Source organism: Devosia sp., assembly GCF_028290435.1.
Lineage (GTDB): Bacteria > Pseudomonadota > Alphaproteobacteria > Rhizobiales > Devosiaceae > Devosia.
In genome coordinates, this window is record NZ_JAQGJV010000003.1 from 57,094 (window position 1) to 114,005 (window position 56,912).

The 56,912-nt window shown below is 62.9% G+C and carries 51 protein-coding genes and 1 tRNA gene (1 of these 52 running past the window's edge); 22 read left to right on the forward strand and 30 right to left on the reverse strand.

Annotated elements, in window-relative coordinates:
- Positions 1–267 precede the first annotated feature (267 nt).
- Both JWP26_RS00390 and JWP26_RS00395 read left to right on the forward strand, forming a co-directional pair.
- Positions 268–1,068 carry an AraC family transcriptional regulator gene (locus tag JWP26_RS00390; protein WP_299721802.1) on the forward strand — a complete coding sequence of 267 codons (801 nt, stop codon included), beginning with the start codon at positions 268–270 and terminating at the stop codon, positions 1,066–1,068.
- A 93-nt stretch (positions 1,069–1,161) separates the two neighbouring features.
- Positions 1,162–2,868: a GMC family oxidoreductase gene (locus tag JWP26_RS00395; protein ID WP_299721804.1), complete on the forward strand. Its 1,707-nt coding sequence runs from the start codon at positions 1,162–1,164 to the stop codon at positions 2,866–2,868.
- A 43-nt stretch (positions 2,869–2,911) separates the two neighbouring features.
- On the opposite strand, the gene JWP26_RS00400 is transcribed toward JWP26_RS00395, so the two are convergent.
- From JWP26_RS00400 to JWP26_RS00410, 3 genes are all read right to left on the reverse strand, one after another.
- Positions 2,912–3,790: a carbohydrate ABC transporter permease gene (locus tag JWP26_RS00400; protein WP_299721806.1), complete on the reverse strand. Its 879-nt coding sequence runs from the start codon at positions 3,788–3,790 to the stop codon at positions 2,912–2,914.
- A gap of 10 nt (positions 3,791–3,800) precedes the next feature.
- Positions 3,801–4,688, reverse strand: coding sequence for a carbohydrate ABC transporter permease (locus JWP26_RS00405; RefSeq protein WP_299721808.1), 888 nt, complete (start codon positions 4,686–4,688; stop codon positions 3,801–3,803).
- Positions 4,689–4,770: 82 nt separating this feature from the next.
- Entirely contained in the window at positions 4,771–6,039 is a 1,269-nt protein-coding gene (locus tag JWP26_RS00410) for an ABC transporter substrate-binding protein (protein WP_299721810.1), read from the reverse strand.
- 181 nt (positions 6,040–6,220) lie between these two features.
- Here JWP26_RS00410 and JWP26_RS00415 point away from each other — a divergent pair, with 181 nt between their 5' ends.
- Genes JWP26_RS00415 through JWP26_RS00435 form a run of 5 tightly spaced genes read left to right on the forward strand, consistent with a single transcriptional unit; the run spans position 6,221 to position 10,995 of the window.
- Positions 6,221–7,246 carry a Gfo/Idh/MocA family oxidoreductase gene (locus JWP26_RS00415; protein WP_299721812.1) on the forward strand — a complete coding sequence of 342 codons (1,026 nt, stop codon included), beginning with the start codon at positions 6,221–6,223 and terminating at the stop codon, positions 7,244–7,246.
- Between the two features lie 4 nt (positions 7,247–7,250).
- Positions 7,251–8,012, forward strand: a complete 762-nt coding sequence (locus JWP26_RS00420) for a GntR family transcriptional regulator (protein ID WP_299721814.1) — start codon at positions 7,251–7,253, stop codon at positions 8,010–8,012.
- A gap of 56 nt (positions 8,013–8,068) precedes the next feature.
- Positions 8,069–9,094 carry a hypothetical protein gene (locus JWP26_RS00425; RefSeq protein WP_299721816.1) on the forward strand — a complete coding sequence of 342 codons (1,026 nt, stop codon included), beginning with the start codon at positions 8,069–8,071 and terminating at the stop codon, positions 9,092–9,094.
- Positions 9,091–9,984 carry an N-acetylglucosamine kinase gene (locus JWP26_RS00430; protein WP_299721818.1) on the forward strand — a complete coding sequence of 298 codons (894 nt, stop codon included), beginning with the start codon at positions 9,091–9,093 and terminating at the stop codon, positions 9,982–9,984. The genes JWP26_RS00425 and JWP26_RS00430 overlap by 4 nt, the downstream gene beginning before the upstream one ends.
- Positions 9,985–9,993: 9 nt before the next feature.
- Entirely contained in the window at positions 9,994–10,995 is a 1,002-nt protein-coding gene (locus JWP26_RS00435) for an ABC transporter ATP-binding protein (protein ID WP_299721820.1), read from the forward strand.
- A gap of 72 nt (positions 10,996–11,067) precedes the next feature.
- Here JWP26_RS00435 and JWP26_RS00440 read toward each other — a convergent pair whose 3' ends face one another.
- Positions 11,068–12,429 carry an NAD-dependent succinate-semialdehyde dehydrogenase gene (locus JWP26_RS00440; protein ID WP_299721822.1) on the reverse strand — a complete coding sequence of 454 codons (1,362 nt, stop codon included), beginning with the start codon at positions 12,427–12,429 and terminating at the stop codon, positions 11,068–11,070.
- Positions 12,430–12,701: 272 nt separating this feature from the next.
- Positions 12,702–13,229, reverse strand: a complete 528-nt coding sequence (ssb, locus tag JWP26_RS00445) for a single-stranded DNA-binding protein (protein ID WP_299721824.1) — start codon at positions 13,227–13,229, stop codon at positions 12,702–12,704.
- A 276-nt stretch (positions 13,230–13,505) separates the two neighbouring features.
- Between ssb and JWP26_RS00450 the strand changes: the two genes are divergently transcribed.
- The 6 genes from JWP26_RS00450 to JWP26_RS00475 all read left to right on the forward strand — a co-directional run bounded on the left by JWP26_RS00450 (position 13,506) and on the right by JWP26_RS00475 (position 20,195).
- Positions 13,506–14,144, forward strand: coding sequence for a LysE family translocator (locus JWP26_RS00450; RefSeq protein WP_299721826.1), 639 nt, complete (start codon positions 13,506–13,508; stop codon positions 14,142–14,144).
- Positions 14,145–14,453: 309 nt separating this feature from the next.
- Positions 14,454–17,348: an excinuclease ABC subunit UvrA gene (gene uvrA / locus JWP26_RS00455; protein ID WP_299721828.1), complete on the forward strand. Its 2,895-nt coding sequence runs from the start codon at positions 14,454–14,456 to the stop codon at positions 17,346–17,348.
- Between the two features lie 187 nt (positions 17,349–17,535).
- Positions 17,536–17,688, forward strand: a complete 153-nt coding sequence (locus JWP26_RS00460) for a hypothetical protein (RefSeq protein WP_299721830.1) — start codon at positions 17,536–17,538, stop codon at positions 17,686–17,688.
- A 195-nt stretch (positions 17,689–17,883) separates the two neighbouring features.
- Positions 17,884–18,033: a DUF1127 domain-containing protein gene (locus JWP26_RS00465; RefSeq protein ID WP_081917282.1), complete on the forward strand. Its 150-nt coding sequence runs from the start codon at positions 17,884–17,886 to the stop codon at positions 18,031–18,033.
- A gap of 169 nt (positions 18,034–18,202) precedes the next feature.
- A complete protein-coding gene (gene trmFO / locus JWP26_RS00470) occupies positions 18,203–19,585 on the forward strand; it encodes a methylenetetrahydrofolate--tRNA-(uracil(54)-C(5))-methyltransferase (FADH(2)-oxidizing) TrmFO (RefSeq protein WP_299721841.1) in 1,383 nt (460 codons plus the stop codon).
- Between the two features lie 160 nt (positions 19,586–19,745).
- On the forward strand, positions 19,746–20,195 hold the full coding sequence (locus tag JWP26_RS00475) for a thioesterase domain-containing protein (RefSeq protein ID WP_299721843.1): 450 nt from the start codon (positions 19,746–19,748) through the stop codon (positions 20,193–20,195).
- Here JWP26_RS00475 and JWP26_RS00480 read toward each other — a convergent pair.
- The 4 genes from JWP26_RS00480 to yajC all read right to left on the reverse strand — a co-directional run bounded on the left by JWP26_RS00480 (position 20,192) and on the right by yajC (position 24,540).
- On the reverse strand, positions 20,192–21,034 hold the full coding sequence (locus JWP26_RS00480) for a phytoene/squalene synthase family protein (RefSeq protein WP_299721845.1): 843 nt from the start codon (positions 21,032–21,034) through the stop codon (positions 20,192–20,194). The two genes, JWP26_RS00475 and JWP26_RS00480, sit on opposite strands and share 4 nt — an antisense overlap.
- Entirely contained in the window at positions 21,034–21,417 is a 384-nt protein-coding gene (locus JWP26_RS00485) for an MTH938/NDUFAF3 family protein (RefSeq protein WP_299721847.1), read from the reverse strand. Before JWP26_RS00485 ends, JWP26_RS00480 begins: the two co-directional genes overlap by 1 nt.
- Positions 21,418–21,565: 148 nt before the next feature.
- Positions 21,566–24,118 carry a protein translocase subunit SecD gene (gene secD / locus JWP26_RS00490; RefSeq protein WP_299721849.1) on the reverse strand — a complete coding sequence of 851 codons (2,553 nt, stop codon included), beginning with the start codon at positions 24,116–24,118 and terminating at the stop codon, positions 21,566–21,568.
- A 62-nt stretch (positions 24,119–24,180) separates the two neighbouring features.
- Positions 24,181–24,540 (reverse strand): preprotein translocase subunit YajC, encoded by a 360-nt coding sequence (gene yajC / locus JWP26_RS00495; RefSeq protein ID WP_299721851.1) that lies wholly within the window; start codon positions 24,538–24,540, stop codon positions 24,181–24,183.
- Positions 24,541–24,742: 202 nt separating this feature from the next.
- On the opposite strand from yajC, the gene JWP26_RS00500 reads away from it, so the two are divergent.
- A complete protein-coding gene (locus JWP26_RS00500; protein ID WP_299721853.1) occupies positions 24,743–25,615 on the forward strand; it encodes an ATP-binding protein in 873 nt (290 codons plus the stop codon).
- Between the two features lie 190 nt (positions 25,616–25,805).
- Here the strand turns inward: JWP26_RS00500 and JWP26_RS00505 are convergent, their stop codons facing one another.
- From JWP26_RS00505 to JWP26_RS00555, 11 genes are all read right to left on the reverse strand, one after another.
- Positions 25,806–27,068 carry a peptidoglycan DD-metalloendopeptidase family protein gene (locus tag JWP26_RS00505; protein ID WP_299721855.1) on the reverse strand — a complete coding sequence of 421 codons (1,263 nt, stop codon included), beginning with the start codon at positions 27,066–27,068 and terminating at the stop codon, positions 25,806–25,808.
- Positions 27,069–27,365: 297 nt separating this feature from the next.
- Positions 27,366–28,136: a 5'/3'-nucleotidase SurE gene (surE, locus tag JWP26_RS00510; RefSeq protein ID WP_299721857.1), complete on the reverse strand. Its 771-nt coding sequence runs from the start codon at positions 28,134–28,136 to the stop codon at positions 27,366–27,368.
- Positions 28,136–29,467, reverse strand: a complete 1,332-nt coding sequence (gene serS / locus JWP26_RS00515) for a serine--tRNA ligase (RefSeq protein WP_299721859.1) — start codon at positions 29,465–29,467, stop codon at positions 28,136–28,138. The genes surE and serS overlap by 1 nt, the downstream gene beginning before the upstream one ends.
- A gap of 240 nt (positions 29,468–29,707) precedes the next feature.
- Positions 29,708–30,523, reverse strand: a complete 816-nt coding sequence (gene tatC, locus JWP26_RS00520) for a twin-arginine translocase subunit TatC (protein WP_299721861.1) — start codon at positions 30,521–30,523, stop codon at positions 29,708–29,710.
- A gap of 3 nt (positions 30,524–30,526) precedes the next feature.
- Positions 30,527–31,225 (reverse strand): Sec-independent protein translocase protein TatB, encoded by a 699-nt coding sequence (gene tatB, locus JWP26_RS00525; RefSeq protein WP_299721863.1) that lies wholly within the window; start codon positions 31,223–31,225, stop codon positions 30,527–30,529.
- A gap of 60 nt (positions 31,226–31,285) precedes the next feature.
- Positions 31,286–31,501, reverse strand: coding sequence for a twin-arginine translocase TatA/TatE family subunit (tatA, locus tag JWP26_RS00530; protein WP_299721865.1), 216 nt, complete (start codon positions 31,499–31,501; stop codon positions 31,286–31,288).
- Between the two features lie 102 nt (positions 31,502–31,603).
- On the reverse strand, positions 31,604–32,275 hold the full coding sequence (gene scpB / locus JWP26_RS00535) for an SMC-Scp complex subunit ScpB (RefSeq protein ID WP_299721867.1): 672 nt from the start codon (positions 32,273–32,275) through the stop codon (positions 31,604–31,606).
- A complete protein-coding gene (locus tag JWP26_RS00540; RefSeq protein ID WP_299721869.1) occupies positions 32,272–33,060 on the reverse strand; it encodes a ScpA family protein in 789 nt (262 codons plus the stop codon). The genes scpB and JWP26_RS00540 overlap by 4 nt, the downstream gene beginning before the upstream one ends.
- A gap of 101 nt (positions 33,061–33,161) precedes the next feature.
- Positions 33,162–35,510, reverse strand: a complete 2,349-nt coding sequence (locus JWP26_RS00545; RefSeq protein WP_299721871.1) for an SPOR domain-containing protein — start codon at positions 35,508–35,510, stop codon at positions 33,162–33,164.
- An 80-nt stretch (positions 35,511–35,590) separates the two neighbouring features.
- A complete protein-coding gene (gene argS / locus JWP26_RS00550) occupies positions 35,591–37,339 on the reverse strand; it encodes an arginine--tRNA ligase (protein ID WP_299721873.1) in 1,749 nt (582 codons plus the stop codon).
- A gap of 30 nt (positions 37,340–37,369) precedes the next feature.
- The gene (locus JWP26_RS00555; RefSeq protein WP_299721875.1) at positions 37,370–38,563 is read right to left on the reverse strand and encodes a deoxyguanosinetriphosphate triphosphohydrolase; all 1,194 of its coding nucleotides are present in this window, start codon (positions 38,561–38,563) and stop codon (positions 37,370–37,372) included.
- An 86-nt stretch (positions 38,564–38,649) separates the two neighbouring features.
- On the opposite strand from JWP26_RS00555, the gene erpA reads away from it, so the two are divergent.
- Genes erpA through xth form a run of 3 tightly spaced genes read left to right on the forward strand, consistent with a single transcriptional unit; the run spans position 38,650 to position 40,997 of the window.
- Entirely contained in the window at positions 38,650–39,000 is a 351-nt protein-coding gene (gene erpA, locus JWP26_RS00560) for an iron-sulfur cluster insertion protein ErpA (RefSeq protein WP_299721876.1), read from the forward strand.
- Between the two features lie 57 nt (positions 39,001–39,057).
- Positions 39,058–40,158 (forward strand): serine hydrolase, encoded by a 1,101-nt coding sequence (locus tag JWP26_RS00565; RefSeq protein WP_299721880.1) that lies wholly within the window; start codon positions 39,058–39,060, stop codon positions 40,156–40,158.
- Between the two features lie 59 nt (positions 40,159–40,217).
- The gene (xth, locus tag JWP26_RS00570) at positions 40,218–40,997 is read left to right on the forward strand and encodes an exodeoxyribonuclease III (protein ID WP_299721883.1); all 780 of its coding nucleotides are present in this window, start codon (positions 40,218–40,220) and stop codon (positions 40,995–40,997) included.
- Here the strand turns inward: xth and JWP26_RS00575 are convergent.
- From JWP26_RS00575 to JWP26_RS00610, 8 genes are all read right to left on the reverse strand, one after another.
- On the reverse strand, positions 40,994–41,230 hold the full coding sequence (locus tag JWP26_RS00575) for a hypothetical protein (RefSeq protein WP_299721886.1): 237 nt from the start codon (positions 41,228–41,230) through the stop codon (positions 40,994–40,996). The genes xth and JWP26_RS00575 overlap by 4 nt on opposite strands.
- A gap of 23 nt (positions 41,231–41,253) precedes the next feature.
- A complete protein-coding gene (locus JWP26_RS00580) occupies positions 41,254–42,399 on the reverse strand; it encodes a tetratricopeptide repeat protein (protein ID WP_299721889.1) in 1,146 nt (381 codons plus the stop codon).
- 236 nt (positions 42,400–42,635) lie between these two features.
- Positions 42,636–43,643: a CorA family divalent cation transporter gene (locus JWP26_RS00585; protein WP_299721892.1), complete on the reverse strand. Its 1,008-nt coding sequence runs from the start codon at positions 43,641–43,643 to the stop codon at positions 42,636–42,638.
- A 7-nt stretch (positions 43,644–43,650) separates the two neighbouring features.
- Complete coding sequence (locus tag JWP26_RS00590) at positions 43,651–46,530, reverse strand: valine--tRNA ligase (RefSeq protein WP_299721896.1); 2,880 nt, start codon at positions 46,528–46,530, stop codon at positions 43,651–43,653.
- Between the two features lie 136 nt (positions 46,531–46,666).
- The gene (locus JWP26_RS00595) at positions 46,667–47,422 is read right to left on the reverse strand and encodes a PopZ family protein (protein ID WP_299721899.1); all 756 of its coding nucleotides are present in this window, start codon (positions 47,420–47,422) and stop codon (positions 46,667–46,669) included.
- A 229-nt stretch (positions 47,423–47,651) separates the two neighbouring features.
- A complete protein-coding gene (locus JWP26_RS00600) occupies positions 47,652–48,977 on the reverse strand; it encodes a TolC family outer membrane protein (protein WP_299721902.1) in 1,326 nt (441 codons plus the stop codon).
- 169 nt (positions 48,978–49,146) lie between these two features.
- Positions 49,147–49,794, reverse strand: coding sequence for a protein-L-isoaspartate O-methyltransferase (locus tag JWP26_RS00605; protein WP_299721905.1), 648 nt, complete (start codon positions 49,792–49,794; stop codon positions 49,147–49,149).
- A gap of 181 nt (positions 49,795–49,975) precedes the next feature.
- Positions 49,976–51,217 carry an MFS transporter gene (locus tag JWP26_RS00610; protein ID WP_299721908.1) on the reverse strand — a complete coding sequence of 414 codons (1,242 nt, stop codon included), beginning with the start codon at positions 51,215–51,217 and terminating at the stop codon, positions 49,976–49,978.
- A 211-nt stretch (positions 51,218–51,428) separates the two neighbouring features.
- Between JWP26_RS00610 and JWP26_RS00615 the strand changes: the two genes are divergently transcribed.
- From JWP26_RS00615 to JWP26_RS00625, 3 genes are all read left to right on the forward strand, one after another.
- Positions 51,429–51,502: transfer RNA gene (locus tag JWP26_RS00615), tRNA-Cys, on the forward strand.
- 248 nt (positions 51,503–51,750) lie between these two features.
- Entirely contained in the window at positions 51,751–52,047 is a 297-nt protein-coding gene (locus JWP26_RS00620; RefSeq protein WP_299721911.1) for a hypothetical protein, read from the forward strand.
- Positions 52,048–52,103: 56 nt separating this feature from the next.
- Positions 52,104–52,712, forward strand: a complete 609-nt coding sequence (locus tag JWP26_RS00625; protein WP_299721914.1) for a BRCT domain-containing protein — start codon at positions 52,104–52,106, stop codon at positions 52,710–52,712.
- A 60-nt stretch (positions 52,713–52,772) separates the two neighbouring features.
- Here the strand turns inward: JWP26_RS00625 and JWP26_RS00630 are convergent, their stop codons facing one another.
- Positions 52,773–53,000: a hypothetical protein gene (locus JWP26_RS00630; RefSeq protein ID WP_299721917.1), complete on the reverse strand. Its 228-nt coding sequence runs from the start codon at positions 52,998–53,000 to the stop codon at positions 52,773–52,775.
- A gap of 353 nt (positions 53,001–53,353) precedes the next feature.
- On the opposite strand from JWP26_RS00630, the gene JWP26_RS00635 reads away from it, so the two are divergent.
- On the forward strand, positions 53,354–55,042 hold the full coding sequence (locus JWP26_RS00635; RefSeq protein WP_299721943.1) for an ABC transporter ATP-binding protein: 1,689 nt from the start codon (positions 53,354–53,356) through the stop codon (positions 55,040–55,042).
- A 47-nt stretch (positions 55,043–55,089) separates the two neighbouring features.
- On the opposite strand, the gene JWP26_RS00640 is transcribed toward JWP26_RS00635, so the two are convergent.
- Positions 55,090–56,055: a Tim44 domain-containing protein gene (locus JWP26_RS00640; protein WP_299721920.1), complete on the reverse strand. Its 966-nt coding sequence runs from the start codon at positions 56,053–56,055 to the stop codon at positions 55,090–55,092.
- Between the two features lie 178 nt (positions 56,056–56,233).
- On the opposite strand from JWP26_RS00640, the gene JWP26_RS00645 reads away from it, so the two are divergent.
- Positions 56,234–56,912: the 5' portion of a diacylglycerol kinase family protein gene (locus tag JWP26_RS00645; protein WP_299721923.1), read on the forward strand. It continues 266 nt past the right edge of the window; the window shows 679 of its 945 coding nt (coding positions 1–679); the start codon lies at positions 56,234–56,236; its stop codon lies off the right edge, out of view.

Sequence of the window (56,912 nt, forward strand, 5' to 3'; positions counted from 1 at the left end):
CAAACGGCCCCGAACCGCCCCAATTTTCGGACGCTGGGTCAATCGCGCTCCAACCCTCTAGGAGCTTCGGCACGTGGCGCAGGTCATTCGGAGGGGCAAAAAGCCCCGGTAATGGGGCGTTTTCCGGCCATCTCCGGCAATGGCGACCGGTGTCGCCGCCGGCTAGCCAACAGCCCGGCTTTCGTTGACGCGGGGCCGCCCTTCTGTTGAACTGTGACAGTTCAAAGGCCCGCCCCAACCGGGCGGGAACAAGGCATGGAGGGAGGCATGACGGGCATTCTTGGAGCCTACCGGGGCAATTTCGGCCGAGTGACGGTCCTCGACATCACGCGCCCCATCACGAACCATGCCCATCCCGATATCCACATGCTGTTTGCCCTCTCGGGCGCCCCGCGCGGCATGCAGGTGGAGAGCGAACGCATTCACCTGACCCGCGACAACTGGATCCTGGTCAATCCGTGGCAGCGCCATTTCGACATTGCCGAGCAATGCATCTCGCCGACCCAGATCCTGGCCCTCTACATCAACCGCGACTGGTGCAACGAGCGCTTCATGTGGCCCACTTTCGCGGGGAGCCAATGCCCGATGTCGCCGGCGATCCGGCAGCGCGTCGATATGCTGGCGCGCCTCGTCGGCAATGGTGAGTCGCTCGATAGCGCCTGGGTCGAGCCGCTCGTCGCCTCGATCATGATCGAGGCCGCCAGGCTCGCGCCCACCCGCCAAGCCGGACGGGGGGCGATGGATTTCCGCATCCGCCGCGCCCTCATGATGCTCAAGGACCACGCCAGGGTGGGATCGGACTTCCAGGCACTGGCCCGCAGCGTCGGCCTGTCCCGCTCGCGCTTTTTCGAGCAGTTCAAGAATTCCATCGGCATCGCGCCGAACATGTATGTGGATGGCCTCCTGATCGAACGGGCCATCGGCCTGCTCGAACAGTCCGACCAGCCGCTCGACGACATTTCCGAGACCCTGGGCTTTTCGGCGCAATCAAGCTTCACGCGCTTCTTCAAGGAGCGGGTCGGCTTTCCGCCAAGCACGTTGCGACAGGCCAGTTCCGCGCACCAATAAGCGCGCCTGTCTGCAAAAAGTCGGACGCTCCGTCAAATCGCGCCTGGAGAAACCGGGCTAGTCTCCCCTCCAACAACGGAGGAGGCCACAATCATGGTCGAGACGGCACAGCATCTCATTATCGGCGGCGGATCGGCGGGCTGCGTGCTGGCAGCACGGCTGACGGAGGACCCGGACGTAACCGTCATCCTCGTCGAGGCGGGTGCGGACCTGACGCGGGCCTCGATGGAGCCGCATGTGCGCAGCCGCTATCCCGGGAAGGCCTATCTCGACGTCAACAATATCTGGCCCGATCTCAAGGCCTATTTCGGCCCGGCGACGGGCAAGGGTGAACGGCATGACCGGCGCTATGAGCAAGGACGCCTGCTTGGCGGCGGCTCAGCCGTCAACGCCATGGTGGCCAATCGCGGCGCCCCTTCGGACTATGACGAATGGGTCGGGGCCGGCGCGCCGGGCTGGTCGTTCGAGGAGGTCCTACCCTATTTCCGAAAGCTTGAGCACGATGCGGACTTCAACGGCCCTTATCACGGCAAGGACGGTCCGCTGCCAGTGCGGCGGATTTCGGACGCCAAGATGTCGCCCTATGTGACGGCGCTGTCCGACGTCTTCGAAACACAGCGCTTCGCCCGCCGTGACGACCAGAATGGGGTGTGGGAAGACGGGGTCTATGTCGGCGCCATCGCGGTGACTGACAAAGGCGAGCGCGCGCCGACCTCGATCGTCTACCTCACGCCCGAAGTGCGGGCGCGACGGAACCTTACCATCATCAGCGGACACCTGGCCGAGCGGCTATCGCTTGAGGGCAATCGCGTGGTGGGCGCACAGATCGCCCCAACCGCGGGCGGCGCCAGCCGGACAATCACGGCGCAACAAGTAACCGTATCGGCCGGCGCCATCCATACGCCGACCTTGCTGATGCGCAGCGGCATCGGGCCGGGCGCGCAACTGCAGGCGCAGGGCATCGCAGTTGTCGCCGATCGCCCCGGCGTTGGCGGCAACCTGATGGAGCACCCTTCGACCGCCGTTAGCACCTACCTGCCCCCGGCAATGCGGCTGGCCGATCTCGACGAGCATCATGACCACGCCATCCTGCGCTTTACCTCCGACCTGCCGAATGCGCCGGCCGGAGACATGCACGCGGCCATGATCGCACGATCCGGCTGGCACTCCATCGGCCAGCGGATCGGTACCCTGTTCATCTGGCTCAACAAGCCCTATTCGCGCGGCAAGCTCAGCCTGACCAGCGCCGATCCGCACGCCGAGCCGCTGGTGGATTTCGCTATGCTGTCCGACCCGCGCGACCTGCCTCGACTGCGCTATGGCTTCCGGGTGGGCGCCGCGGGCCTGCTCGGACTGGCGCAACGCGGCGCCACCGGTCCGGTGTTTCCCACCAGCTATTCGGCACGCGTGGCGGCGGTCGGAGGACCGGGCCTCGCCAACATGCTGCAGCGCGGTGCCTTTTCCGCCATGCTGGACGCCGCCGGTCCGGCGCGGCCATGGCTGGTCCGCAATGTCATTACCTTGGGCCTGGAACTCGAAAAGCTGCTGACCGACCAAGCGGCGCTCGACGATTTCCTCCGCGCCTCCGTGGGCGGCGTGTGGCATGCCTCGGGCACCTGCCGCATGGGCCGCAGCGACGATGTCGGCGCCGTGACGAATGCGGCGGGCAAGGTCTATGGCGTCGAGGGCCTGCGGATTTGCGACGCCTCGCTGATGCCCTCGATCCCGCGGGCCAATACCAATGTTCCCACCATCATGATGGCCGAACGCATCGCCGATCTGATTAAGCAGGGCCATTGATGGGTCCAAGGCATGGGCGACACAATCGCCCATGCCGCCATGCCTACTTGCCGTAGCCCTGGCTCAAGCCACGGATGAACTGGCGCGAGAACACGGTGAACAGCAGCACCAGCGGCACCGCGCCCAGGGTCAGCGCCGCGAGCAGCGCCGGATAATCGTTGAGGAACTGGCCGACGAATTGCTGCACACCCAGCGTGACGGTCTGGTTGGCGCGGCCCGGCGCCAGGATCAGCGGGAACCACAGATCGTTCCAGATCGGCAGCATGGAGACGGTCGCCACGGCGGCGAGCCCCGGCCGCACCAGCGGCAGTGCGATCAGGAAGGTCTGCCACTCATTGGCGCCGTCCATGCGGGCAGCTTCCTTGAGCTCGCTTGGCACGGTGCGGAAATAGGTCATCATCAAGGTGACGGCCAGCGGGATGCTCATGGCCGTATAGACCAGGATCAGCGACAGCAGCGTATCCATGATGCCCAGCGCCACCATGGTCTTGATGATCGGAATGGTCCCCAGCCGGATCGGCAGCATGACGCCGACGATGAAGAATGCCGCGAGGTACGGTACGATCCGGATGCGATATTCGACCAGCGCATAGGCGGCGAGGGTCGAGAAAACCACCGTCAGCGCCACCGAGGACAGTGTGACGATCAGGCTATTGGCATAGTTGCCGAAGAAATTGCCGCGCGACAGCACGCGGGCATAGCCCTGCAGATTGAACGTCTCGGGCGTCGGCAGCGCAAACGGACCATTAAAGATGGCCGGCGTCGTCTTGAACGAATTGAGGATGACGACGAAAATCGGGCCGAGCGCCAGCACGACGAAGGCAATCAGCGCCACATGAACGACGATGCGTTCCAGGGTCCAGCGCCGCGCGTCGCGTGATGCACCGATGGTTTGGGGACGAGCGATATCGAGCGTGGTCATGTTTGCCCTCCTAAACCATATGTGCGCGAAGGCGGCGTTGCACCAGCCAGAAATAGCCGCCCGTCACCAGCAACATGATGGTGAAGATGACCGTGGCCACCGTGGCACCGATGTCGAGATCGGCCACCTGCCCGCTTGAGCCGAAGAAGCTGCGATAGAAGAACGTGCCCAGGATATCGGTCGAATAGTTGGGACCGGGTGCCGAACCATTGAGGGCGAAGACGAGGTCGAAACCGTTGAAGGTCCAGATGAAGGTCAGGATGACGATCAGCCCGAACTGCGGCACGATCAGCGGGAACTTGATGTCCCAGAAAATGCGCCACGGGCTGGCCCCATCCAGCCGCGAGGCCTCGACCAGGTCATTGGGCACCGCCAGCAGCGCGCTATAGAGAAACACCATCGGAATGCCGACATATTGCCACACGCTCATCAGCGAGATGGTGGTCAGCGCCGTGCTCGGATTGCCCAGCAGCGGAAAGCCCACCAATCCCCAGAGCGGATTGATGATCAGCCGCCAGATGAACCCGACAATGACCACCGACAGCGTCGCCGGAATGAACAATAGCGTGCGGTAAACGCCCTCGCTGCGACGCAAAACGCCCGAGGTCAGCAGCGCCGCCAGCAACAGCCCGATCGGCACTTCGACGATGACATGGACCGCGAAATACTTGGCCGAATTGGCCAGCGCATTCCAGAACCGGGCGCTCACCACCGGCTGGGTGAACAGATAGACATAGTTGGAGAGGCCGACGAACAGATTACCAGCCTCGCCATCGGTGTCGAAGAAACTCATGACGATGGAGCTGAACAGCGGCACCACCGCGAACAGCAGATAGACGGCCAGGGCCGGCAGCACGAAAAGGAACAGACTCCAGCGAGCCGTTGCGGGGCGTGTCACGATACGTACCTTCTCAACTGAGGCGCCTGGCGATCAAGAGCGCATGCCGAACCATATGGCCCGGCATGCTGTAGGGCGAGGATCACTTCGCCTGTTGCGGACCATACCAAGAGGCAAGGCCGGTCTGCAGTTCCCCGGTGACGGTTTCAGGCGTGGTGTCGGAGGTCATCATCACCTGCAACTGGCGCCAGATTTCGTCGTCGAGCGGCGGCGTGCCGGCGCTCAGGCGGTCGAGAGCCAGGCGTGGGGTCAGCAGCGCGCCGGTCTTGAGATCGGCGAAATGTTGGGCCAGAGGATTGTCATAGGTCACGGCCTGGTTGCTCATGGCGAAGAAGCCGGGCGCGCTATTGACGTAGATCTGCTGGAATTCAGGACCCGATACCCAATCGAGGAATACCTTGGCGGCGTCCTGCTTGGCGCTGGCGGCATTGATGCCGATCGCCATATCGGGCATTTCCTGGAGATAGCGTTGGCCGCCGGCTTCGACTGCCGGAGGTCCGAAGACGCCGACATTGAGACCGGTCGAGGTCACCTGATTGATGTTCCACGAACCATCGGGGAGGATGGCAGCGCGGCCAAGTGTGAACAGCTGGGTCATGTCGGAATAGGAGAGCGCCTCCTGCCCCGACGGGAGGAATGGCTTCCACGCCTGGAATGCCGCAAAGGCCGCGACGAAATCGGGATCGGTCAGCTTCTTGGTGCCGTCGATCAGGCCAAGCCGGCCTTCCTCGCCCTTCCAATATGCCGGCCCGATGCTGTAGAGCCCGTTATAGGCCAGCTGCCAGCTTTCCGAAGAACCCTCGGCGAGCGGCGTGTACTTGCCGCTGTCCTGGATTTTCTGCAGCACGGTGGTGAACTCGGCTGCGGTCGTCGGCGGGGTCAGCCCCAATTCGTTGAAAATATCGATATTGTAGAAGAAGCCGGCGAGCACAGCGGCGACCGGTACGCAGTAGGTCGCACCATCTACAGTCCAGGCGGCCTTGGCCGTGTCGGTGAAATTGGCGAGACCCGCCAAGCCATCGAGCGAGGCAAAATAACCACGGCCGATCCACTCATTGTTCACGTCGAACGGGCGGCAGGTGATGAGATCGGGACCCGTGCCGCCTTCGATCTGCGACTGGATCGCCGCATTGTATTCATTGGTATTGACCGGCGCGAACTCGACCTTGATGTCGGGATGAGACGCTTCGAAGGCGGGCAATACCTGATCCTGCCAGATGGCAAGGTCTTCGGTGCGCCAGCTACCTAGGGTCAGCGTGACCGGTTCCGCCATGGCGGCGGTGGCGATCGAGGCGATTGAAACCCCCAATGCCAGTATTGCGAGTGTGGTTCGTGCAGGCTTCCAACGCATCCAAATCTCCCTAGTGCTCGGCGTGGTCTGCGCCCCTCAGCGACAAACCTTAACAACTTGACGACAGATCGATACCTCATAAGACCACATGCGACAAGTGGTAATAAAATCGTCTTCACATATGGCCTTTTCGCCCAAGTGGCATTATGAGGTATTCAACTTGTCGCCAAGGGAGAGCGAAATGATCGGTATCGGCTTGCTGGGCTCGGGGTTCATCGCGGAATCATATGCCGACGCCCTTCTGGACGTGCGCAACGCCGAGCTGGTGTCGTGCTATTCGCGCAGTTCCAAGCGCTCCGCCGCCTTCGCCGACAAGTGGAAGATCAGGGCCTGCGCCAGCATGGACGAGCTTTGCGCCGATCCGCGCGTCGAGATCGTCATCGTCGCCCTGCCCAACGAAATTCACCTGGAAGCCTGCGAAGTGGCAGCTCGCCACGGCAAGGCGATCATCTGCACCAAGCCGCTGGCCCGCACCGAGGCCGAGGCGCAGAAAATCCTCGACGTCGTCAACGCTGCCGGCGTCTGGCACGGCTATGCGGAAAGCTCGGTATTCTCCCCCAATGTCGCCAAGGCCTATGAAATGGTGCAAGCCGGTGGCATCGGCAAACTGCTGACCATGCGCGCCCGCGAGGGTCACTCCGGCCCCCACGCCCCCCACTTCTGGGATGCCGAAACCGCCGGCGGCGGCGCCTTGCTCGACATGGGCTGCCACACCGTCGAATCGGCTCGCCACTTCTTCGGCAAGGACAACAAGGTCACCGAGGTCATGGCCTGGGGCTCCACCATGGTACATGGAGACAAGACCACCGGCGAGGACACCGCCGTCGCCCTGCTCAAATTCGCGGGTGGCGAAATGGCAACCATCGAATCATCCTGGATCGAGCGTGGCGGAATGCAATTGCGCCACGAACTCGTCGGCTCCGCTGGGCGCCTGGTGACCGATAGCTCGGTCGGCCCGGTCTGGGGCTTTATCGAAAATCCGGTCGGCTACACGGTCGAGAAGGCCGATGCCGAGACCGGCTGGGTCTATCCGGTCCCCGAGGAAACCCGCGCCTACGGTTTCTCCCAGCAGATGCGTCATTTCGTCGATCACTACGTCGCGGGAAAAGTCCCCTCCGAGACGTTCGAGGATGGTGTCATCGTAAACCGCATCATCGATGCGTGCTATCGCTCGATGAAGACGGGCCAATGGGAAAAGGTAGCCTAGCCTCATGAGCGAACCGGCAATGCTCGACGCAGATTCTCCCGATCCACTATGGCGCCAGGCCGCCGATCTGATCCGTCATCAGATCGAGGCGGGCAAGCTGGCCGATAACGGCCGCATTCCCGCCGAGCGCGATCTGCTCGCCCAGCTCTCGATCAGCCGGGTGACGCTACGCCGCGCCCTCCAGACCCTAGTCGAGGAAGGCGTGCTCACGGCCAGTCATGGCCGCGGCTGGTATGTGTCAGCCGACGCGCCCAAGGAATTTCCCAATACGCTGGAATCGTTCAGCGAAACCGCGGCGCGGCTTGGGCTGGTGCCGTCGTCCGACGTGATCCGCGCCGAGGACGCCCCTGCGACCCTCGACGAAGCCGAGGAACTGGGTATCGCGCCCGGCGCACAGGTTTTCCATCTCGACCGTATCCGGCGCCTCGATGGCGTGCCAGTGGCGGTCGACACGTCGTATTTCGCCTCCAGCCTCAAGCCGGACTTCACCGATGTCGACTTCCGCTTCGCCTCGCTGTTCGAGCAATTGCTGAACCACGGCATCGATCTGGCGCGCGGCGAAACTACCATCGAGGCCCGCGCCGCCGACGCGGCGCTGGCGGCCCATCTCGATATCGAAGTGGGCAAGCCGATTCTCGTGATGCGCCAGTCCATCATGGATGGCGCCGGCAAGCCGATGCTGTCCTCTGTCGTCCAGTATGTCGGCGATCGTTATCGCCTGCGCACCTCGTTCTCGCGGTCGCGCAAGCCCGGCCTGCGCGGCTGAACCTATCAAATCACCCGCCTGCACCGGGTTCGTATGTGCTGCAAGGAGACGCTGAATTGGTCGAGGGATATATCAAGCTCGCCGCGGCACGGGCCACGCAGGCCGATCTGCTGGAGAGCGCATTGCCTTCCATTGCCGCCGAAGTGCGTGCCGGGCAGGCGCGCGGCGCGTTCGCCGGTCCCGGTCCCATTTTTCTGGGCATTGGCGCCAGCTTTGCCGCGTCGGCGGCCGCCGTGTGGGTGCTGCGCTCGCGAGGCATTCACGCCTGGCGCCTCAATGCGGGCGAATATCCCATACCCTTCCCTGCCTCGCCGCATCCCATCGTTGGCGTGTCGCAGAGCGGCAAGAGCACCGAGACACTGGCCGTGCTGGGCGCCGCTGCGCCCGAACTGCGCATGGCCGTGCTCAACGTCGTGCCCTCGCCCATTTCCGCGATTGCGGCCACCACCATCGGGCTCGGCAACCTGCCCGACAGCTACGCCTCGACCATCGGCTACACTGCCACCATCGCCGCCTTGGCCATGATCGCAGAGGCCTGGGATGGCGGCACGATCGATGAGAGCTGGACCGCCCTGCCCGCCGCTTTCCGCGCGCTTGAAGCCATGATGGAGCGCCGGGTCGGCGATCTCGCCGCCCTCCTCCGCGATGCGCACAGCGTGGATTACGCCGCAGCAGCTCCCTCGGTGGGCTCGGCCGAAGTCGGCTCGCTGCTGCTGCGCGAAGTGGCGCGCATCTCGGCGACCGGATTTTCGACCCGGCAATACCTCCACGGTGCCATGGAATCGGCGGGCAAGACCGGCCACGTCCTGTGCGGCGGCGAACGCGAGGTGGGCGTTGCCCATACGCTGGCCCGCGCCGGGCACGACGTCATCCTGGTGACAAGTCTCGATACGTCGGAGGAGCCGCATTTGTCGGTCATTCGCATTCCCGACCTTTCGGCGCCGCAGCGCACCATCCTCGAGGCCCTCGTCATGCAATCGCTGGCGGTCGAGACTGCCCTGCAGCGCGGGCTCGACCCCGACGCTTTCGTTTTCTTCCACACCGATACCAAGGTGGCGACTTCCAAGGTGGCATCGGCATGACCGACCTGATCGCAGCCCTCGATATCGGCGGCACCAAGACCCAACTGGTCATCGAAACGCTGGACCATCAGCGCGTCCTCGACGTCACCGAACCCAGCCTCGACTGGGACGCCGAGCCGCCCGGCCCGGCCATCGACTTCATCGCCGAACGCGTCGCTCGCCACACGCCCGCCGACGGACGCATCGTTTCGCTGGCCTTCGGTGCCCAAGGCATCAACCGGCGCGAAGTCGGCCTTGCGCTCGAGACCGGCCTGGCCACGCGCGGCTACAAGACGACCGCAGTCAATGACGCCTCCCTCATCGCCGCCGCCGCCGGCTTCACGGACGGCATTGGCGTCATTTCCGGCACCGGCGCCATTGCGGTCGGCACCGATGCATCCGGTAATTTTCTCGCCGCTGGCGGCTGGGGCTGGGTGATCGGCGACGAAGGCGGCGCCTCCGCCCTGGTGCGCGAAGCCGTCCGTGCCGCCCTGCGCGCCAATGACAGCGGCCTGCCGGACGACGGCCTGCTCGGCCACCTCATTGCTCATTTCGGCGTCGCCGATGCCGAGCGTCTCACGCGCGTCGTCAATGACGAGCCGACCATGGACAACTGGGCGCCTCACGCCCCGGCCATCTTTACCGCCGCCGATGCGGGCTCGTTGCTGGCCCAATCCGTGATCGTCGAAGGGGCAAAAATGCTCGCCTTCAACGTTGGGCAGTTGCGTGCTCGCGGCGCCGTGGGCTCCGACGTGGTCGTCGCCGGTAGCGTCATCGTCAATCAACCCCGGCTGCTCGACGCTTTCCGCGCCGCCGTCGCCGACCTGAATCACAATTACACTGTCCATGTGCTGACCGCCGCGCCCGTCGAAGGCGCGGTGTTGCTGGCCCGCCGGGCCGCTGGTCAATAGGAGAACCAGATGTCGAGCCTCACGGTCACCAACCTGTTCAAAAGCTACGGCAATGTCGAGATTCTCAAGGACATCAACCTTGCGATCGATAGCGGCGAATTCGTTGTCTTCGTCGGTCCCTCGGGTTGCGGCAAGTCTACGCTACTGCGCTGCATTTCGGGCCTTGAGACAATCTCCTCGGGCGCGCTGTCCATCGATGGCCAGGAGGTCAACGACGTTGCGCCATCCAAGCGCGGCATCGCCATGGTGTTCCAGTCCTATGCGCTCTATCCGCATATGACCGTGTTCGACAACATGGCCTATTCCCTCAAGCTGCAACATCTGCCCAAGGAAGAAATCCGCGCCAAGGTGGACGCTGCGGCCGAGAAGTTGCAACTGACGCCCTATCTCGACCGGCATCCGCGCACGCTGTCCGGCGGCCAGCGCCAGCGCGTGGCGATCGGCCGTGCCATCGTGCGCGATCCAAAAGTGTTCCTGTTCGACGAACCGCTGTCCAATCTGGACGCGGCCCTGCGCGTCGCCACGCGCCTTGAAATCGCGCGCCTCAAGGCCAGCCTGCCGCAGACCACGATGGTCTATGTCACCCATGACCAAGTCGAGGCCATGACCCTGGCGGACCGCATCGTCGTGCTCAATGCCGGCCGCATCGAACAGGTCGGCACGCCAATGGAGCTCTATGACAGCCCCAAATCGCTGTTCGTCGCCGGCTTCATCGGCTCGCCCAAGATGAACTTCATCACCGGCGAACAGGCCGCGCCCTTCGGTGCTCATACCGTGGGCGTGCGCGCCGAACATCTCGACATCAGCGACAGCGGCCCCTGGAGCGGCACGGTGATCTATTCGGAGAACCTGGGCTCCGACAGCTTTATCTATATCGACGTCGGCGCGACCGAGCCGCTGGTCCTGCGCCAGAACGGCAAGTCATCGCGCACACCCGGCGAGGTGCTGCGCTTCGGTCCCCAGGGCCAGTCATTCCACCGCTTCGACGCCCAAGGCCAGCCACTCGCCTAAGGTGGGCAGCTACAAAGCAAGAGGCACGGAACCTAGGTTCCGCGCCTCTTGCTTTTGTCCGTCTGGCTGCGATTAGGCGCCAGTCCACACCAGCTTGGCATTGGTCAATTCCCGCGCCCCGAGCGGCCCCAGTTCACGCCCGAAGCCCGAGCCCTTGACGCCACCGAAGGGCGCCCGCGGGTCCGAACGGACGAAGTCGTTGATGAAAATCGCGCCGGCCTCCATCTGCCGCACGACCCGGCGAGCGCGCTCCGGATCGCGCGTCCACACCGCGCCACCGAGGCCGAAATCGGTGGCGTTGGCCTGCGCGATGGCGTCGGCCTCGCCCGTAAACGGGAACATCAGCGCCACCGGCCCGAAGAACTCCTCGCTGGCGATCGGCGCTGTCGGGTCGACCCCGACGATGACCGTGGGCTCGAAGAAATTGCCCAGCCCGGCCATGGCCTTGCCGCCGGCGATGATCCGCCCGCCAGCCGCTACCGCATCGGCAATTTGCCGCGTGGTCGTTTCGACTAGGTCGGCCTTGGCCAGCGGTCCCAGCTTGGTCGTCGGGTCCATCGGGTCGCCGATCACCAAGGCCGATGCGGCTTTGGCGAAGGCGGCGCAATAGGCGTCAAAGATCGGCGCGGCGATCAGGAAGCGCTTGGCGGCGATGCAGCTTTGCGCATTATTGGAAAAGCGCGACACGATGCCCAGGCTGACCGCCTTGTCGAAATCGGCGTCCTCGAACACGATATACGGATCAGAGCCGCCCAGTTCGAGCACGGCCTTCTTGCCATGCGCGCCCGCGGCCTCCGCCACGGCACGACCGGCGCCGGTGCTGCCGGTGACGGTCACGGCGCGAACGCGCGGATCAGCGATGATGCCCGACACCGCATCGCGCCGCACGCGCAGGTTGGTGTAGAGACCTGCCGGACCGCCGGCATCACGCACCAGATCCTCGATCGCCTGCGCCGAGCCCTGCACCAGGTCGGCATGCTTGACCAGCACCACATTGCCCGCGATGGCGGCCGGAATGAAAAACCGCAGCACCTGCCAGAACGGCAGATTCCACGGCATGACGCCGAATATAGGCCCCATCGGCTCGTAGATGATGCTGCTGGGCGTGCCCACAATGGGCTCCTCGGCAAGATAACGCGGCCCGGCCTCGGCAAAATGCCGCGCGCCGGTCGCCGCCTTGATGACCTCGCCCCGGGCCTCGCCGACCGGCTTGCCCATTTCCCCGGTGATCAGCGCGGCATAGTCGTCCGCACGCGCTTCGAGCAGTTCGGCCAGCCTGACCAGAAAGGCCGAACGCTCCTCCATCGTCGTCGCCGCCCAGGCGCGCCAGCCGGTCCAGGCCTGCTCCAGCAGGCGCTCCACTTCGGCCGGGGGATGGGCGGAAAACTCAGCGCGCATCACGCCGGTCGCCGGATTGATCGATTTGAACGTCATGGCCGCTCCTCCTTGGCAAACTTGCTGCTCTGCCCGGAGGATAACGGCGCCGGCAGGGTCACCATAGCCCTTCGCACTGCCCGCGCCCAAAAACCGGACGCTGGGTCAAACCAGCCCAGCCCGCGCATCAAACCGCGACCATCTTCCGATTTGACAAAAAAGAACGCTCCACCCTCGCCCCGCAAGGAGCCATAAGGATGGAGCGTCACTCTGCTTAAAGCCCCAGTTTATCAGGGCCCCACAGCTACAAATCCAGGCTTGGCCGGCCCGACTTAGAACGGGATATCGTCGTCCATGCCGCCCGACTCGAAGGCCGGAGCGTTGGAGGTCGGGCGACGGGCGCCGCCGCCTGAATTGCCGCCATTGCCACTGTTATTATAGCCACCTTCGGATGGACGCGTGCCCCGGAAGCCGCCGCTATCGCCGCCGCCGGTGCTTTCGCCTTCGCCACGACCGTCAAGCAGGGTCATGTTGGAGTTGAAGCCCTGCAGCACGATTTCGGTCGAGTACTTGTCGGCGCCGCTCTGGTCCTGCCATTTGCGGGTCTGCAACTGGCCTTCGAGATAGACCTTGCTGCCCTTTTTCAGATAGCTCTCGGCGACGCGCGCCAGGCCTTCCGAGAAGATCACCACGCGGTGCCATTCGGTCTTTTCGCGGCGCTCGCCGGTGTTCTTGTCTTTCCAGTTTTCCGAGGTGGCGATCGACAGGTTTACCACCTTGCCGCCGCTCGGCAGGTTCCGAACCTCGGGATCGGCACCGAGATTGCCGACCAGGATCACCTTATTCACACTGCCTGCCATAGCTCATTCCCCTTATTCAGTCCCCGGGACGGTGCCTCGCGGGACGCTCACTTACCCAGCAGCGCTGCGCCTGCTGCCACAAAGGTAACGCGCACATCTCCTTTTGGTTGTAAACATGCGCGCTCTGCCGTTCTTGTTATGTTCCACATTCTATCCACCGTCAAGATGCATACAGAATCTTCAAACCAACGATGCTCTGGTGAAATCCCGCCCCTCCTGACACGCCCTGTCAGCAGCCTCCCCTAAGGCAGAGCGACGCTCAGCGGCGGGGAAAGCATGGCCTATACGGACGCATTGTGGATTTATCTCGTCCTGGTGTTCGGCATCATCGTGGTGCCGGGCATGGACATGCTGTTCGTGCTGGCCAACGCGCTGACCGGCGGTCGCCGCGCGGGCTTGGCCGCGACGGGCGGGATCATGGCCGGCGGGGTGGCGCATACCATTTTCGGGGCGACGGCCGTGGGCGTGCTGGCGCGATCGGCGCCGGGCCTGTTGTCGGCGCTGGTGCTGGTGGGCGCAGCCTATATGGCCTGGATCGGCATCACGCTCATGCGCACATCGATCACCGTCGACGCGGTTGGCCGCGCCAATACACGCTCGCAATGGGTAGCGTTTCGGCAGGGCCTGGTGACGTGCCTGCTCAATCCCAAGGCCTACCTCTTCACCTTCAGCGTGTTCCCGCAGTTCATCCGGCCGGAATACGGGCCGGTCTGGTCGCAAGCGCTGGTCATCGGGATCATCACGGTGCTGATGCAGCTGACGATCTATGGCGGCCTGGCGCTTGCCGCCGGCAGGAGCCGCGACTTTCTGGTGGCAAGCCCCCAGATAACTATCTGGATCGGCCGCGGAGCCGGTCTGCTGTTCTTGGTCGTTGCGGTGTTCACGGCCTGGCATGGCCTGGCGCAGGCCAAGTGATGAAACTATGTGCAGTAACGAGGCAGATGTTGCGGCAATGTTCCAATTTTGACTGTTCGGTCAATTGTGTTTGAATGAAGGCAGGAGCCGGGGCTTGACCGAATCCGCATTTGTTCCTTTTATGTTCCGAATATTGGGCGGCAGATGTTCTTCTACACGGCATGGTGACGACGACCATCCGCCGACCGGCCTGATCGGAACTTGCAAGATGCATGCCTTGTTCTTACTTCTGCGGCTTACCCCGCTCGCCATACCCTATTATATCTGCCGAGGCGCTCCGCTCCGCGCGCCCGAGCCATGGATACGATCATGACGCCAAAGCCCAGCCAGAACCGCGAAATCATCGTCCGTGGGGCGCGCGAGCATAATCTCAAAGGCATCGACGTGCGCTTGCCGCGCGACAGCCTGATCGTGATGACGGGGCTGAGCGGGTCCGGCAAGTCGTCGCTGGCGTTCGACACCATCTATGCCGAGGGCCAGCGCCGCTATGTCGAGAGCCTGTCCGCCTATGCGCGGCAGTTCCTCGAAATGATGCAGAAGCCTGATGTCGAGCATATCGAGGGGCTGTCGCCCGCGATTTCCATCGAGCAGAAAACCACCTCGCGCAATCCGCGCTCGACGGTAGGCACCGTCACCGAAATCTATGACTATCTGCGCCTGATGTTTGCTCGCGTCGGCATTCCCTATTCACCCGCCACCGGCCTGCCTATCGAGAGCCAGACCGTGTCGCAGATGATCGATAAGGTCATGGAACTGCCCGAGGGCACGCGCCTGTTCCTGCTGGCGCCGATGGTGCGCGGCCGCAAGGGCGAGTACAAAAAGGAACTGGCCGATCTGATGCGCAAGGGTTTTCAGCGCGTCAAGATCGATGGGGAATATTACGAGATCGAGGAAGCCCCTGCCCTCGACAAGAAGCTCAAGCATGATCTCGAGGTGGTGGTCGACCGCATCGTCGTCGGTCCCGATATTTCCGGCCGCCTGGCTGAAAGCTTCGAGACCGCGCTGAAGCTGGCCGATGGCATTGCGCTGATCGAGTTCGCCGATGAAAAGGCCGAGGACGGCACGCAGCGCCAGGTCACGTTCTCGGAAAAGTTCGCCTGCCCCGTGAGCGGCTTCACTATTGCCGAAATCGAGCCACGCCTGTTCTCGTTCAACAATCCGTTCGGCGCCTGCCCGGTCTGCGACGGCTTGGGCACCGAGCAGAAGATCGATCCGAACCAGATCGTCCCAGATGCCAGCCTGTCGCTGCGCGACGGGGCCATCCTGCCGTGGTCCAAAACCTCGGCGCCCTATTACCTGCAAACGCTCGATGCGGTGGTCAAGCATTTTGGTGCCTCGACCGGCACCGCCTGGAACGAGCTGCCGTTCGAGGTTCAGCACGCCGTGCTCTATGGCACCGGCAAGGAAGCGGTCAATTTCGTCTATGACGATGGCCTGCGGCAGTACAAGACGTCCAAGCCCTTCGAGGGCGTGATTGGCAATCTGGACCGGCGCTACAAAGAGACCGAAAGCGCCGGCATGCGCGAAGAGATCGAAAAGTACATGTCGCAGGCGCCTTGCGTGGCCTGCGGCGGGTATCGGCTGAAGCCGGAAACGCTGGCGGTCAAGATCGACGGCCTGCATATCGGCCAGGTAACCGAGAAGTCGATCCGGGCGACCTCGGACTGGTTCGAGACGCTCAATGCCAAGCTCAACGACAACCAGCGGCAGATCGGCGAGCGCATCTTCAAGGAGATCCGCGAGCGCCTGAACTTCCTCAACGATGTGGGGCTGGACTACCTGACGCTGGCGCGCAATTCCGGCTCGCTGTCGGGTGGCGAAAGCCAGCGCATTCGCCTCGCCAGCCAGATCGGCTCGGGCCTCACCGGCGTGCTCTACGTGCTCGACGAACCCTCCATCGGCCTGCATCAGCGCGACAATGCCCGCCTGCTCGATACGCTGCGGCGGCTGCGCGATATCGGCAATACGGTGATCGTGGTCGAGCATGATGAAGACGCGATCATGACCGCCGACTACGTGGTCGATATCGGCCCCGGTGCCGGTGTGCATGGCGGCCATATCGTCGCCGAAGGCACGCCGGAGGATATCCTCAAGAGTCCCGATAGCCTGACCGGCCAGTATCTATCCGGCCGCATGGGCATTCCCATTCCGGCCGAGCGACGCAAGGCCAAGAAGGGCAAGGCGCTCAGCCTCAAGGGCGCGACCGGCAATAATCTCAAGAACGTTTCCGTCGATGTGCCGCTGGGCATGTTCGTCGCCATCACCGGCGTGTCCGGTGGCGGCAAGTCGACGCTGATGATCGACACCATGTACACCGCCATCGCGCGTCGCCTGAACGGCGCCCGCGTCATGCCGGCGCCGCATGAGTCGCTGACCGGCCTCGAATTCTTGGATAAAGTCATCGATATCGACCAGAGCCCGATCGGGCGCACCCCGCGCTCCAACCCCGCCACCTATACCGGCGCCTTCACGCCGCTGCGCGAATGGTTTGCCGGTCTGCCCGAATCCAAGCAGCGCGGCTATGGGCCGGGGCGGTTCTCGTTCAACGTCAAAGGCGGACGCTGCGAGAAGTGCGAAGGCGATGGGGTGCTCAAGATCGAGATGCACTTCCTCCCCGACGTTTACGTCACCTGCGACGTCTGCAAGGGCAAGCGCTACAATCGCGAAACGCTGGAAGTGCAGTTCAAGGGCAAGTCGATCTCCGACGTGCTCGACATGACCATCGATGAGGGCGTCGACTTCTTCTCGGCCGTACCGACCATCCGCGAAAAGTTCGCCACGCTGCAACGGGTGGGCCTGGGCTATGTCAAGGTCGGCCAGCCCGCCACCACCCTGTCGGGCGGCGAGGCGCAGCGCGTCAAGCTCTCCAAGGAGCTCAGCAAGCGGGCGACCGGGCGAACGCTCTACATGCTGGACGAACCGACGACCGGGCTGCATTTCCATGACGTGGCCAAGCTGCTCGAGGTGCTGCACGAGTTGGTGGATGGCGGCAACACCGTCATCGTCATCGAGCACAACCTGGAGGTCATCAAGACTGCGGACTGGGTCATCGATCTCGGCCCCGAGGGTGGCGATGGCGGCGGCGAGATTGTCGGCGTCGGGACGCCCGAGACTATTGCGGAGAATACCCGCTCGCATACCGGAATGTTCTTGAAGGATGTGATGTCGCGGCGGCAGCAATTTGCCAACAAGGCGGCTGAATAGTTCAGTGGTGAAACAAGAAATCCAGCATGCTGGATTCTTGACCAATACGCCATACGGGCTATTTCGCGACAGAATTGTGAAAATGCCATGCGATCGACGCATGCCGTGATTGACGTTTACGGCATGGCGCGGCGGCGAAAATCGGCTCATGCTGCTAAAGTCGTAACCAAGCCTAGGGAATCTGTTGATGTTTGTTCGTGCCGTCTGGCGTTCCAAGCGCCTGGTCGACATCAAGCAAGCGCTGCGGGAAATGGACGTTCCCTCGCCGCGAGATGTCGATCTGCTGGGGCTTTGCGCCCCTGACTTCCAGAAGATGACGCGCGGTCTGTTCGACCGCTGATCTCAATCAATTGTGAGTTTGCGCGGCCGCCGGACCTCCCTCCGGCGGCCGTTGCCATTCCGCCAAGCTTAACGCCGGATGAATGCCCTTGGTTAAAGACCCGCGTAGGCCGCATAGCTTCATTGATAAATGGCCCACTGCTCATCTTGACCGAACCCCACTAGATATATCCTCGTAAACGCAAGGAGACTTCAAATGGACATTCGCAAGACTTTCAAAAAGTGGGCCGCTTATCAGCAGACCGTTCGTGAACTCGCCGCTCTCGACAATCGCCAGCTCAACGACCTGGGCATTTCGCGCACCGATATCAATCGTATCGCCCGCGACCATGCTTCTTCGCTGTAAGACTGCCCGCGCTAGACTAGACTTTGAACTAACCCGAACGTCCGCTTCTTTCTAAGATGCGGGCGTTTTTCTTTGTGCAGTATTTCGCGGCACTTTGCCCAACCGCCTGAATCATAAGCACAACTCATCGCCAGTTGCACTCTCCCGGCCAGCTTGGTATCTGCCAGCCATGGCAAAATCAGACATCATTCATATCATCGGCGGCGGGCTCGCCGGATCGGAAGCGGCGTGGCAAGCGGCGGAGGCCGGGGTAAAGGTCGTGCTGCACGAGATGCGTCCCGTCCGCGGCACAGACGCGCACCAGACCGATGGATTGGCGGAGCTTGTGTGCTCCAACAGTTTTCGCTCCGACGACAAGGACCAGAACGCGGTCGGGCTTCTGCATGAGGAAATGCGGCGCTGCGGCTCGCTGATCATGCGGATGGCCGATGCTAACGCCCTGCCCGCCGGCGGCGCGCTTGCCGTGGACCGCGACGCGTTTTCCGCTGCCGTGACCGCCGCGATCGAGGGACATGCCAATATCACCATCGACCGGGCCGAAGTCGAAGGACTGCCGCCGGCCGAGTGGGACAATGTGATCATCGCCACGGGACCGCTGACCTCGCCGGCTTTGGCCGCCGGCATCCAGTCGCTGACTGGCGAGGACGCCCTGGCGTTTTTCGACGCAATCGCGCCGATCGTGCACAAAGACAGCATCGATATGGACATTGTCTGGGCCCAGTCGCGCTACGACAAGGTCGGGCCGTCGGGGAATGGGGCGGATTATCTCAACTGCCCGATGGATCAGGAGCAGTATGGCGCTTTCGTCGATGCGCTGCTGGGGGCCGACCTGCACGAGTTTAAGGACTGGGAGAAGGTGCCGTATTTTGACGGTTGCCTGCCCATCGAGGTGATGGCCGAGCGCGGACGCGAGACGCTGCGGCACGGACCAATGAAGCCGGTGGGGCTGACCAATCCGCGCAATCCGACTGTCAAGGCCTATGCCATCGTGCAGCTGCGGCAGGACAATGCGCTGGGCACGCTGTGGAACATGGTCGGGTTCCAGACCAAGATGCGTTACGGCATCCAGGCGGAGATTTTCCGCATGATCCCCGGCCTGCAGAATGCGCAATTCGCGCGGCTGGGCGGGCTGCATCGCAATACGTTCCTCAATTCGCCCAAGGTGTTGGGGCCGGATTTAAAGCTCAAGGCCGATCCGCGCATTCGCTTTGCCGGCCAGGTCACCGGCGTCGAAGGCTACGTCGAAAGTGCCAGCATCGGGCTGGTCGCCGGACGGTTGGCGGCGGCGGAAGCGCGCGGCGAAGTGATGGCAACGCCGCCGGTGACGACAGCGCTGGGCGCGCTGATTGGCCACATTACGGGTGGGCATATCGAGGGCGAGGCCTATTCGGGTGCGCGCAGCTTCCAGCCGATGAACGTCAATTTCGGACTGTTTCCGGAAGTCAAAGTAGTCAAGCCCGAAGGCGTCAAGTGGAAGGGCAATGACAAGGTCATCGCCAAGCGCCGCGCGATCACCGGCCGGGCGCTGGTGGATATCGGGGACTGGGCCTGAGCCTATTGACGGCGCTGTGAAGGAAGACGCCCTCACCCGTCCTCCGCTTCGCTCGGCCACCCTCTCCGCGATGGGGAGAGGAATTCTGGGAGCATGGTGCTTCCTATTCTTCTTCCCGTCGGGGAGAAGGTGGCGCGTAGCGCCGGATGAGGGGGACTTTATGACAGCGTCCGAACTTCAGGCCTACCTGCATGACCACATTCCGCTGTCAAAGGCGATGGATGTGGGTGTGGTCTCCATTGGCGATGACGCGGTGGTGCTAAGTGCGCCGCTGGGGCCGAATATCAATCATCGGGAAACGGCATTCGGCGGCAGCGCATCGGCAGTGGCGATATTGGCGTGTTGGTCGCTGCTGCATTTGCGGCTGACGGCGGCGGGGCTGGAGAGCCGCGTGGTGATCCAGCGGAACACGATGGACTATCTGGCGCCGATCTCCGGGACGTTCACGGCGCGGTCGTATTTCGAAGCGGGCGCGAACTGGGACTTGTTCGTGAAAATGCTCAGCCGCAAGGGGCGTGCGCGGATTTCGATTGGATCAGTGCTGGAGTTCGAGGGCCGCGAGGCCGGACGCCTTACGGGAGAATTCGTCGCGCTCGGCGCGGGGCTTTAGCGGTTCCGGAACATCCACCAGCCCAGACGGCTCAGCTTGCGCCAGTCGGCATCGTCGGTGGCGGGCTCGAAAGGGTTGGTGCGGCGGGCCAGCAGGGTGAGTTGGGCCTTCAATACGGCTATTTGGGCGAAGGCCGGGCGGAGCGCACCCGGTACGGCTGCAATGGCGATTTCGGCTTTGGCTAGGTGATCGCCGGCGAGCTCGGTTACCTGCGCCAGCGCTTCGTGCAGTGCTTCGCTCTGGGTACCCGAGAAAATCTCACGTTCCTGCACGCCGTTGGCGACGAAGATCGACCAGGGGAGCATGATGCGGCCCTGGGACGCGGTGTAACCGAAGGCGCGCAGATGGCCGATCAGGGCGTGCGCGACGCCGAGATGGCCCGCGGCGTCGCCGGCTTCGATCAATTCGCCATTGTTGAGGATCATCGCAGCGAGCTGGTAGAGGGTCGAGGCGGTTTCGCCGGCATAGCCCTCGAAGGTGGGCAGGTCGGGCATCGGGTCGTCGTAGAGATCGAAGCGGCGGGCGCCGAGCAGGCGTTGCAGCGTGCCGATGGGGATGTTGTAAGCCGCGATCGTGTCGAGCAGCGCGTCGGCGACGGGGTTTTGGCGAATGGCGCCATGGCCCTGCCCTTCCAGCGCGTCGTTCCACCATTGCAGGCGGATTTCGCCCGGGGCCGGATCGGAGACGCGGTCGCGGATCGAGGCGACGTCGGCGTTGAAAGCGTAGAGAGCCACAATGCCGTCACGGCGAGGACCCGAGAGAATCAGGGTCGAAAGGAAGCGGTCATGGTCGCTGGCGCGCAGAGCTTCGGCGGCGTGGGTGAAAGACTCTTTGGCCATCAACGCGCCGTGTCGACGGCGATGAGGGCGGCGGCGACGGCGCGGTGTTCGGCCATCAGCACATTATAGGTGCGCAAGGCGCCACCGGTGGCGATGGCTTCGATGATGACGCTGCGCTCGCGAAAGGCGATGCGGATCGCCGGATCGATGGCTGCGATGTCCTTGCCCAGGCCGATAAACAGCACATCGATCTGGTCGGCGACGGCGAGGACGGGTGCGAGGGAGTCCAGGCTGATCTCGGCGGCCGTGGTCACATCCCAGGAAAACATGCCGGTGGGCAGACACAGCAGCGAGCCCCGATGCGACATGTCGGCGAAGCGGAAGCCGTGATTGCCGTAGGCGTCGATCATGACTTGCTGGGGATAGTGGCCGGTGTCGGTCATGATTGGCCTTTGGTTGCGGTGAGCGCCAGGGCCCCCTCATCCGCCCTTCGGGCACCTTCTCCCACGAGGGAGAAGGGGGCTCGGTGGTTGGGATGGACCGGGGCCCATCCCTGCCTCGTGAGAATAGTCGGGGTTAGAATCCCCTGCCCTAGACCTGGGCGCCTTCGGAGTTCTTGAGCTTGTTCTTGTCCTCGGGGATGTCGGCGCGGGCCTTGAGACCGAAATTGATCAGGATCGGGCCGTTGACGATGATCGAGGAATACATTCCGACGAGCATGCCGAAGGTCATGGCGATGGTGAAGCTGCGAATGACTTCGCCACCGAACAGCACCAGGGGCACCAGCGCCAGGAACACGGTGAACGAGGTCAGCGAAGTGCGCACGATGGTCTGGTTGATCGACAAATCGATCAGCTCGGGTAGTGGCATCTTCTTGTATTTTCGCAGGTTCTCGCGAACACGGTCGGAAATGACGACGGTTTCGTTCAAACTGAGACCCACAAGGGTCAAGACGGCCGCGATGGAGGTCAGATTGAACTCCAATCCGGTAATCGAGAACAGCCCGATGGTCATGATGATATCGTGCGTGGTGGTGGTGACGGCCGCCAAGGCGAACTGCCACTCGAAGCGGACCCAGATGTAGATCAGGATCGCCACCAGGGCGACGATGACGGCGATGATGCCTTTGTAAGCCAGTTCGCCAGACACGGTGCCGCTGACGGCCTCGGTGCGACGGATTTCATAGCTCTGCGTAGCCAGGGCTTCGCGCACCTTAGTGACGGCGACCTGGTCGGCGTCCTGGCCGCCCTCCTGCGCCTGGACACGAACGAGAACGTCGGTGGGGGTGCCGAAACCCTGCACCTGCACTTCGCCCAGGCCAAGACCGTCGAGCAGTTCGCGCACCTGGCCGGCATCGGCGGGGCCGCCGACATGCTGGATTTCAATGGCGGTGCCGCCGATGAAGTCGATGCCCAGGTTGAAGCCCTTGAAGTAGGCCGAACCGATGGAGAGGATGCTCATCACGATCGAGAAGATGATCACATAGCGCGAGATCTTCATGAACGGAATCTTGGTGCCATCCGGGATGAAGCGGAAATGCTGGATTTTCAACGTCTTGGGACGGCGGGCGCGGAACCAGATGCCGACCAGCCACAGGGTGACGGTGTAGGAGGTGAACAGCGAGGTCAGAATGCCCAGCGCCAGGGTGACGGCAAAGCCCTGCACCGGACCCGAGCCCATGAAATAGAGCACCGTGGCGGCGATCAGCTGGGTCAGGTGGGAATCGATGATCGTGGTCCAGGCGCGGCTGAAGCCCGAATTGATCGATTGCAGCGGCGAGCGGCCGGCGCGTTGTTCTTCGCGGATATGCTCATAAATCAGCACGTTGGCATCGACCGCCATACCGATGGTGAGCACGATACCGGCGATGCCGGGCAAGGTCAGCGTCGCCCCCAGCGCCGACAGGGCGCCGAAGATCAGCACGATATTGAGGACCAAGGAGACATTGGCGAACACGCCGAACAGGCCATAGGCGATGATCATGAAGCTCAGCACGCCAACGGCGGCGACGATACCGGCGATCATGCCGGACTTGATCGAGTCGGCACCAAGGCTGGCGTCCACCGAGCGTTCTTCGACGATGTCGAGCGAGGCGGGCAAAGCGCCGGCGCGCAGCAGCACGGCGAGATCGTTGGCCGACTGGGTGGTGAAGCTGCCGCTGATCTGGCCCGTGCCCTGAGTGATCGCCGACTGGATGACCGGCGCGGTGATGACCTGATCGTCGAGCACGATGGCAAAACGCTTGCCGATATTGGCCGAGGTGATCTGGCCGAAGGTAACGGCGCCACGGGTATCGAACTTGAAGCTGACGACGGGAATGCCGCGCTGGCTATCGAAGCTGGGCTGGCTATCGACAAGGGATTCGCCGCCGATGGCGACATCTTCATAGAGCAGTTCGCGGCCGCCGTCATTGCTGGGCAGAATATAGGTGCCGACGGGAAGGCCCTGGGCGTCGGCCTGATCTGCTGTCAGGCCCGGATAGACCATGTGGAAGGTGAGGCGCGCAGTGCGCGAAATGATGTCCTTGAGGCGGGTGGAGTCCTCGAAGCCGGGAACCTGGACCAGCACGCGGTCGGTGCCCTGACGCTGAATCTGGGGCTCGGTCGTGCCCAGTTCGTCGACGCGCTTGCGGATCACTTCCATCGACTGGGCGACCAGCGAAGACATGCGCTCGGCCACGCCCTGATCGGTCAGGCTGGCGGTCAGCTTGCCATCGGGGGTTTCGCCGAATTCCAACTCGCTGACGCCGCCAACGGCGAACATCGAATTGGAGACGGTATTCTGCAGCGTGGCCAGGGCGGCGACTGCTGCGGCTTTCTGGGTCGGGTCGGTCAGCTCGACTTCGATGCCGTTGCCGGCAGCGTTAAGCGTGATCAGGTTGCCGATGCCGTTATCGTTGGCCAGCACGGTGCGGGCGTCGCGGCGCAATTCGCCGACACGCTCGGTGATGATGCCCTGCTTGTTGACCTGGAGCAGCAGATGCGAGCCGCCCTGCAGATCGAGACCCAGCACCACCGTCTGATGTGGCAGGAAACCCGGCCATGCGGCCAGTTGGTCCTTGCTCAGAAAGCTCGGAATAGCGAGCAGCAGCCCGACTATGGCGACGATGGCGATGATGGCGGTGCGGATCGGCGAGAAATGCATCTGGGGGTGTCCTGAAGACAGAAAAAGCCGGAGCCATTGGCCCCGGCATTAGCCGCCGCTGATTAAGCGGGTTTGTTGTCGTTGACCGGCTCGGCCTTGGAGCGAACGTCCGAGATCATGCCGCGCACCAGCTTGACCTTGACGCCCGTGGCGATCTCGACTTCGAGGTCTTCGCCATCGACAGCCTTGGTGACCTTGCCGACGATGCCACCAGTGGTGACGACGGTATCGCCGCGGCGGATCGCGCCGAGCATGGCCTGCTGGGCCTTTACGCGCTTCTGCTGCGGGCGGAAGATCAGCATGTAGAAAATAACGACCAGCAGCAGGATGGGCGCCAGCTGGACGAGAATGTCGGTCATGCCGCCGGTGGGGGCAGCGGCGGCGCCGGTAGCGGCTTGAGCATAAGCTTGGGTAACGAACATGAGGCGAGCTCCTTTTTCATTGTTTTTGCTTGGGAGGGACGCGACAGGACCCGACAACGCTTGCGCGCGTGGACTGGACGCATTTGGGGCAATGTGCACTTGCGCCCCGGTCAAAATCGCGCGGACTATACATTTGCACCCCAGCGATTGCAAAGGCATTCCGGGGACACATAATGACGCGGATTGAAGTGGAACGACCGACGTGAAGAGCAAAGACTATCTGGCGCAAATTGCCGGCACACTGGCCGAAATTTCAGAGGCGCTGGCGGCAATGCGCCCTGCCCCGGAGGCCGGCGCACGCGGGCTTGGCGAGGCGAACGCCTATCACTGGGATGCGGGTGCCGGACAATTGATGGCGGTGCCCCGCGTGAGCCGCGTGCCGCTGGCCATGCTCAAGGGAATCGACGCGGTGCAGGACATCCTCTTGCGCAATACCGAGCAGTTCGCGCGGGGCCACGGCGCCAACAATGCGCTGCTGTGGGGCGCGCGGGGCATGGGCAAAAGTTCGCTGGTCAAGGCAATCCACGCCGACATCGGCGAGCGCGAGGGTTTCGAGCGGCTGGTGCTGATCGAAATCGCCCGGGAAGACCTCGAAACGCTGCCGGCGCTGATGCGGATTATCGGCAAGCAGGACGCGCGGTTCATCGTATTTTGCGACGACCTGAGCTTCGACAATGGCGAGACCAGCTACAAGTCGCTCAAGACCATCCTCGATGGCGGGCTCGAGGGGCGGCCGGACAATGTGCTGTTCTATGCCACCAGCAACCGCCGCCACCTGATGCCGCGCGACATGATCGAGAACGAGCGCTCGACGGCGATCAATCCCGGTGAGGCCGTCGAGGAGAAGGTTTCACTCAGCGACCGGTTCGGGCTGTGGCTGGGTTTCCACAACTGCGACCAGCCGACGTTCCTCGTCATGGTGCGCACCTACGCGGATCATTATGGGCTGGATATCGACGACGACACGCTTAAGGCCCGTGCAATCGAATGGGCGGCGACACGTGGGGCCCGCTCGGGCCGCGTGGCGATCCAGTTAGTGCGCACGCTGGCGGGCGAGATGGGGAAGAGTGCTTAGCTTTCTTCACCTCTCCCTTTGGCGGAGAGGTCGACCCTCTTGGGTCGGGTGAGGGGGCCTTCCCCACACACCTCACCAAGTAAAGGCCCCCTCACCCGTCGCTACGCGCCGACCTCTCCCCCAAGGGAGAGGTGAAAACAAAAATCCCCGCTTGCGCGGGGATTTTCATTACGAGTGGCCTCGTAACTGTTTAGCTGGCGAGCAGCGGAACCGGGTCGACCGGGGTGGCGCCCTTGCGCAGCTCAAAGTGGAGCTGCGGCTTCGAGACCGAGCCGGTCATGCCGGCAGTGCCGATGCCGTCGCCGCGATTGACGGTGTCGCCCTTGGCTACCGACATCGACTTGAGGTGGGCATAGGCCGAGACGAACCCGTTGGGGTGGCGCAGCAGGATCAGGTTGCCATAGCCTTCGACGCCGGAGCCGACATAGATCACGGTACCGTTTTCAGCAGCCTTGACCGGCGAGCCTTCGGGCACTTCGATATTGATGCCGGTGCCCTTGGAGCTGGCGAAATCGGTGATGATGCGGCCGCTGGCGGGCCAGCGGAACTTGTCGCTTCCGGACATGACCGGCTCCGACACGGGCTGCTGGACGCTGGCCTGCTGAACCACTGCGGGAGCCGCCTGCTGGACCGGCGCGACGACGGCGGGGCTAGCCGGAAGCGTCGCCTGCAGCGGAGCAGGCTGGGCGGCCGGCCTTGTGCCCAGGGGCATTGGCTGGCTGCCGAGAACCGGAGCCGCCGAGGCGAGCTGGACTGGCGCGGCCTGCGGGCCCTTGGTGGCCAGGAGGTCGGCACGGCCCGGAATGATGACGCGCTGGCCGACGACGATCTTGTCGGGCGAGCCAAGGCCATTGGCCTGCACGATCGCCTGGGTGGTCACGTCGTAGCGGCGGGCGATGGTGTAGAGGGACTCCCCGCTAGCGATCTGGTGGGTATAGGCATTGCCCGATGCTGCGGCGAGCTGTGGAGCTGGCATTGCGGCTGGTGCACCCAGGGCAGCGGGCATTGGCATAGCTGCAACCGGGGCAAGGTTCTGCTGAGGTTGCATGGCTTGCTGATTTCCCATTGAGGAGTTTGAACCGAGGACTGGAAGGTCTTGCGAGGATACGGACTGCATGCCGCCCCCGTTCGAAATGGGCGAAGTCATGCCGCCCATGGGCTGGTTGTAAGACTGCTGCTGCGACCAATTCTGCTGCGGCGGGGCGAACCCGCCCACATTGGCTGGTGGCAGGAACTGGCTATCAGCCACCTGCATGTTCGGCGCGCCGAGCGAGCCGGGCATGGGCTGATTGAGATTGGAGGGGCTGGACTGGCCGGCGGAACCGGTGACGGTGCTGTCACCGAACGCACGGCCACCGACAGAGGCGCATCCTGACAGGGCAACCGCCCCAACCATGATGCCTGCAATCGCTGCGGCGCTTTTCAGCGCCCGACGGGATACGCGGATACTCATCAGTTTACTCGTACGCAGGTACTCAACACAAGTCAGAGACTAGGCCGGTAAGGTAAAGACGAGTTTAAAGCCGATGCGATTTGCGTGAAATTGGCGAGGGTGGATTCGGGATTGGGTAAGGTTAAGGAGCGGAGGGCGACGAACCGATAGATCGCGGCCAGCCAGCACCCCCTCCTACCTCCCCCATCAAGGGGGAGGTTTCTCTCCACTCGTTGAACTCGATTGAGTCACACCCACCGGCAGACACCTCCCCCTTGATGGGGGAGGCTGGGAGGGGGTGTGCCGCAAACTCGAACCCTAGGTCAGCCGCAGCTTGCCCCGTAGCCGCTCCACCACACCCATATCCGTCTGCTGCAGCAGCAGCGGCGTCACGGTGATTGCGTTATCCTTGCGCATGACCTCGAAATCATGTTCGCGGGTCAGCGGCAGGGGCGTTTCGGGGATGGCGACGAAGAATTTGCCCGCGTTGTGGCTCGCATAATACCCAAACGGCGAGCGGGAGAAGCGCTGGTGCGGCACCACGCTGATGCCGGTCACCTCGTCGGGCGGGCAGGCAGGGAAATTAACGTTGTAATAGATGTCGTCGCCCGCATGGGCGGCCAGGATGGCGCGGACGGTAGCGGCGCCGTGGATCGCGGCATTCTCCCAGAGGATTTCGTGGCCTTCCTCGAAATCGATGGACTGGCTCAAGGCGATGGCGATTGCACCCTGCAAAGCCCCTTCACGAGCACCGCCGGCTGTCCCCGAAGCGTGGATGATATCGCCCAGGTTCTGGCCGGCATTGACGCCGGAGAGGACCACGTCGGCGCGCTTGTCGCCCAGGATGTGGGTCATGCCGGCAACGACGCAATCGGCGGGCGAGCCGCCGGTGATGGCGAAGACGCGGTCGGCGCGTTGGTCAATTGCCAGTTCGCGGCGCAGGGTGAAGCGGTGCCCTGCCCCGCTCTGGTTGCTATCGGGCGCCACGGTCCAGACATCGTCGCTGATCTGGGCGGCGATAGCCTGGAGCACGGCGATGCCGGGCGCATCCACGCCGTCGTCATTGGTGATGAGGATGCGCAAGGCCATTAGCGGCCGCCGATCGAGGTGAGGCCGCCCATATAGGGCCGCAGCACCTCCGGCACGAGTACCGAGCCATCTTCCTGCTGGTAATTTTCCAGCACCGCGATCAGGCAGCGGCCGACGGCCGTGCCGGAGCCGTTGAGGGTGTGGACAAAACGCGGCGACACCTTTTCGCCAGTGGGACGATAGCGCGCGTCCATGCGGCGGGCCTGGAAATCGCCGCAGACCGAGACCGAGGAAATTTCGCGATAGGTGTCCTGGCCGGGCAGCCAGACTTCCAGGTCATAGGTTTTCTTGGCGCCAAAGCCGAGATCGCCGGTGCACAGGTTCATGACGCGGTAATGCAGGCCCAGCTTTTGCAGCACGGTTTCGGCGCAGGTCAGCATGCGCTCGTGTTCGTCCACCGAGGTTTCGGGCGTGGTGATCGACACCATCTCGACCTTGTTGAACTGATGCTGGCGCAGCATGCCGCGCGTATCGCGCCCGGCCGAGCCGGCTTCGGAGCGGAAGCATGGCGTCAAGGCGGTAAGGCGCAACGGCAGCTCTTCTTCGCTCAGGATGGATTCGCGGACCATATTGGTCAGCGGCACTTCTGCGGTGGGGATAAGCGCAAGGCGGCCATCACCATGCGGTGCGAAGAAAAGATCATCCTCGAACTTGGGCAACTGATTGGTGCCAAACAGTGCGTCATCCTTCACCAGCAGCGGCGGTTGGACTTCGAGGTAGCCGTGCTCATTGGTGTGCAAATCGAGCATGAACTGACCCAGCGCGCGTTCGAGGCGGGCCACCTGCCCTTTCAGCACGACAAAGCGGCTGCCGGAGAGTTTGGCCGCGATTTCGAAATCCATATTGCCATTGGCGGCAACGCCGACTTCGTAATGCTCCTTAGGGGCAAAGGCGAAGCTGGGGCGTGGCGCGCGGAGTTTGGCGGCGGTTTCGGGCGAGCCGTTGCGGCCGAAATATTCGACATTGCCGGCTTCGTCGGTGCCATCGGGCACATCATCGAAGGCAATGTTGGGCAGGACCGACAGGGCGTTGCGCAGTTCGAGTTCGACGGCGCGTTCCTCGGCTTCGCCGGCCGGAATTGTGTCCTTGAGGCGGGCGACTTCGGCCATCAGTTCGCCGGCCTTGGCCTCGTCCTTCTGTGCCTTGGCCTGGCCGATCTGCTTGGAGAGGGCGTTGCGCTTCTCCTGGGCTTCGTTGAGGCGAACAATGATGTCACGGCGGCGGTCATCGATGGCCAACAAATCAGCCGAGCGCGTGACGATGCCCTTGCGGCGGGACAGAGCCGCATCGAAGGCTTCGGTGTTGGCGCGGATCCATTTGATATCGAACATGTTCAGCCGGGGACACGGCCCCGCCTCTAGCTTGGGCCCGGTGGGCCGACGACGATGTTGGATGCATGTCTAAGGATGCGCGGTGGAAGCTGCAATGGTTTTAACCGCGACGTAGCCCCACTCGCGGTGTCATTCCGGCGAAGGCCGGAACCCAGCCTGAAATGATGCAGAGTACTACGATCTCGGGATGGGCCCCGGCCTGCGCCGGGGTGACATCGCGTATGTGGCGCGTTTTGGATACTATTCCGACGCAGCTTCGTCCGCAGCAGCCCGTGCCGCCTCATCCCGCGCCCGGCGGCGTTCCACCAGCCGCACGGAGATAATCGAGATTTCGTAGAGTAGGTACATCGGTACGGCCAGGCCGATCTGGGAGATCGGATCGGGCGGCGTAATGAAAGCCGCGAAGATCAGGATGCCGACCACGGCGTAGCGGCGGCCATGGTTCAGCATCTTGACGTCGATCAGGTCGATCTGAGCCAGCAGGGTCAAGACGACCGGCAATTGGAAACAGACGCCGAAGGCCAGAATCAGCGTCATGGCGAAGCCGAGATATTCCGACGCGCTGGTCATCATCTCGATGTGGTCGGTCTGCATGCTGGCGAAGAAATGCAGCGCCATCGGCAGAACGGCGAAATAAACCAAGCACCCACCGAGGAAGAACAGTACCGGCGTGGCGACCAGATACGGAATGAAGGCGTGGCGCTCGTGCTTATAGAGGCCGGGGGCCACGAACATGTAAATCTGGCTGGCGACGATGGGGAAGCCGAGGAAGATGGCAGAGAACATCGCCACGTTGAGATAGGTGAAGAACTGTTCCTGCGGCGCCGTGGTGATGAGTTTGGTGCCGGGCAGCACCCTGAGATAGGGCTGCAGCAGCAAATCATAGAGCTGGCCGGCAAAAATGAAGCAGCCGATCATCAGGATGACCAGCGCGATTGCCGAATAGATCAGCCGCTTGCGCAGCTCGATCAGATGCTCGAGCAGCGGCGCTTCACTGCCGGCGAGTTCATCGACGGGTTCCTTGGACTTGTCTTCGAGCAGTTTTGCGTCGGCCATGGTTTATTCGGTTCCGGCTTTCGCGGTGGGTGTCTTGGGCTTGCGCGGGGCGCGGGCCCGTGGGGTCGGGGCGGCCGGCGAATCGGCAGGCTCGGTGGGCAGGACCGGAACGGTATTGCCGGACGCGACCTTGGGGGTACGCTTCTTGGCCACTGGCTTCATGTCGATCGGCTGCGACTCGGCTGGCGCCGGCACGGCGTCGAGAATCTTGAGGTCGCTAGTGATGACCTTGCTGGTCGGCGCGGCCTTGGCCTTGACCGGAGCCTTCTTGGCCACAGCCTTTTTGACGGCCGGGGCTTTCGGCGTGATAGCCGCCTTGACCGGAGTCGGCGCAGGAACGGGTGCTGGCGGCGTCATGCCGGCCTGGGCGCGGATCTCGTCGACCACGCTTTCAACCTTGGGATCGGCGGGCTTGATCAGGCCGCTGGGCTTGACCTCGCCCGTCGCCGTCATGGCGTTGAAATCCTTGCGGATCTGGTCGGTTGTCTGCTTGAGGGGCTGGGTGATGGCGTTGCGCAGGTTGCGCACTTCATCGAGCCCGGTGGTCTTGTTGATCTCGCGCTGGAACTCGTTGCCCATGCGGCGGATCTGGCCGGTGAGCTGGCCCAGGCGCTTCATGACGACAGGCAAGTCCTTCGGACCGATGAAAATCAACGCCGCGACGCCGATAACCAGCATCTCTGTCCAGCCTAAGCCGAGCATATGTTCTTATTCCTTGATGACCCAGCGGCCGGAAACCGGCCGCTACGAACATGGGCGCGCTTAGGCGTCCTTGCTGCGATCGACTTCGCGAGCATCGATATCGGCGGTCGTCGTGGTGACGCGTTCCGCCGGCTTCTCGTCGTCTTTCATGCCCTTCTGGAAGGCCTTGATGCCGGTGGCGACTTCACCCATGACGCCGGAAATCTTGCCGCGACCGAACAGCAGGATGACGACGACGGCGACGATCAGTATGCCCCAAATTCCTGGCGCGTGCATTTTTCAGGCTCCCTTGAACTTCTTCAGAACGCGATACATCGATAGGTAGGATGAGAAATAGGTTTAATCGCGCCCTAACACAAGAACGTGTTGGCAATCCGCTTAATTGCCAGCGTCGTCCTCCAAATCGGGGCCGCCGTCAAGGTCGTCCGGATCGAGCGGATCCTCGTCCTCACGCAGAGCGCCGTCGAAGGGCAGCGGGATTTGCAGCGTGGAGGGCAAGCGCCCCGACAGCAGGCCCGCGCCCTTGAGTTCCTCAAGGCCTGGCAGATCGCCGAGGCTCTCCAGCCCGAAATGATCGAGAAAGGCATCGGTGGTGCCATAGGTCACCGGGCGGCCCGGGGTGCGGCGGCGGCCGCGCATGCGCACCCAGCCGGCCTCCATCAGCAGATCGAGCGTCCCCTTACCGGTATCAACACCGCGCACTTCGGTTATCTCGGCCCTTGTGGCGGGCTGGTGATAGGCGATGATCGACAGCGTCTCGAGCGCCGCGCGCGACAACGGACGGGTCTCATGGCTTTCGCGGCGCAGCAAAAAGCCCAGATCGTCGGCGGTGCGGAACGCCCATTTGTCGCCACGGCGCACCAGATTGACGCCACGGGGCGCATAGCGGCGGGCGAGTTCGGCCAAAAGCATCTCGGCATTGGCGCCCTGCCCCAGATAAATTTTCATATCGGCCGGCGCCAGCGGTTCGGCTGAAGCGAACAGCAGCGCTTCGAGAATGCGCAGGTTGCGCTCGGCCACCTCGGCGTGGTCGTCATGATCGTCGTTCACCGCGGGTCACTCTTGCTGCGGCGCATGAAGAGCGGACCAAACACCTCGGTCTGGCGCAGGTCGATCTTGCCCTGGCGCACCAGTTCGAGGCTGGAGGCGAAGCTGGATGCACGCACTGTGGCGCGTTCCCCCGGTGTGGTGAGGTATTCGGCGAGGTAACTATCCATCGGCACCCAATCGAAGCTGTCGCCGATCAGGCGCTGGAGAATATCGCGGGCATCCTGCAACGACCACACGGTGCGTACGAAGGGGGAATAATCAGTCGAGATGCCGCGCTCGCGATTGGTGGCGTAGGCCTTGAGCAGGTCGAACAGGCTGGCTTCCCAAATATTATTGCGCGCGATCTCGATCGGCTCGGGCGCGCCGCGGACAAAGACCTGGACATCGAGGCGCGGGCGATTCATCAACTGGTTGGCGGCGCGGCGCATGGCTTCGAGCCGCTTGAGGCGGAATTGCAGCATGGCGGCCAGCATTTCGCCGGAGGGTTCGTCGTCGTTGGGCGCCTGGGGCACCATCAGGCGCGATTTGAGATAGGCCAGCCAGGCAGCCATCACCAGATAATCGGCGGCGACCTCGATGCGCTGCTCGCGCACGGTCTCGATGAAGGCGAGATACTGCTCGGCTAAAGCCAGAATGGAAATGGCGGCCAGATCGACCTTCTGGCGGCGGGCCAGATCGAGCAGCAGGTCGAGCGGACCTTCGTAGCCGTCGACATCGACATACATGACGTCGTCCGCAGCCGGAGGCGCGGGAGCATCGAACCAATCGGTCGGAGCACTCGTCATGGGGAAAGGGGCCGCAGGTTAACTACCGTGCGAAGCTTGGCCGCTGGGACCAGAGGCGTCAAGCGTAGTGGGGCGGGCAAATGCCCTTGCCCCAAGGCAAATTACATGGCGAGGCAATCGCCGCCGCTGGCAACGACGCTGGCGCAGAACTGCGCTGCGCTGGCCTGCGAGGCGGCGGGAACGCGAACCCGGTAATAGGTGCCACGTTCGCCCAGATCGGCGCGCGTGATTTCAAGCTTTGCACCGTTAAGCAGCGACGCATAACGCGCCGACAGGTCGTTGGCCACCTGCTGGGCAACCTCGGGCGAGCGCTGCGAGGAGAGTTGCGCGTAGGCGGCGGCGTTGCTGGTCGGCTGGGCCGGAGCGGCTGCCGCCTGCTGGGTATTGGCGCTGGGAGCGGCCAGATTTTGCGCCGGAGCCGGCGTTGGCAGGCTCGCCTGCGGTGCGTCCACGACGGCGGTCACCGGACCCGTGGCCGGCGCATCGCCAACCGAGGCAGGGCGAGCATAGGGAACCGGAGCGGTTTTGCCGGCGACAGGGGCGCCAGCGGGATCGACTACGGCGATTTCAGTGCCGGGCACCAGCGGCGTCACCGGCGCGGCTGCAACAGGCGCGGGGGCAGCCACCGGAGCGGGTGTTGGTTCAGTGGCATTGGCGCTGGCGAGCAGCGACGGACTGGCGGTTCCGGCGCCCGGAACGGCCGGCACATTGGGACGATCGACGGGCAGGATGGCGGCGCCCGCGACGCTGTCTTCGCCGCTGACGATCGAGCCGTCGGGGCGGACGGTCACGGTACGGACCTTGCGGTTGGCCAGGCCTTCGTCGGTGACAGCGGCGGTCGGCGGAATGGCGGTGACTTCATTGACGTCGGCCTGGTCGCGCGACACCAATTGTTCCTCGGCGCCGGGGACGACGCCGTCCATTTCGTTGAATACGATGGACTGCTGTAACTGCTCGACGGGACCCTTGGCTTCAGGGACCTGCTTGATCGGCGCGGTATCGGCCACGAGAACCGGCGCGGGACCATCGGTGCCGCCGAGGCCGAGCACGGAATAGAGGCCGAAGCCGGCGGCCAGCAGCAGTGCGACGGCGACCAATGGGCCAGCGAAGGCCCGAAGCATGCCGGAGCGACGCGGCGCCCGATCCCGGCGGCGCTGCGGCTCCTCCATGGCCACTGCGGACCGATCGTCTTCGTGGTTGACCCAGCCGATTTCGGCGCCGGTCGCGGCCGCGGCGGCCAGAATGGTCTCGTCGGCGCTCGATACCGCGTGGGGCACGGGCTGTTGAGGCATCGTGGGCGTCGCGAGGCTACGCAAGGCGGGCGCGGCAGGCGGACGGGGCTGTGGCTGCTGATCGCGGTCGTTGTCGAGTTCGACACGGACGGCGCGGCCAATCAGGCTTTCGATTTCGTCGATCGGATCGCGACCGGATTCGAGGTCATTGGCGGGCGGGGCCATGGTCGGTTCGACCGGCACCGGCGACAGGTAGCCATGCTCGGCGCGCGGCTTGGGAGCCACTGGCTCAGGCGTTGGCGCAGCAGCTAATGGAGCCGGCGCCACAGGAGGAGCGACGTTGGCAGCGGGCGGCGTCGTGCCCAAGCCGAACACCGGCGGAATACGGAATGTGTCGCTGGCAGCATTTTCGGCCTTGTGCAGCGGCGTCAGATTGACGGGCCGCAGTGCGGGACGGGACTGGACCGGGCGATCCGTCAGATTGGGCGTGACCGCCGTCGGCGCCCACGACGCAACCTTGGGTGGCTCGCTGGCCTTTGCGGGTTCCGGGGCCTTTACCGGCTCGGGCGCTGCAGCCACATTCTGCGCGGGCGCAGGTTGGACCGGAGCAGGTTCGGCAGCGGGCGCGGGCGCGGCGGCCGCAGCCATGTCGCCGCGTAGCTCGGCGGCGATCAGATCGGCGATAGCATCGTGCTCATCGGCGGCGAGAAGTCCCGCCGCCGGCGCCGGGGCAGATTCAGCCGAGGCCTGCGACTGCGGGGTGGACTGCTGCGACGGCTCGTCGAAATTAAAATCGAAATGGAATGGTGCGGGCTCGTCCGCGCTGGCCGCTTCCGGCGCCGGCACGGGCTGCGGGGGCGTCGCCGCGACCGGTGCGGGAGCGAAGGACGGTTCTTGGCGCGGAATCGTAGCCACCGGCTCGGCGCCGCGGCTGAAATCGAAGCGTGGGGTCAGGCCCGCGGGAGCGGGCTCGGCTGCTGGCGACGGCGCGGTGCCGGGAATGCGCACGGCGAATGGGGTCACCTGGCCTTCGGGCGAAGGGGCAGTAACCGGCGTCGGGCGCGCGGAAAAATCGGGAGCAGGCGTGGCATTCTGCGGCGGCTTAACGTCCTGGCGGTTCCCGTGAGCATCCTGGGCCATCAGCTTGGACAGCTCGGCGATCAGATCGTCCGAAGAATTCGATTCGTTGGACATCTGCTGCGGTTTGCCTGTCGTCATGTTAGCAGCACCCTCTAAAGTTGCTGAAACGGCGCCCATTCCGGGCATTTTTCGCCAATCATCACACTATTGCGCCCGAATTATGAAAGCTCATCGGGCGCAGACACGCCTAATATTGTCAGGCCATTGACGATGACCTGACGGACGGCGTTGACCAGGGCCAGTCGTGCCAAAGTCAGCTTTGGATCTTCAACGTTAACAAAGCGTAACTGCACATCGTCCTTGCCCTTGGCCCAGAATCCATGAAACGCGGCGGCCAGATCATGTACATAGAATGCAATACGATGGGGCTCATGCGCAATAGCGGCTGCGGTGACGGTTCGCGGCCATGCAGCGAGCACCCGGACCAGGTCCAGTTCGGCGCTGGTGACGATGCGTTCGATCTCGGCAACCTTGAGCGCCTCCGCCGAAAAATCTAGCGCTGGCAGCTCTTTACCGGCATTGCGGAAGATCGAGAAGGTCCGAGCGTGGGCGTACTGGACGTAGAACACCGGATTGTCGCGGGTCTGCTCCTTTACCAAAGCAAAGTCGAAGTCCATCGACGCATCGTTCCGCCGGAACATCAGCATGAAGCGAGTCGCGTCGGCGCCGACTTCCTCGACCACGTCGGCCAGGGTGACGAGGTCGCCGGAGCGCTTGGACATCTTGAACGGCTCGCCGTTCTTCATCAGCCGCACGAGCTGGCAGATGCGCACATCCATGTCGGCGGCATCGAGCGAGACGGCCTTGACCGCTGCCTGCAACCGCTTGACGTAGCCCGAGTGATCGGCGCCAAGCACGTTGATCATGTGCTTGAAGCCGCGGATGAATTTGTTGCGGTGATAGGCGATGTCGGCGGCAAAGTAAGTGTATGAGCCGTCCGACTTGATCAGCGCCCGGTCGACGTCATCGCCGAAATTGGTGGCGCGGAAGAGGGTCTGCTCTCGGTCCTCATAGTCGCCATCGGTGTCGCCGCCCTTGGGGCGGTCCAGGTGGCCCTGATAGACCATGTCCTTGGAGCGCAGCCATTCGAGCGTGAGGTCGATATCGCCCCCCTGCCCGTGCAGCTGCCGTTCCGAGAAGAACACATCGTGATGGATATTGAGCAGAGCCAGATCGGACTTGATCAGCTCCAGCATGGCCACAAGGACGCGGTCCTTGACGATAGCGGTGGCCTCAGGCTCGGGCATGGCCAGCAGCTTGGTGCCAAATTCGGCCTTCAGCGCCTGCCCGACGGGCACTAGGTAATCGCCGGGATAGAAGCCGGACGGGATTTCAATGGTCTCGCCCAAGGCTTCCCGATAACGCAGGAATGTCGAGCGGGCGAGCGTGTCGATCTGGCTGCCGGCATCGTTGATGTAATATTCGCGCGTCACCTCATAGCCCGAATAGGCCATGAGCGAGGCTAGCGTGTCGCCGAACACGGCGCCGCGGGTGTGGCCGACATGCATGGGGCCTGTTGGGTTGGCCGAAACATATTCGATGTTCACGGCTTCGCCGCCGCCCAAATTGGAGCGCCCGTAGTCGGCGCCCTGGGCCGCGATGGAGCGCAGCACCTGGTGCCAGATGGCGTCGGCCAGGCGGAAATTGATGAAGCCGGGACCGGCGACTTCGACCGAGGTCACATCGGCGTCGTGCTTGAAATGCTCGACCAGAGCCGTGGCCACTTCGCGCGGGTTCTTGCCCAGTGGCTTGGCCACGACCATGGCGGCATTGGTACTCAGATCGCCATGGGCGGCATCGCGCGGCGGCTCGACCACGATGCGGGCCAACAACTCGGCGCCGACTTCGGGGTAGAGAACCTGGAGCGCATTAGCGACCCGCGAGGCAAAAAGAGCGAAAACGTCCATGATAAACCTGACTGTGTAAGTCTGGCCGGGTTAACGGAATTCCGGACGAGCGTCAAACAGGCGGGCATATTCGTCCAAGGCGTAGGGGTCGGTCATGCCGGCGATGAAGTCAGCAGCCACGCGGGCCAGTGCGTCGGGTGACGATTCGACTTGCGCAGCGATACCCCAGCGGCCCGGCAGGTCGCGGGTGGCGATGTAGCGATCGAACAGCGCCCCGACGATTGCCTCGCCCTCGCGCACCGGAACCATCACCGAAGGGTGGCGATAGACGCGGTCGAACAGGAACTGCTTGAGGCCCCGTTCGGCTATTGTTGTTTCCGGAGAAAATGACACCAGCGTCCGGCCTGCATGGCGAACGTCGTCGGGGGTGACCACGCCACTGGCAGCAATATTGGCGCGAGTGGTGCTGATGACGTCCTCGATGGAGCGGGTGATCAGCCGCCGCTGGATTTCGTGCGCCTGCCGCTTGGGGGCGACGTCGGGATAAAGCGTCACGACCTCGCGCACGATGGGGCCTGCCCAAGGCACATCGGCCAGATCATCGAGGACGATGAGCCCGGCGCGCAGAGCATCGTCGATATCGTGGGCGTTGTAGGCGATATCGTCGGCGATAGCGGCGGTCTGGGCTTCGAGCGAGGCATGGGTGGACAACAAGAGGTCGGCGCTGGCCGGGATGTCGTCCAGGCCGGCGGGCAGGCCTTCCTGGGCGTATTTGCCGAAGGGCGCGCCGTCGGGCGTCAGCAGCGGACCATTGTGCTTGAGAATGCCTTCGAGCGTTTCCCAGGTGAGATTGAGGCCATCATGCTCGGCGTAGCGATTTTCCAGCCGTGTAACGACGCGGATGGCCTGGATATTGTGATCGAAGCCGCCGAACGCGGCCATCTTGTCATGCAGCACGCGCTCGCCGGCATGGCCGAACGGGGTATGTCCGAGGTCGTGTGACAGGGCGACGGCTTCGGCAAGGTCCTCGTCCAGATGCAGGGCACGGGCGATGGAGCGGGCCATCTGGCTGACTTCAAGCGTGTGGGTCAGCCGATTGCGATAGTGGCGACCCTCATGCTGCAGGAAGACCTGGGTCTTGTGCTGCAGCCTGCGGAATGCGGTGGAATGGATGATGCGGTCGCGGTCGCGCTGGAATTCGGAGCGGGTCGGGCTCGGTCCGGTGCTGTAAAGGCGGCCGCGCGATTGTTCGGGATTGCTCGCGTAAGAAGCTCTATCGTCCATATGCGATGAAGGCCCTTTCCATTCCGCGCAAGAGTTACTATTTTAGCCTGACCGTTCTGTCATTACCAAACGGCGTGGACATCCAGATGACCGAAGCTGCACTTGCACTCCCCAATGTCGTATTGACCGATCGCGCCGCCAAGCGCGTGGCCCGCATTCTCGCCAAGGAGCCCGAAGGCACGGTGTTGCGCATCTCCGTCGCTGGCGGCGGTTGTTCGGGTTTCCAGTACGAATACAATCTGGTGCAGGAAACGCCTGCCAATGACGACACCGTGTTGGCCAAGAACGGCGCCACGGTGCTGATCGATGCGATGAGCCTGGAATTCATGGGTGGCTCGGAAATCGATTTTTCCGACGACCTGATCGGCCAGTCATTTCAGATCAAGAATCCGAATGCGGTCGCATCCTGCGGATGCGGCACGAGTTTTGCCGTTTAGGCATTGAAACCGTGACCATCAGGCCATAGCGTCTCGCCGCAAAAGCGGGGAGCGAAAATGGGCTTGGTGAAACGTGTAGACGCGGCAATCGACGCGGCTTTGGTAGGCCGCGTAGTCGGATGCGTGATCCTCATCAACAAGGACGGCAAGGAAATCTACGCCCGGGCGGCCGGCTTTGCCGATCGCGAGGCCGCTGCGCCGATGGCGCGCGATTCGATTTTCCGCCTGGCCTCGGTGACCAAGCCGATCGTGGCGACGACGGTGCTGCGGCTGGTCGATCTTGGCCTGATCGGGCTGAACGACCGCGTGACGCGCTATCTTCCGTGGTTCACGCCTGCCAATCCGGACGGCAGCCTTGCGGATATTCGCATCCGGCACCTCCTGAGCCACACGTCGGGCCTGGCCTATGACCTGCTCCCGCCAGACGCGACTTCAGGCACGTCGGGCGTTGTCAATTCGCTGAAACAGACGCTGACCAATATTGCGAAGGTGAAGCTGGCTTTCGCGCCGGGAACCGGATGGACTTATGGTACCAGCATCGACGTCCTCGGCGGCGTATTAGCGGCGATCAACGGCTCCGATGTCGAGGACGCGCTTGCGGCTTACGTCACCGAACCGCTGGGCATGACCGACGCGCATTTCTACGTCATCGATCCGGCAAGGTTGACGGCCGCCTATGCCGACGGCAATCCACCAGTTCGCATGGGTGAGCCCCATATCATGCGCAACGATGAGGGGACTGTGGTCGGCACCTTCTCGCCCAGCCGCATGCTCAATCCTGCCGCGCCGCAGAATGGCGGCTCCGGGATGGCGGGGACGGCTGACGACGTGATGAAGCTGCTCGAGGTTTATAACGGCCGGCCGGGCCTGCTGGATCCTGCGACGGTGACAATGGCTTTGGCCAATCAGATAGGCGAGCTGCCACGGCGGGCACACGATGCCGGGAAACGTTTCGGTTTCATCGGCGCCGTGCTGGACGATCCCCAGGCTGCCGGCAACCCGGCGCCCAAGGGCACAGTCGACTGGGGCGGCGTCTGGGGCCATAACTGGGTGGTCGACCCGCTCAATCGCATGACGATCGTGACCTGCACCAACACCACCTTCGAAGGCTGCAACGGCCCCTTCCGTGACGACATCCTGCGGGCGGTTTATGCCTGACCGGTTTACGGTCCGCGCGGCGATGGCTAGGGTTTGAGGCAAGTAGAGGAATCAAGCGTATGCGCATCGCCACCTGGAATATCAACGGCATCAAGGCGCGGCTGGAATTGCTGGTGAAATGGCTGGCCGAGGAAAAGCCGGACATCGTTTGCCTGCAGGAGATCAAGACCGTCGACGAGGGCTTCCCGCGCGCCGAAATCGAGGCGCTGGGCTACAATGTCGAAACCCACGGGCAAAAGAGCTGGAACGGCGTCGCCATCCTGTCGCTAGTGAAGTTCGACGAGGTGACGCGCGGGCTACCTGGCGATGATGCAGATGAGCAGGCGCGGCTGATCGAGGGCGTGTTCTCGGTCGAAACCGGCGCGATCCGCGTCTGCAACATCTACCTGCCCAACGGCAATCCGGTGGATACCGAGAAATTCCCCTACAAACTTCGCTGGATGGAGCGGCTGACGGCGTTCACCGAAGGCCGTCTGGCACTGGAGGAGCCCTTCATCCTGCTCGGTGACTTCAACCTGATCCCCGCGCCGATCGACGCGCATGACCCGGAAGCCTGGTGGGGCGACGCCCTCTACCGCCCCGAAAGCCTGGAACGTTTCCGCACCCTGAGCAATCTGGGCCTGACCGATGCCCTGCGGGCGATAACAGCGGGGCCGGTCTACACGTTCTGGGATTTCCAGGCCGGTGCCTGGCGCCGCAATGCCGGCATCCGCATCGACCACCTGATGCTGTCGCCCCAGGCGGCCGACCGGCTGGATGGTGTGACTGTGCACAAGGACGTGCGCGGCTGGGACAAGCCGAGCGATCACGTGCCGGTCGAGGGCCAGTTTAGCTTTTAGGACGCGCTGTCGTCTTCCATCGGCCGGCCGTAGGCAGCATGAAACGCCGCGCTGAGGTCGTCAAACTTCACGGCCACCACGGTCTCCGGCAGGTGATAGGTGATACTTTCGTCATTCCATACGAGTTTTAGCAATTTGCCATCAGGCGTGAGGAAGGCCTGGGGACCATCACCCCAACATGACACCAGAACGCCCGGAATATCGTCCGTGGCCGGAATAAAGACTGGAAGCATGGCATCCCCCTTACTCCGATGCTTTACAACCCGCCGAACTGCGTCCCGAGTGTATCAGCCATCTTCACCGCATCGCTGCGCTGATCGGCTGTCGCCACCGACATGGCGCGGTTGAGCAGTTCATCGACCCAATCGGCGTCGGCAGTGCCCGCGACACGCTTGTGCGCCAGCGTCAGCCACATCAGTCCCTCGACCGGCTGCGGTGCCAGGCCCTGAATGCCGTTAAACAATAGATCACCGAGCTTGGCCTGAGCCAAAGCATGGCCCTTACGAGCGGCAAGCGAGAACCACCGGGCGCTCTGCAGCGGATTGATGCCGAGGCCGCCTTCTTCCATATACAGCTCACCGACACGGTATTGCGCATCGGCGTCGCCAAAATAAGACGCGGCGTGCAATAGCAGCGCGTGCGAGCGGTTGGCGTCGGCCTGGATGCCGGCTCCCGGCAGGCCATCGCGATAATATTCGCCGACCTTGACGAACGACTGAGCGACGATGTCGGCCTCGATGCCTTTAGGCGCCGCGTCGGCGTGCTGATTGGCGATCTGGGAGAAATAGCCGAAGGCCTTGGCCTGGTCTTTTTCCACGCCCTCGCCGTTTTCATACATGGTGCCGAGCTGCCACATGGCCATGGGCTGGCCGGCATCAGCCGCATCCTCGAGCGCGCCGAGCAGGTCGTCGCGCGATACACCGCCGCCTGCCCCGTCAAGCATGTTAGCCATGCCGAGGGCGGCGTCGGCCGCTGTCTGCGCATAAGCGGGTGCCATTGTGACCGACATGGTCATCATGATCAGCGCCGCCGTAGCGGAAATCAGGGATTGGTCCCTAATGACCCGCATCATACTCCTTTTGCCAGCCCAAAGGCCGGCGAACTTTCCATCGAGCCTGCGCGGCTTCCGTTCGCTGCGCATCGCGCCCCGCTGGGCGCGTATATCGCTCGTCATTTTTGCCGAACCCTCGGCCGGAATGGCAGAGCGGGTTCGCGTTAAGACATTAGTAAACTGCGTTTGTGACCGCATTTGAGCCGACCACTTCACCGGCTCGCGATCGCGTCCGACGAAGCGGCCAAAGCCCGTTTGCCAGTGCCTCAATACACGGTCATTCCGTTTATCAGCATTCCCATTCAACCCCTTGTCGTTCAATCGCAAATAACGATCAAGAAAAGCGGCCATCTCGTCTGGATGGGCGTGAACTGCAGTGAGGATGGCCCGCTGTCGAACCAGTCCCCAGATGCCACCCGCCAATCGCGTTGTCATTCTGGTTTAGGGTCAGATTGTGGCGGGAAACATCGCCAAATGATTGACGACAGGCGTGTGAAAATGGAATCGCAAGGGCTGTTGCGGAATCGTCACAGAAGTTGAATGGAGGATGAACGAAATCCGTTCAAACCGAGGTCGATTTCTAAAATCTACAGCCAGCGCTTGCCGCGCATCCACCACACGATACCGAGCGAGATCAGCAGCAGGCCGACGCAGACGCTCCAGAACGAGTGGGAATTGTCCGAGAACGGAATGCCCGCGACGTTCATGCCGAGCACGCCAGTCAGCAGCGTCAACGGCATGAACACCACGGTGACGGCGGCGAGGATCAGCATGGTCTTGTTCATCTGCTCGGCGCGGGCATCGATGATCTGTTCGTGCACCAGCACGGCGCGTTCGGACATGGCCTGCAGCTCATCCCCGATGCGCGCCGCCCGCGCCGAGGCCTCGCGCAGGCGCAGCCGGTCGCGCGTGGTGAAGAAGCTGAGGTCCTCGATTTCGAGCGTATTGAGCATGTCACGTTGCGGCCAGACCAGGCGGCGGAAGCTGATCAGCGTACGCCGCAGGTGCGAGAGCCGATTTTGCGCCTGGGAAGAATGCTGAACGATCAGCGTTTCCTCGATATCGTCCAGCTTGTCGCCCAGCATTTCGATCAGCGGTTCGAGCCGATCGGCGGCGCGCAGACCGAGCCGGGCCACCAGGTCAGCGGGTGATACCGGCGCGTGATGAGATTGCTCCCAGTGGGTGATCCCGAGAAATTCGGGGATGTTCAGCTCCGAGGAGATGATCACCCTGCCCTTTTCGATCCACAGCGTCATCAATTGGCGGCCGATGTCGTCGGGCTCGGCGCCTGGACGGGCGACGCGCATCACCACCATGGCGCGATCATCGAGCACGATGCAGCGCGAGCGGGTGCTGGGCACGGTCAGCAGATCGGCATTGAACGGGCCGAGTTCGCCCTTGAGCCAGACTTTGAAGGCCGGCTCCTTGGATTTGCCGCTGACCACAATGAAACCCCGTGCGGGCACCACCGGCTTGTCCGCCGATGGCACCTGGCGCACGACACCCCCCTTGCCATCAAAGATCAGCAGCATGGCCGCGCCGATGGTGCCGGCTACTGCCGGGTCGGCCGGTGGCTCGCGCGGGATGTCGTCCATGGTGGTGTTAGCTCAAACGCTTGAGGGCTTCGAGGATATGATCGCGCCGTTCTACGGCCGCTTGACGACGGGCTTTCTGCTCCTCGATCACTTCTTCGGGCGCCTTGGCGACAAACTGCTCGTTACCGAGCTTCTTGTCGATCTGAGAGACCTCGGCGTTGAGCTTGTCGACCTCCTTGGAGAGGCGGGCCTTTTCGACGGCGAGATCGATGAAATCGGCCAGCGGCAGCGCCCAGGTGGCTTCGCCGACGACGAACTGGGCCGAGTTGGCCGGGGCCGTCGCCTGCGGGGTGATATCCTCCAGCCGCGCCAGGCGGGTGATCAGCGAGGTGCCGGCGACGAGGCGAGCCAGCGTCGTTTCCGACGCGCCAACCACGACCAGAGATAGCTTGGCGCTGGCGGGCACGTTCATTTCGCTGCGCACCGAGCGCGCATTGGAGATCACGTCGATCAGCCATGACAGTTCGGCATCGGCATCGGCGTCTTCAAGGCCCGCGAGGTCGGGCCATTGGCCCAGGATCAGCAGGTTCTCGCGCGCCGGGCCGGTCTTGCCAGTTTCGGCCCACAGCTCTTCGGTGACGAAGGGCATGAAGGGGTGCAGGATGGCCAGGATCTGATCGAGCGCCCACGCGGCAGTGGCGCGGGTTTCGGCCTTGGCGGCCTCGTTCTCACCCATAAACACGGGTTTGGCGAATTCGACATACCAGTCGCAGAACGTGCCCCAGACGAAGTCATAGGCAGCATTGGCGGCTTCGTTGAACTTGAAATCCTCGATGCCCTTGGTGACCGCGGCAGCGCCGCGCGCGGTGGCGCCGATGATCCAGCGGTTGAGCGGCAGCGTGGTCGCCTTGGGATCAAAGCCCTCGACGCGGAAGCACTCGTTCATTTCGAGGAAGCGCGCGGCATTCCACAGCTTGGTGACGAAGTTGCGATAGCCCTCGACGCGGCTGGTCGCCAGCTTGATGTCGCGGCCCTGCGCGGCCATGGCGGCCAGCGTGAAGCGCGTGGCATCGGCGCCATACTGATCGATCAGCTCCAGCGGATCGATGACATTGCCCTTGGTCTTGCTCATCTTCTGGCCCTTTTCGTCGCGGACCAGGGCGTGCATGTAGACGGTGTGGAACGGCTCTTCCTCGAGGAATTCCAGCCCCATCATCATCATGCGGGCGACCCAGAAGAAGATGATGTCGAAGCCGGTGACGAGCACATCGGTGGGATAATAGCGACGCAGTTCCGCCGTCTCGTCGGGCCAGCCCAGGGTCGAGAACGGCCAGAGCGCAGACGAGAACCAAGTATCGAGCACGTCGGGATCGCGCCAAATCTCAAACGGCCCACTCTCTGATCGAACATCAAACTTCGAGGGATCACTCTTATCGAATGCCGCGGGCTGCTCAACGACAGCAACCTCAGCGCCGTAGTAGTCCTTGGCCTGTTGGATCGCTTCGGCCTCGTCTATCGCGACAAAGTCTTTCAGTTCAAACGCTGCTGTTCGCCAGAGCGAGCCATCTTCTGACTTCTTTCGTCCGTACCAGACGGGGATGCGATGACCCCACCAAAGCTGGCGTGAAATGCACCAGGGCTTGATGTTTTCCAGCCAGGCGAAATAGGTGTTTTCGTACTGTTGCGGCACGAACTTGGTGCGGCCTTCGCGGACGGACGCCATGGCAGGCTGGGCCAGCACATCGGCCTTGACCCACCACTGGTCGGTCAAGAAGGGCTCGATGACGACGAGCTTGGACTTCTCGTCATGGGGCACCATGATCTTCTTGTCCTCGATGTGATCGAGGCCACGGGTCGGATTTTCTTCCGCCAGCGCCGTCAGGTCGGCCACAATCGCCTTGCGCGCGACGAAGCGATCCATGCCGCGATAGGCGGCCGGGATGAACTCGTCCAGAACGATCGAGCCGTTCGTGGTGAAGACGTTGATCTGCTCGAGATTGTTGCGAACACCGACCTCGAAATCGTTGAAGTCATGCGCCGGGGTGATTTTGACCGCGCCGGTGCCCAGCGTTGGGTCTGCGTATTCGTCAGCCACGATGGGAATGCGTCGGCCCACCAGCGGGAGGTCGACGAATTTGCCGACCAGGCTCGCATAGCGCTCGTCCTCGGGATGCACCGCAATGCCGCTGTCGCCCAGCATGGTCTCGGGGCGCGTGGTGGCGACAATGATATAGTCGCGCGTCTCCCATTCGGTGGGCTTGCCGTCCTCGTCATGGGCGATGGGGAATTGGTAGGTCACGCCATCCGCCAGAGGATAGCGCAGATGCCACATGTGGCCCTTGATCTCGATGTTCTCAACTTCGAGGTCGGAAATGGCGGTTTCCAGCCCCGGATGCCAGTTGACCAGCCGCTTGGCGCGATAGATCAGGCCGCGCTTGTGCAGCTCGACGAACACCTTGGTGACGGCGCGGACCATCTGGTCGTCCGGCGCGCCATTTTCACCCATGGTGAAGCGTTCACGGCTGAAATCGGCCGAGGCGCCGAGGCGCTGCAGCTGGTTGAAAATGGTGCCGCCGCTTTCGGCCTTCCACTCCCAGACGCGTTCCAGGAACTTTTCGCGGCCCATTTCGCGGCGGCCGGGAAGCTGGCGCTCCATCAACTGGCGCTCGACCATCATCTGGGTAGCGATGCCCGCATGGTCCATGCCCGGCTGCCACAGCACGTCCTTCTTCAGCATGCGGTTGAACCGCACCAGGATGTCTTGAATGGTATTGTTCAACGCGTGCCCGATATGCAGCGAGCCGGTAACGTTGGGCGGCGGGATGACGATGGTGAAGGTCTCGGCGCCTTCGGCGGCCCCTGCCCCGGCGGCAAAGGCATTGGCCTTCAGCCAGTCGGCATAGATACGGGTCTCGACGGCGGCGGGCTCGTAGCTTTTTTCGATCATCACGTCACTCACAACGGCAACAACCCGCCAAGTCTGGTGACGCGGCGGGCCGGTTCAAAGGGTTGGGCAGACTTCAAGCAAATGCGCGCCGCAGGGTCAACAGCGACGCGTCATCAGCTCTATATATAGGAAGGCTTCAATCGCCGCGGGAGACGCGAGCGATTTCCTTTTCCACCATGCGCTCGACGACCGATGGCAGGTTTTCGTCCAGCCATTCCTTGAGCATGGGGCGCAGCATGTCGCGCATCAGCGACTCGATCGTGGCGCCGGAATTGCCCAAGCCCATGCGGTTCAGCTTGGTGATCGAGGAGCGGACGGCCGACTGGGTCGCAGGTTCAATCAATTGTTCGGCCATATCGGAGCTCAGGGTCGGATCGGGCATTGGTGCGGCCTGCGCAACCGAAGGCTGCGGCCGGAAGGCAGCGGCGGGCGGCGCGGTGAACGCGGGTTCCTCGGCCTCAGGCTCGAAAGTCGCCTCGGGCTCGGGAGCCAGGAAAGCCGCAAATGAGGTTTCCGGCTCGGGTTCGGCTTCCGGCTCGGCGATATCGAAGGTGATGTCCTCGGCCTCGACCAGTTCGGGCGGAACGAAGGCGCGCGGCGCAAAGGCGATCGGCTCTTCCTCTTCGACCGCGGCGATCGGGTTGAAGCTCAAGCCTGCCATCGGATCATCGTCGTCCTGGTCTTCAAGAATCTGGGAGGACGACAGCGCTAGCGGCTCGATATCTTCGAGCATGTCGTTGAGATCGCGATTGGCAGCGGGGGCCGGCGCCAAGGCCGGCCGGGCCGGAGTTGCCTGCATCGGCGGCGGCGCTGCCTGGGCAGAGGGCCGGCGTGGCACGGTCGCATCGTCGTCAGCAATAATCTGCCGGATAGACGACAGAATTTCATCCATCGACGGCTCTTTGGGGGCAGGCTTATTCATCGGTGCCTCTTACTCACTGCAGACATCGTGCTGGCGGCCATCCGCAACGTGGCCACCTGATTCGTCCCAACCACCTTAGACCGGGCGGGAAGATTAAGGAATCGTGATCGTTCAGAACTGTAGGGTCTTCCACTAAAACTTGTGGCCGGACAATGTCCGGCCACCAATTGTGGATTGCAAATCTTGTCAGCCAGCAAAGCTAGTCGGCGACGGTGCGCAATTCCTGCCACACGTCTTCGACGGTGGAAGTGTAGTTGTCGCCCGATTTGAGCGAGACGGGCAGCTTGAGCTCCGCGGCCGAGAGGCGCCCAGTGGCGGCGATCAGGGTGAACATGGCGATGACCCGGCTGGAGCTGGCCTGGATCAGAGCCTCCTTGGAGGTGGTCAGTTCGGCCTGCGAGTCGAGCACGTCGAGAGTGGTGCGCTGGCCGAGATCACGTTCCTGGATCACGCCATTGAGCACCTGCTGCACCGACGCGACGCTGGCTTCTGCCGAGGTAATCTGGGCAGAGGCATTCTGCAGTGTCGACCAGGAGGTGATGACAGCCTCGCGGACCTCGTCATAGGTCGCCATGGCGTCGACTTCGCTCTTGATCTGCTCGATATTGGCCTTGCGCACGCTGGCGCCAAGCGCGCCGCCGGCATAGATCGGAATGGTCAGCGACAGCTTCACCGAGCCCGCAACACCTTGCTGGCCGGTATTGCCAAAGCAACCGATACCGCAGAGCGAGCCGATCAGGTCCAGGGTCGGGCCGAACGCGGCCTGGGCACCATCGGTGCCCGCTTGGCCTGCGCGAATGGCGGCCTTGGCGCTCAGGATCGCCGGGTGGCGCTCCTCGGCGCTGGCAATAGCGCTGTCGATGCTGGTGGGAATCATGGAGGCGAAACCGACATTGGAAGTCAGGTTGGACGCCTTGTGGCCGACCCAGCGCTGGTAGCTCGCCTGGCTGGTCTGCAGGCTGGCAACCGCGGCACGGTAGGAGGCGACGGCCTGGGCCTGGCGTGCGGTGGCCTGGGCCACATCGATCTTGGTGCCCTCGCCCACGTCGAGACGGTCATTGGCCGACTTCAACTGCGCGTCGTAAAAGGTGATGCTTTCCTGGCGCGACGCGACAAGCTGTGTATCGCGGATGACATTCATATAGGCCTGGGCCACCGAGAGCAGCACGTTCTGCTCGGCATTGCGCAGCGCCTGGCCGCTCAAATCGGACAGCGCACGCGCCTGCTCGATCTGGGCTTCGGTCTTGAAATTGTCGAACAGGGTCTGGTTATAGCTGAGGCCGCCGGTCAGGCCGGTATCGCTTTGAAAACCGCCATTGGCGACCGACCAGCTATAGTCGCCGGTGATGTTGGCGCCGATCGTGGGGCGCTTGCCGGCTTCGCGCAGGGCGATATCCTCGGCAGCGGACTTCACGCTGAGCAACGCCGATTCGATATTGGGGTTGTTGGTGTAAGCGCTGGCCAGCGCCTGAGCCAAGGTTTCCGCTTGCGCCGCGACGGGCAGCGCTCCCAAAGCGACGGCCATGGCCCCCGCCATTAAAACACGCATTGGGTACATGACCAACTCTCCAGTTCCATACTCTTATGCCGCGAGTTGGGCCTTCCGGCCAGCCCTGGCAGTCCTTAGCAAAATTTCAACCGCGAGATAATTGGCTGCCGTGCCTAAGACGCAACAGTATCATCCGCCACGATAGTTAAAAAACGAATTGTTCCGCCGGCCGCGTCGAACTCAGCGGCGGCAGGCTGGCATTGAACTCCGCACGGGCGGTTACCGCAGTGCCGGCCTTCACATAAACATTAGCCACCGCAACAGCACCGTGACGAATCATGGCCACCAGCCGGCCACCGTCCTTGAGCCGCGCAAACAGGGCCTGCGGCACGGTTTCAACCGCGCCCTGCAGCACGATCACGTCGAAAACACCGCTTGCGTCGGCGATCGAGCCGCTGGTCACACGCCCATTGGCGACACCCAGCGAAGCGAGATTTGCATTGGCCACGGAGACCAAAGCCAGGTCTTCTTCCAGCCCCAGCACGTTGGCGCCAAGGCCGGCCAGAACCGCGACCGAATAGCCGGTGCCGGCCCCGATATCGAGCACGTCGTCTCCGGCCTGAACCTCGGCCAGTTGCACCAACTTGGCCAGCAGCGACGGCGGCGCCATGAAGCGCGAACCGGTGCCAAGCGGCTGGGTATCATCGATATAGGCAATGGACTTGCGCGCCTCGGGCACGAACAGTTCGCGCGGCACCCGGCCCATGACCGCCAAAATCCGGCGCTCCGTCACGTGATGGGTGCGCAGTTGATTGTCGACCATCAGTTTACGCGCGAGTTCGTAGTCAACCATTGCGGCGCAGCCCCCTGCCTAGTTCATATGCCGGTTGTGAATATCCCCCGCGTCGTGCGCTTGCAAGCTGGTGTTACAAGGGCGCGACAAAAAGGCTGTGCGATTGAACCATATCGGCCACGCGCAAGATAGATAGGATCAGAACTTGATTCCGGATTTTGCCGTAACACCTTGATCCATCTCACCCCGACAGTGTCTGCACCTTGCGCAAAGCGGGGAACATGCGAGCCCATGCCAGCACGATCAGGATGGTACCCACGCCACCGAAAATGCCGGCGTCGACCGGGCCCAGCAGGCCCGCGACCATGCCGGACTCGAATTCGCCGAGTTGGTTGGAGGCGCCGATGAACAGCGAATTGACCGCATTGACACGGCCGCGCATCGCATCGGGCGTCAGCAACTGCACCAGGGAGCTGCGGATGACCACGCTGACCGTGTCGGAAGCCCCCAGCACTACCAGCAACGCCACCGACAGGATGATATTGGTCGAGAGCGCGAAAATGATGGTGGCGACGCCGAACACCGCCACGGCGATCAACATGGTCTGCCCGACATTGCGTTCGAGCCGATGCCGCGCCAGCCAGATCGACATCGAAAACGCCCCGATGGCCGGCGCCGCGCGCAGGAAGCCCAACGCCCAGGGCCCCGCATGTAAAATATCGCGCGCAAAGATCGGCAGCAGCGAGGTAATGCCGCCCAGCAGGACGGCGAACAGGTCCAGTGACAAGGTGCCCAGGATAATCGGCCGGCTCTTTATAAAGCCCACGCCCGCAAAGACCGATTGCAGCGTCACCGGTTCCCGGTCCTGCACCGCCGCCGGCCGGTGGATGCGGATGACATTGAAGGCCGCGCCCGCGAAGAACAGAGCCGAGACGCCAAATGGTATGACCGCGCCGACGCCATAGAGCAGACCGCCCAAGGCGGGCCCCACAACGATGGCGGCCTGCATGAACGAGGTCGACGTGGCGATGGCCCGTTGCAACATGCTGGCCGGCACGATGCCAGGCAGCAACGCCGCCATGGTTGGCCGCTCGAAGGCGATGGCGCAGCCCAGCACCGCCATGCCGATGTAAATGCCGGTCGTGCCCAGCCAGCCCTGCCACACGCCCAGCGCCATGCTGGCAACGGTGACGGCTTCGATCAATTGGCAGATCAGCCCGATCCGCCGGCGATCGTAGCGATCGGCCACCTGCCCCACCACGAAGGTCAGCAGCAGCACCGGCAGGAACTGCACCAGGCCCACGAGGCCCAGCGCGAAAGCGCTGTTGGTTTGGTCATAAATCAGCCAGCCGACCGCCACGGTGACGCCATTCAGCGCCAGCGACGACAGCACCCGCGACGAGATAAAATGCCGGTATGACCAATTTTGCCGCAACAGCGCCGAATCGATCAGCACGGGATCAGCATCATTGGTCGATGGCATCGCGGTCCTCATTGTTACCGCAGCTATGAGCGCAAAAACGGCGGCCACCAATACCACTTTGGGCATGCCCCGATCACAGTTGCGGATGGCCCGGCCGCCGTGCACGGATGCGGGCCGAGCGCCGGCAGATCATCGCTCATCAGAAAATCGCCGATTGGCATTCCGACATCTTGCATAAACCCCTTGAGCGCCGTACATAGCCCGCCCTAGAGGCCTCGTGGCGGAGTGGTGACGCAGCGGATTGCAAATCCGCGTACTCCGGTTCAATTCCGGACGAGGCCTCCAGACAACTTCACAACAAGTTCAGCTATTTGAATACCGCCCGACTGGTCGCTGTGTCGCCGATCGCGTGCTATTCTGTACCAAAGCACTCTACGCTTTTCCGACGATTTCTCGTGTCCCTCGGCGAATCCACGGCACGCGGAGTGGCGGGCCGCGCAGCCACCCTACCACAGGGGCGGACGCTTTGCTTTTGCAGGTTACCCTCTGGGGTTGCCGAGAAATCTCGGGCACCGTTACATAGGGGACATCACATGAACCGATTGATTTTCGACACTCTGGCGTTTTTGAACGCCTTTATTGCCGTGCTGCTCATCGGGGTTTGCGCATTGGCAGGGTGGAATGCGCCACTGTTCTTCATGGCGAAACCACTTGGACTGATCGTTGGCGGCGGCGTGGGCCTGGTCGCAGCCGCCGTAGTTTGTGGATCATTGGCATTCTTCGCCTTGGTCGAGCGCCACTTGCGCACGATAGCCGAAGGGCAAAGCGCTCCTCGAACAAGCGCCGGCTCACTATCCGGGCAGATCGTCCGCCAAGAGCCCCGGCTATAAAGGCGCTACCTTCCTCATTGCTCTGATGATCGATCAGCTACACACCGGGGGCCGCGATGTCGAATGATGCCAAGTTCAACAGATTGAATGGGCCGCGCCTCAAAGTGCGGCAGATCGACGAACTGGTCGGCTTGGCAAAGGGAATTGCTGCCGACGGCACTCTGGCTAATTCAGAACTGGACTATTTGGTCCGTTGGTTAGTGGCCAACCGTGAGATTACTCAAGACCCAATCGTCGATGGGCTTTATCGACAAATCCAGACGTTGCTAAGTGACGGCGTTTTTACTGATGAGGAACGCGCTGAACTACTCGGTATCCTGCAAGATTTCGGCTCCCCTGCGATGGAAATGGGAGAGCCGATGTTATCCACGGCGATCCCATTTGCAGATCCGCTGCCGACCCTAATGTTTGACGGCAGGCGTTATTGCTTCACTGGCACCTTCAACCACGGCACGCGCGATGTGTGTGAAACAGCCGTCGCCCAGCGCGGCGCGGAGGCCGGCTCGCTGACCAAGAATACAGACGTGCTGGTAGTGGGCCATTATGCGACCGAGTCCTGGCTGCATTCGCCCTACGGGCTAAAGATCATCAAGGCCAAGGGCATGCAGCAAAAGGGTCATCGCATAGCAATTGTTCCAGAAATGCACTGGGCCGCGCACCTCTGACGACTACCGTCCCTATCCCCCTTCCAGGGAGTCGGGATCAGCACGTCGATCGAGGCCAACTTAGTCCGCCGGCCTCGGCACCTTCTTGACCTCTACCCAGTCAGCCATTCCCCCGAGCTTCAGGCTTCCGCTCGATCCGTTTACGTCAAGTTCGCCCACCGGCCTGAACTGCGCGAGGTAGACGTAGAGACCACTTGTCTGCTCCCAAAAGCCATTGCCCTCGATCTCGAAGACGGTGCCGCGTTTGTAGCCCTTCGTCGCGCCTTTGATCTGAACTCGGTCCGTCATCCAAGCCACCTCCGCCAAGACAATTTAATGCAATTGAGCGGCGCTGCAACCGCTGGGTTGTGATGTTCCGATCACTTTGGCATAATGGCGGCAGTATCCGCACCGGGAGAGCAAGATGAAAACCTTCGTGTCCAATCAGAAAGGAGCCGTTCATCAACAGGACATGACGCTTTATGCAATTCCAGTTCCCTTGGGCGAGGTCGCGCGCAAATGCAGGCCCTAGCCGCTTCCTAGACAAACTTTCCTCACCCGCCGACGAGTCGGCGCAAGACGCAGCTTCCGAACGGCGAGACTCCGCCGCGCGGTTCGCGCATGCGCGCAAATTTCTCTCCTATTATAGGCCACACCTGCCGCTGCTCGCGGCCGATCTGGCCTGCGCCTTGCTGGTTGCCGCGACGGCGCTGGCACTGCCGCTTTGCGCCAATTACGTCACCAAGAGCTTGCTGCAATTGCCGCAGGTGCCCGAGGCCATCGGGCAGATTTACCTGATGGGCGGGGTGATGCTCACCATGCTGGCGCTGCAGGTGCTGGCGGTGTTCTTCGTCGATTACCAGGGCCACGTCATGGGCGCCAAGATCGAGAGCGAGGTCCGCAGGCAACTATTCGAGCACTGCCAGAAGCTGTCCTTCGCCTTCTACGACAACCAGCGCGTCGGGCAATTGATGAGCCGTATCACCAATGATTCCCTGTGGTTGGGCGAGCTTTATCATCACGGCCCGGAGGACCTCGCCATTGCGGCGCTCAAGTTCTTCGGGGCGCTGCTGATCCTGTCGTTCATCGATCCGGTGCTGACCGGGCTCATCGCGGCGCTGACACCGTTCGCGGTGCTCTACGCGCTGCATTTCAACCGGCGCATGAATATTGCTCTCCAGGCCAGCAAGGAGCGGATCGCGGCGGTCAATGAACGGGTCGAGGATTCGCTGGCGGGCATCAGAGTGGTCCAATCGTTCGCCAATGAGCGGCTTGAGGCCAGCCGGTTCGACCAAGCCAATGGGCTGTTTCTCGAAAGCCGCAAGGACGGCTATCGCAGCGAGGCGTGGTTCTCCGTCGGGACGGCGACCTTCGCCCAACTGGTGACTGTCCTGGTGATCGTCGTCGGCGCCATTCGGGTGCTGACGGCAGACCTCAGCGTGGCGGACATGCTGACCTTCCTGCTCTGCGTTGCCGTACTGGTCGATCCGGTGGAGCGTCTCGCCAATTTCGTGCGCCTCTGGCAGGAGGGTTATACCGGCTTCGTCCGTGCGATGGAACTGCTCGACGTGGCGCCGGATATCGAGGATCGCCCTGGCGCAGTCGATCTTTCTCGCGCAAGCGGCGCCGTCAGCTTCCGCGACGTCAGCTTCCGCTACAATGAGGACGGCGCGCACGTTCTCAGCAATCTCTCGCTGGAGATCGAGCCGGGGGAATTTGTCGCTCTCGTCGGCCCTTCGGGCGTCGGCAAGAGCACGCTCTGCGCGCTGATCCCGCGCTTTTACGAAGTCACGGGCGGCTCAATCCAGATCGACGGCGTAGATGTGCGCGATGTCAGCCTGGCCTCGCTGCGGCGCAATGTCGGCGTGGTACAGCAGGACGTTTATCTGTTCAGCGGCACGGTGGCGGATAATCTGCGCTATGGGCGTCCCAATGCCAGCGACGACGAGATCGTGGCAGCAGCCATGGCGGCCAACGCGCATGACTTCATCGCCGCCCTGCCCCGCGGCTACGACACCGATATCGGGCAGCGCGGGGTGAAATTGTCGGGCGGGCAAAAACAACGGCTGACCATCGCCCGCGCCTTCCTCAAGGACCCGGCGATCCTGATCTTCGATGAAGCCACCAGCGCCCTGGACAACGAGAGCGAACGTGCCGTGCAGCAGGCTTTGCTCCAGCTCACCAGTGGGCGCACCACCATCGTCATCGCGCATCGCCTGTCGACGGTGCGCAACGCGGATCGCATTCTAATGCTGACTGAGGACGGCATCGCCGAGCAAGGCACACATGATGTGCTGATGGCGGCCGGCAGCCTGTATGCCGCTCTACACGCGGTGCAGGCGAGCATCTGACATAAGCAATCGGCGGCTCCGAGCTCCGGAGCCGCCGACGATGATCGCTAGGCCTGCTGGATGGCCGACAGTTTCCACTCGCTGCCGCGGGTCCGCACGAAGGTCCACAGTTCCGTGGTTTCGGTGGCGACTTCAGCATCACCCTCCACGACGCGTCCGCTCTCGCGATCGCGGGTAACGTCGATGGACGTATAGTGCATCGCCGCGGTCGCGTAATCCTGGTTGCCTTCGCGCCAGCTCTCGGCCACGTCGCCCTTGAGCAACTTGACCTCGGACACGTCGTTCTTGAGGCCGCGCGAAGCATTCTCGCCCAGTTCCTCGGAGAGATACGACATCATCTCCGGCGTCGTCAGTTGACGCAGCGCCGAATAATCCTCGCGCCCGAAGGCAAACTGGACCTCGCGCAGCATGTCCTCGAAGCGGTCGAGATCGCCTGGCTTGACGCCAAGTTCATCGGGATTGCCACGCGGTGCCCGCGCAGGCCCACTGCCGCGCTGGCCGCCAAGCCCGCCAAGCGGCGAAGGGCCCGAACCGCCACCAGAACCACTCGAGTAGTTCATCCCCGCGCCGGCGGCGGCAGGCTGCCGCGAGTTGCGCGACAGCATCCCCATCACGAAGCGAATGACAAAGAAGATCAGCACGCCTTGCACCAGCAGGCCGAAAAGCCCGGCCATGCCGCCAAAACCGTGTCCGAGGAAAAGGCCGAACAGGCCACCGAGCATGATGCCGCTCAGCAATGAGCCACCGAAGCCGCCGAACATCGAGCGCGGCTGCGCCGTCTGCGCACCAGGACGCGGCGCCGCGTTGGTCTGGCCGGGCGTCATGCTGCGCTGTACGGGCGCGGTGACGTTGGGCGAAGTGGGCGTTGCGGGCGCGGTCTGGAAGGTGCGCGTGCCGCGGCTGCCGAAGCTGCCGCCACGCCGGGCTTCGGCCTGGTCGACCGATACCATCGAGAGAGCCATCACCAGCATTGCAAACAGGCTGGCCAGTCGAAAGCCCCTGGAGGCGAACATGTGCATCGTTCCTTGTTCAATAATTAGACGGGACAGAACATAGGAAGAGATGCCCCACATTTTTAGTGGCGACCGGCCACAATGCCATCGCACATACACAATTTATTCGGCCGACATCCCCGCTGAACCAAACCGCCATCCGCGCCGTTGTCCGTGACAAGACAACCAGGAATAAGTCATGGGCGAGCACCGCTACCATGTCGTGCTGAACGCGAACGCGGGCACGGCCAACGCAACCGGCGTTACCAAGGCCGGGTTGCAGGCAATGTTTGAGGCGAACAGTCTGCAGGCGGAAATCGATGCGGATGCCAGCCAACCCATGGCCGACCGCGTGGCGCGCGCCGTTTCGAGCGGAGCCGACATCGTCGTGGCTGCCGGTGGCGATGGCACGATTACGGCACTCGCCGCCGCTTTGGTCGATAGTCCCAAGAGCCTCGCTATCCTGCCCCTCGGCACCGTCAATGCCTTGGCCAAGGATCTCAAGGTGCCGCTCGATCTCGCAATGGCGGTAAAGAGCCTTGTGACCGCAACACCGCAAAGCATCGATGTCGGCGAGGTCAATGGCCGGGTATTCCTGCATAAGGTCGTGATCGGTTTGATCCCGGCCGTAGCGGCTGGGCGCGAGCGTATTCGCAGCAACCAGACGATGGCGGCCAAGTTGGGCCTATTGCGGTATTTCTTGCGGCGTATCGCCCGAACTCGCCGCCTTGCAGTGGTGATCGACACTGACATGAGTGACGCTAAAGCTGAGCGAGTGCAGGCGATCGCCGTGGCCAGCAATGCCTATAACGAAGGCTTTGGCCAATTCTTCCACCGCGAAAACCTAGACCGGGGGACCTTGACGCTCTATGTGCTCA

Excerpts from the sequence above, each read along its gene's own strand:
- JWP26_RS00390 (WP_299721802.1), top strand. The coding sequence starts at position 268 with ATGACGGGCATTCTTGGAGCCTACCGGGGCAATTTCGGCCGAGTGACG.
- JWP26_RS00395 (WP_299721804.1), top strand. The coding sequence starts at position 1,162 with ATGGTCGAGACGGCACAGCATCTCATTATCGGCGGCGGATCGGCGGGC.
- JWP26_RS00400 (WP_299721806.1), bottom strand. The coding sequence starts at position 3,790 with ATGACCACGCTCGATATCGCTCGTCCCCAAACCATCGGTGCATCACGC.
- JWP26_RS00410 (WP_299721810.1), bottom strand. The coding sequence starts at position 6,039 with ATGCGTTGGAAGCCTGCACGAACCACACTCGCAATACTGGCATTGGGG.
- JWP26_RS00415 (WP_299721812.1), top strand. The coding sequence starts at position 6,221 with ATGATCGGTATCGGCTTGCTGGGCTCGGGGTTCATCGCGGAATCATAT.
- JWP26_RS00420 (WP_299721814.1), top strand. The coding sequence starts at position 7,251 with ATGAGCGAACCGGCAATGCTCGACGCAGATTCTCCCGATCCACTATGG.
- JWP26_RS00430 (WP_299721818.1), top strand. The coding sequence starts at position 9,091 with ATGACCGACCTGATCGCAGCCCTCGATATCGGCGGCACCAAGACCCAA.
- JWP26_RS00435 (WP_299721820.1), top strand. The coding sequence starts at position 9,994 with ATGTCGAGCCTCACGGTCACCAACCTGTTCAAAAGCTACGGCAATGTC.
- JWP26_RS00440 (WP_299721822.1), bottom strand. The coding sequence starts at position 12,429 with ATGACGTTCAAATCGATCAATCCGGCGACCGGCGTGATGCGCGCTGAG.
- ssb (WP_299721824.1), bottom strand. The coding sequence starts at position 13,229 with ATGGCAGGCAGTGTGAATAAGGTGATCCTGGTCGGCAATCTCGGTGCC.
- JWP26_RS00450 (WP_299721826.1), top strand. The coding sequence starts at position 13,506 with ATGGCCTATACGGACGCATTGTGGATTTATCTCGTCCTGGTGTTCGGC.
- uvrA (WP_299721828.1), top strand. The coding sequence starts at position 14,454 with ATGACGCCAAAGCCCAGCCAGAACCGCGAAATCATCGTCCGTGGGGCG.
- JWP26_RS00460 (WP_299721830.1), top strand. The coding sequence starts at position 17,536 with ATGTTTGTTCGTGCCGTCTGGCGTTCCAAGCGCCTGGTCGACATCAAG.
- JWP26_RS00465 (WP_081917282.1), top strand. The coding sequence starts at position 17,884 with ATGGACATTCGCAAGACTTTCAAAAAGTGGGCCGCTTATCAGCAGACC.
- trmFO (WP_299721841.1), top strand. The coding sequence starts at position 18,203 with ATGGCAAAATCAGACATCATTCATATCATCGGCGGCGGGCTCGCCGGA.
- JWP26_RS00475 (WP_299721843.1), top strand. The coding sequence starts at position 19,746 with ATGACAGCGTCCGAACTTCAGGCCTACCTGCATGACCACATTCCGCTG.
- JWP26_RS00480 (WP_299721845.1), bottom strand. The coding sequence starts at position 21,034 with ATGGCCAAAGAGTCTTTCACCCACGCCGCCGAAGCTCTGCGCGCCAGC.
- JWP26_RS00485 (WP_299721847.1), bottom strand. The coding sequence starts at position 21,417 with ATGACCGACACCGGCCACTATCCCCAGCAAGTCATGATCGACGCCTAC.
- secD (WP_299721849.1), bottom strand. The coding sequence starts at position 24,118 with ATGCATTTCTCGCCGATCCGCACCGCCATCATCGCCATCGTCGCCATA.
- yajC (WP_299721851.1), bottom strand. The coding sequence starts at position 24,540 with ATGTTCGTTACCCAAGCTTATGCTCAAGCCGCTACCGGCGCCGCCGCT.
- JWP26_RS00505 (WP_299721855.1), bottom strand. The coding sequence starts at position 27,068 with ATGAGTATCCGCGTATCCCGTCGGGCGCTGAAAAGCGCCGCAGCGATT.
- surE (WP_299721857.1), bottom strand. The coding sequence starts at position 28,136 with ATGGCCTTGCGCATCCTCATCACCAATGACGACGGCGTGGATGCGCCC.
- serS (WP_299721859.1), bottom strand. The coding sequence starts at position 29,467 with ATGTTCGATATCAAATGGATCCGCGCCAACACCGAAGCCTTCGATGCG.
- tatC (WP_299721861.1), bottom strand. The coding sequence starts at position 30,523 with ATGGCCGACGCAAAACTGCTCGAAGACAAGTCCAAGGAACCCGTCGAT.
- tatB (WP_299721863.1), bottom strand. The coding sequence starts at position 31,225 with ATGCTCGGCTTAGGCTGGACAGAGATGCTGGTTATCGGCGTCGCGGCG.
- tatA (WP_299721865.1), bottom strand. The coding sequence starts at position 31,501 with ATGCACGCGCCAGGAATTTGGGGCATACTGATCGTCGCCGTCGTCGTC.
- JWP26_RS00540 (WP_299721869.1), bottom strand. The coding sequence starts at position 33,060 with ATGACGAGTGCTCCGACCGATTGGTTCGATGCTCCCGCGCCTCCGGCT.
- JWP26_RS00545 (WP_299721871.1), bottom strand. The coding sequence starts at position 35,510 with ATGACGACAGGCAAACCGCAGCAGATGTCCAACGAATCGAATTCTTCG.
- argS (WP_299721873.1), bottom strand. The coding sequence starts at position 37,339 with ATGGACGTTTTCGCTCTTTTTGCCTCGCGGGTCGCTAATGCGCTCCAG.
- JWP26_RS00555 (WP_299721875.1), bottom strand. The coding sequence starts at position 38,563 with ATGGACGATAGAGCTTCTTACGCGAGCAATCCCGAACAATCGCGCGGC.
- erpA (WP_299721876.1), top strand. The coding sequence starts at position 38,650 with ATGACCGAAGCTGCACTTGCACTCCCCAATGTCGTATTGACCGATCGC.
- JWP26_RS00565 (WP_299721880.1), top strand. The coding sequence starts at position 39,058 with ATGGGCTTGGTGAAACGTGTAGACGCGGCAATCGACGCGGCTTTGGTA.
- xth (WP_299721883.1), top strand. The coding sequence starts at position 40,218 with ATGCGCATCGCCACCTGGAATATCAACGGCATCAAGGCGCGGCTGGAA.
- JWP26_RS00575 (WP_299721886.1), bottom strand. The coding sequence starts at position 41,230 with ATGCTTCCAGTCTTTATTCCGGCCACGGACGATATTCCGGGCGTTCTG.
- JWP26_RS00580 (WP_299721889.1), bottom strand. The coding sequence starts at position 42,399 with ATGGCCGCTTTTCTTGATCGTTATTTGCGATTGAACGACAAGGGGTTG.
- JWP26_RS00585 (WP_299721892.1), bottom strand. The coding sequence starts at position 43,643 with ATGGACGACATCCCGCGCGAGCCACCGGCCGACCCGGCAGTAGCCGGC.
- JWP26_RS00590 (WP_299721896.1), bottom strand. The coding sequence starts at position 46,530 with ATGATCGAAAAAAGCTACGAGCCCGCCGCCGTCGAGACCCGTATCTAT.
- JWP26_RS00595 (WP_299721899.1), bottom strand. The coding sequence starts at position 47,422 with ATGGATGAAATTCTGTCGTCTATCCGGCAGATTATTGCTGACGACGAT.
- JWP26_RS00600 (WP_299721902.1), bottom strand. The coding sequence starts at position 48,977 with ATGGCCGTCGCTTTGGGAGCGCTGCCCGTCGCGGCGCAAGCGGAAACC.
- JWP26_RS00605 (WP_299721905.1), bottom strand. The coding sequence starts at position 49,794 with ATGGTTGACTACGAACTCGCGCGTAAACTGATGGTCGACAATCAACTG.
- JWP26_RS00610 (WP_299721908.1), bottom strand. The coding sequence starts at position 51,217 with ATGCCATCGACCAATGATGCTGATCCCGTGCTGATCGATTCGGCGCTG.
- JWP26_RS00620 (WP_299721911.1), top strand. The coding sequence starts at position 51,751 with ATGAACCGATTGATTTTCGACACTCTGGCGTTTTTGAACGCCTTTATT.
- JWP26_RS00625 (WP_299721914.1), top strand. The coding sequence starts at position 52,104 with ATGTCGAATGATGCCAAGTTCAACAGATTGAATGGGCCGCGCCTCAAA.
- JWP26_RS00630 (WP_299721917.1), bottom strand. The coding sequence starts at position 53,000 with ATGACGGACCGAGTTCAGATCAAAGGCGCGACGAAGGGCTACAAACGC.
- JWP26_RS00640 (WP_299721920.1), bottom strand. The coding sequence starts at position 56,055 with ATGTTCGCCTCCAGGGGCTTTCGACTGGCCAGCCTGTTTGCAATGCTG.